General features: G+C 65.4%; 46 protein-coding genes and 1 pseudogene (2 of these 47 cut by a window edge). 19 read left to right on the forward strand and 28 right to left on the reverse strand.

The features are described from left to right. A protein-coding gene (locus tag R4P47_RS16550; RefSeq protein ID WP_317785216.1) for an NAD(P)/FAD-dependent oxidoreductase crosses the window boundary here: on the reverse strand, positions 1-846 show its 5' portion. It extends 726 nt beyond the left edge of the window; 846 of the gene's 1,572 nt are visible here — the first part of the coding sequence; its start codon is at positions 844-846; its stop codon lies beyond the left edge, outside the window. A 69-nt stretch (positions 847-915) separates the two neighbouring features. On the opposite strand from R4P47_RS16550, the gene R4P47_RS16555 reads away from it, so the two are divergent. After that, positions 916-1,569: a TetR/AcrR family transcriptional regulator gene (locus tag R4P47_RS16555; protein ID WP_149407950.1), complete on the forward strand. Its 654-nt coding sequence runs from the start codon at positions 916-918 to the stop codon at positions 1,567-1,569. A 322-nt stretch (positions 1,570-1,891) separates the two neighbouring features. Here R4P47_RS16555 and R4P47_RS16560 read toward each other — a convergent pair whose 3' ends face one another. From R4P47_RS16560 to R4P47_RS16595, 8 genes are all read right to left on the reverse strand, one after another. Beyond that, the gene (locus R4P47_RS16560; RefSeq protein ID WP_317785217.1) at positions 1,892-5,683 is read right to left on the reverse strand and encodes a multifunctional oxoglutarate decarboxylase/oxoglutarate dehydrogenase thiamine pyrophosphate-binding subunit/dihydrolipoyllysine-residue succinyltransferase subunit; all 3,792 of its coding nucleotides are present in this window, start codon (positions 5,681-5,683) and stop codon (positions 1,892-1,894) included. 110 nt (positions 5,684-5,793) lie between these two features. Continuing rightward, positions 5,794-9,654, reverse strand: coding sequence for an ABC transporter ATP-binding protein (locus tag R4P47_RS16565; RefSeq protein ID WP_411567345.1), 3,861 nt, complete (start codon positions 9,652-9,654; stop codon positions 5,794-5,796). Between the two features lie 99 nt (positions 9,655-9,753). Next, positions 9,754-10,524, reverse strand: coding sequence for an ABC transporter permease (locus tag R4P47_RS16570; protein ID WP_317785218.1), 771 nt, complete (start codon positions 10,522-10,524; stop codon positions 9,754-9,756). Next, positions 10,521-11,576, reverse strand: coding sequence for an ABC transporter ATP-binding protein (locus R4P47_RS16575; protein ID WP_317785242.1), 1,056 nt, complete (start codon positions 11,574-11,576; stop codon positions 10,521-10,523). The genes R4P47_RS16570 and R4P47_RS16575 overlap by 4 nt, the downstream gene beginning before the upstream one ends. Positions 11,577-11,688: 112 nt before the next feature. Further along, a complete protein-coding gene (locus tag R4P47_RS16580) occupies positions 11,689-12,528 on the reverse strand; it encodes an LLM class F420-dependent oxidoreductase (protein ID WP_149407952.1) in 840 nt (279 codons plus the stop codon). 51 nt (positions 12,529-12,579) lie between these two features. Next, the gene (locus R4P47_RS16585) at positions 12,580-13,299 is read right to left on the reverse strand and encodes a hypothetical protein (RefSeq protein WP_094668546.1); all 720 of its coding nucleotides are present in this window, start codon (positions 13,297-13,299) and stop codon (positions 12,580-12,582) included. 47 nt (positions 13,300-13,346) lie between these two features. Further along, positions 13,347-14,363, reverse strand: a complete 1,017-nt coding sequence (locus R4P47_RS16590) for a glutathione S-transferase family protein (protein WP_317785219.1) — start codon at positions 14,361-14,363, stop codon at positions 13,347-13,349. A 68-nt stretch (positions 14,364-14,431) separates the two neighbouring features. Then, positions 14,432-15,175 (reverse strand): GNAT family N-acetyltransferase, encoded by a 744-nt coding sequence (locus tag R4P47_RS16595; RefSeq protein WP_317548508.1) that lies wholly within the window; start codon positions 15,173-15,175, stop codon positions 14,432-14,434. A 173-nt stretch (positions 15,176-15,348) separates the two neighbouring features. Here R4P47_RS16595 and R4P47_RS16600 point away from each other — a divergent pair, with 173 nt between their 5' ends. After that, entirely contained in the window at positions 15,349-15,552 is a 204-nt protein-coding gene (locus R4P47_RS16600; protein WP_008714360.1) for a cold-shock protein, read from the forward strand. A gap of 196 nt (positions 15,553-15,748) precedes the next feature. Here the strand turns inward: R4P47_RS16600 and R4P47_RS16605 are convergent, their stop codons facing one another. Beyond that, entirely contained in the window at positions 15,749-16,894 is a 1,146-nt protein-coding gene (locus R4P47_RS16605) for an acyl-CoA dehydrogenase family protein (RefSeq protein ID WP_032396497.1), read from the reverse strand. An 89-nt stretch (positions 16,895-16,983) separates the two neighbouring features. Between R4P47_RS16605 and R4P47_RS16610 the strand changes: the two genes are divergently transcribed. Both R4P47_RS16610 and R4P47_RS16615 read left to right on the forward strand, forming a co-directional pair. Then, positions 16,984-17,775 (forward strand): enoyl-CoA hydratase/isomerase family protein, encoded by a 792-nt coding sequence (locus R4P47_RS16610; RefSeq protein WP_068053232.1) that lies wholly within the window; start codon positions 16,984-16,986, stop codon positions 17,773-17,775. Positions 17,776-17,785: 10 nt separating this feature from the next. Next, on the forward strand, positions 17,786-18,727 hold the full coding sequence (locus tag R4P47_RS16615) for an adenosine deaminase (RefSeq protein WP_149407955.1): 942 nt from the start codon (positions 17,786-17,788) through the stop codon (positions 18,725-18,727). 19 nt (positions 18,728-18,746) lie between these two features. On the opposite strand, the gene R4P47_RS16620 is transcribed toward R4P47_RS16615, so the two are convergent. Next, positions 18,747-20,234, reverse strand: a complete 1,488-nt coding sequence (locus tag R4P47_RS16620) for a molybdopterin-dependent oxidoreductase (protein WP_317785220.1) — start codon at positions 20,232-20,234, stop codon at positions 18,747-18,749. 134 nt (positions 20,235-20,368) lie between these two features. Then, the gene (locus tag R4P47_RS16625) at positions 20,369-21,682 is read right to left on the reverse strand and encodes a D-arabinono-1,4-lactone oxidase (protein WP_317785221.1); all 1,314 of its coding nucleotides are present in this window, start codon (positions 21,680-21,682) and stop codon (positions 20,369-20,371) included. 169 nt (positions 21,683-21,851) lie between these two features. On the opposite strand from R4P47_RS16625, the gene R4P47_RS16630 reads away from it, so the two are divergent. Together R4P47_RS16630 and R4P47_RS16635 are read left to right on the forward strand one after the other, a co-directional pair. Further along, positions 21,852-22,493, forward strand: a complete 642-nt coding sequence (locus R4P47_RS16630) for a TetR/AcrR family transcriptional regulator (protein ID WP_068053247.1) — start codon at positions 21,852-21,854, stop codon at positions 22,491-22,493. 72 nt (positions 22,494-22,565) lie between these two features. Next, the gene (locus R4P47_RS16635) at positions 22,566-23,780 is read left to right on the forward strand and encodes an alanine racemase (RefSeq protein ID WP_317785222.1); all 1,215 of its coding nucleotides are present in this window, start codon (positions 22,566-22,568) and stop codon (positions 23,778-23,780) included. On the opposite strand, the gene R4P47_RS16640 is transcribed toward R4P47_RS16635, so the two are convergent. Beyond that, positions 23,750-27,199, reverse strand: a complete 3,450-nt coding sequence (locus tag R4P47_RS16640; RefSeq protein WP_317785223.1) for a TM0106 family RecB-like putative nuclease — start codon at positions 27,197-27,199, stop codon at positions 23,750-23,752. The two genes, R4P47_RS16635 and R4P47_RS16640, sit on opposite strands and share 31 nt — an antisense overlap. A 79-nt stretch (positions 27,200-27,278) precedes the next feature. On the opposite strand from R4P47_RS16640, the gene R4P47_RS16645 reads away from it, so the two are divergent. Further along, complete coding sequence (locus tag R4P47_RS16645) at positions 27,279-27,896, forward strand: alpha/beta hydrolase (protein ID WP_068053245.1); 618 nt, start codon at positions 27,279-27,281, stop codon at positions 27,894-27,896. Positions 27,897-27,956: 60 nt separating this feature from the next. Here the strand turns inward: R4P47_RS16645 and R4P47_RS16650 are convergent, their stop codons facing one another. Further along, positions 27,957-29,744, reverse strand: coding sequence for an AMP-dependent synthetase/ligase (locus R4P47_RS16650; protein WP_300525300.1), 1,788 nt, complete (start codon positions 29,742-29,744; stop codon positions 27,957-27,959). A gap of 277 nt (positions 29,745-30,021) precedes the next feature. Here R4P47_RS16650 and R4P47_RS16655 point away from each other — a divergent pair, with 277 nt between their 5' ends. From R4P47_RS16655 to R4P47_RS16670, 4 genes and pseudogenes are all read left to right on the forward strand, one after another. Continuing rightward, on the forward strand, positions 30,022-31,800 hold the full coding sequence (locus R4P47_RS16655; protein ID WP_068053249.1) for a DEAD/DEAH box helicase: 1,779 nt from the start codon (positions 30,022-30,024) through the stop codon (positions 31,798-31,800). Positions 31,801-31,895: 95 nt separating this feature from the next. After that, positions 31,896-32,385: pseudogene (locus R4P47_RS16660) on the forward strand (2Fe-2S iron-sulfur cluster-binding protein). Next, complete coding sequence (locus R4P47_RS16665; RefSeq protein ID WP_094688050.1) at positions 32,382-33,377, forward strand: FAD binding domain-containing protein; 996 nt, start codon at positions 32,382-32,384, stop codon at positions 33,375-33,377. The pseudogene R4P47_RS16660 and the gene R4P47_RS16665 overlap by 4 nt, the downstream one beginning before the upstream one ends. Continuing rightward, complete coding sequence (locus R4P47_RS16670; RefSeq protein WP_317785224.1) at positions 33,374-35,437, forward strand: xanthine dehydrogenase family protein molybdopterin-binding subunit; 2,064 nt, start codon at positions 33,374-33,376, stop codon at positions 35,435-35,437. The genes R4P47_RS16665 and R4P47_RS16670 overlap by 4 nt, the downstream gene beginning before the upstream one ends. Positions 35,438-35,536: 99 nt before the next feature. Here the strand turns inward: R4P47_RS16670 and R4P47_RS16675 are convergent, their stop codons facing one another. The 5 genes from R4P47_RS16675 to R4P47_RS16695 form a co-directional block, all read right to left on the reverse strand. Continuing rightward, positions 35,537-36,736: a DDE-type integrase/transposase/recombinase gene (locus R4P47_RS16675; RefSeq protein WP_317785225.1), complete on the reverse strand. Its 1,200-nt coding sequence runs from the start codon at positions 36,734-36,736 to the stop codon at positions 35,537-35,539. A gap of 142 nt (positions 36,737-36,878) precedes the next feature. Continuing rightward, positions 36,879-37,625: an amino acid ABC transporter ATP-binding protein gene (locus R4P47_RS16680; protein ID WP_317785226.1), complete on the reverse strand. Its 747-nt coding sequence runs from the start codon at positions 37,623-37,625 to the stop codon at positions 36,879-36,881. Next, on the reverse strand, positions 37,622-39,112 hold the full coding sequence (locus tag R4P47_RS16685) for an ABC transporter permease subunit (protein WP_300523893.1): 1,491 nt from the start codon (positions 39,110-39,112) through the stop codon (positions 37,622-37,624). The genes R4P47_RS16680 and R4P47_RS16685 overlap by 4 nt, the downstream gene beginning before the upstream one ends. Positions 39,113-39,151: 39 nt before the next feature. Beyond that, a complete protein-coding gene (locus tag R4P47_RS16690) occupies positions 39,152-39,634 on the reverse strand; it encodes a RidA family protein (RefSeq protein ID WP_300523894.1) in 483 nt (160 codons plus the stop codon). Positions 39,635-39,648: 14 nt separating this feature from the next. Then, positions 39,649-40,203 (reverse strand): histidine phosphatase family protein, encoded by a 555-nt coding sequence (locus tag R4P47_RS16695; protein ID WP_300523895.1) that lies wholly within the window; start codon positions 40,201-40,203, stop codon positions 39,649-39,651. A 78-nt stretch (positions 40,204-40,281) separates the two neighbouring features. Here R4P47_RS16695 and R4P47_RS16700 point away from each other — a divergent pair, with 78 nt between their 5' ends. Beyond that, the gene (locus R4P47_RS16700) at positions 40,282-41,457 is read left to right on the forward strand and encodes an acyl-CoA dehydrogenase family protein (protein ID WP_317785227.1); all 1,176 of its coding nucleotides are present in this window, start codon (positions 40,282-40,284) and stop codon (positions 41,455-41,457) included. A 16-nt stretch (positions 41,458-41,473) separates the two neighbouring features. Next, positions 41,474-42,601 carry an acyl-CoA dehydrogenase family protein gene (locus tag R4P47_RS16705; protein WP_149407966.1) on the forward strand — a complete coding sequence of 376 codons (1,128 nt, stop codon included), beginning with the start codon at positions 41,474-41,476 and terminating at the stop codon, positions 42,599-42,601. Positions 42,602-42,673: 72 nt separating this feature from the next. Here R4P47_RS16705 and R4P47_RS16710 read toward each other — a convergent pair whose 3' ends face one another. Then, the gene (locus R4P47_RS16710) at positions 42,674-43,483 is read right to left on the reverse strand and encodes an alpha/beta fold hydrolase (protein ID WP_149407967.1); all 810 of its coding nucleotides are present in this window, start codon (positions 43,481-43,483) and stop codon (positions 42,674-42,676) included. A gap of 158 nt (positions 43,484-43,641) precedes the next feature. On the opposite strand from R4P47_RS16710, the gene R4P47_RS16715 reads away from it, so the two are divergent. Continuing rightward, the gene (locus R4P47_RS16715; RefSeq protein ID WP_317785243.1) at positions 43,642-44,553 is read left to right on the forward strand and encodes a phosphodiesterase; all 912 of its coding nucleotides are present in this window, start codon (positions 43,642-43,644) and stop codon (positions 44,551-44,553) included. Between the two features lie 3 nt (positions 44,554-44,556). Here the strand turns inward: R4P47_RS16715 and R4P47_RS16720 are convergent, their stop codons facing one another. The 3 genes from R4P47_RS16720 to R4P47_RS16730 all read right to left on the reverse strand — a co-directional run bounded on the left by R4P47_RS16720 (position 44,557) and on the right by R4P47_RS16730 (position 47,259). Next, positions 44,557-46,065, reverse strand: a complete 1,509-nt coding sequence (locus tag R4P47_RS16720) for a stealth family protein (protein ID WP_188078858.1) — start codon at positions 46,063-46,065, stop codon at positions 44,557-44,559. 153 nt (positions 46,066-46,218) lie between these two features. Further along, the gene (locus R4P47_RS16725; RefSeq protein WP_317785228.1) at positions 46,219-46,581 is read right to left on the reverse strand and encodes a VanZ family protein; all 363 of its coding nucleotides are present in this window, start codon (positions 46,579-46,581) and stop codon (positions 46,219-46,221) included. A gap of 9 nt (positions 46,582-46,590) precedes the next feature. Continuing rightward, positions 46,591-47,259 carry a class I SAM-dependent methyltransferase gene (locus R4P47_RS16730; protein ID WP_317785229.1) on the reverse strand — a complete coding sequence of 223 codons (669 nt, stop codon included), beginning with the start codon at positions 47,257-47,259 and terminating at the stop codon, positions 46,591-46,593. A gap of 84 nt (positions 47,260-47,343) precedes the next feature. Here R4P47_RS16730 and R4P47_RS16735 point away from each other — a divergent pair, with 84 nt between their 5' ends. Further along, positions 47,344-47,817: a phosphoribosyltransferase gene (locus tag R4P47_RS16735; protein WP_149407970.1), complete on the forward strand. Its 474-nt coding sequence runs from the start codon at positions 47,344-47,346 to the stop codon at positions 47,815-47,817. 1 nt (position 47,818) lies between these two features. Here R4P47_RS16735 and R4P47_RS16740 read toward each other — a convergent pair whose 3' ends face one another. Continuing rightward, positions 47,819-48,853 (reverse strand): NADPH:quinone reductase, encoded by a 1,035-nt coding sequence (locus R4P47_RS16740; protein ID WP_317785230.1) that lies wholly within the window; start codon positions 48,851-48,853, stop codon positions 47,819-47,821. Positions 48,854-48,952: 99 nt separating this feature from the next. On the opposite strand from R4P47_RS16740, the gene R4P47_RS16745 reads away from it, so the two are divergent. Beyond that, the gene (locus R4P47_RS16745) at positions 48,953-49,462 is read left to right on the forward strand and encodes a mycothiol transferase (protein ID WP_149407972.1); all 510 of its coding nucleotides are present in this window, start codon (positions 48,953-48,955) and stop codon (positions 49,460-49,462) included. 3 nt (positions 49,463-49,465) lie between these two features. Here the strand turns inward: R4P47_RS16745 and R4P47_RS16750 are convergent, their stop codons facing one another. Both R4P47_RS16750 and R4P47_RS16755 read right to left on the reverse strand, forming a co-directional pair. Continuing rightward, positions 49,466-49,960 carry an SRPBCC family protein gene (locus tag R4P47_RS16750; RefSeq protein ID WP_149407973.1) on the reverse strand — a complete coding sequence of 165 codons (495 nt, stop codon included), beginning with the start codon at positions 49,958-49,960 and terminating at the stop codon, positions 49,466-49,468. After that, the gene (locus R4P47_RS16755; RefSeq protein WP_094669573.1) at positions 49,957-50,793 is read right to left on the reverse strand and encodes an SDR family NAD(P)-dependent oxidoreductase; all 837 of its coding nucleotides are present in this window, start codon (positions 50,791-50,793) and stop codon (positions 49,957-49,959) included. The genes R4P47_RS16750 and R4P47_RS16755 overlap by 4 nt, the downstream gene beginning before the upstream one ends. Positions 50,794-50,895: 102 nt before the next feature. Here R4P47_RS16755 and R4P47_RS16760 point away from each other — a divergent pair, with 102 nt between their 5' ends. Then, positions 50,896-51,951: an iron-siderophore ABC transporter substrate-binding protein gene (locus R4P47_RS16760; protein WP_317785231.1), complete on the forward strand. Its 1,056-nt coding sequence runs from the start codon at positions 50,896-50,898 to the stop codon at positions 51,949-51,951. Between the two features lie 296 nt (positions 51,952-52,247). Here the strand turns inward: R4P47_RS16760 and R4P47_RS16765 are convergent, their stop codons facing one another. Together R4P47_RS16765 and R4P47_RS16770 are read right to left on the reverse strand one after the other, a co-directional pair. Beyond that, positions 52,248-53,684 (reverse strand): HNH endonuclease signature motif containing protein, encoded by a 1,437-nt coding sequence (locus R4P47_RS16765; protein WP_317785232.1) that lies wholly within the window; start codon positions 53,682-53,684, stop codon positions 52,248-52,250. A gap of 208 nt (positions 53,685-53,892) precedes the next feature. After that, entirely contained in the window at positions 53,893-55,365 is a 1,473-nt protein-coding gene (locus R4P47_RS16770) for a cryptochrome/photolyase family protein (protein ID WP_317785233.1), read from the reverse strand. 127 nt (positions 55,366-55,492) lie between these two features. On the opposite strand from R4P47_RS16770, the gene R4P47_RS16775 reads away from it, so the two are divergent. Further along, complete coding sequence (locus R4P47_RS16775) at positions 55,493-57,145, forward strand: alkaline phosphatase D family protein (protein ID WP_366236147.1); 1,653 nt, start codon at positions 55,493-55,495, stop codon at positions 57,143-57,145. Between the two features lie 18 nt (positions 57,146-57,163). Continuing rightward, on the forward strand, positions 57,164-57,671 hold the 5' portion of the coding sequence (locus R4P47_RS16780) for a rhodanese-related sulfurtransferase (RefSeq protein ID WP_300520889.1). Its footprint extends 335 nt past the window's final position; only the first 508 of its 843 coding nucleotides appear in the window; it begins with the start codon at positions 57,164-57,166; the stop codon falls past the right edge of the window.

The raw sequence follows: 57,671 nt of genomic DNA on the forward strand, positions 1-57,671 counted from the left end.
CTTGATCTGCGTGCGCAGGTGGTTCTCCGACGCCCACTGCAGCGGCTTCATGAAGGCCGGAGCCTTCGCAAGTCCGACGACCTGCGTCTCGCGCATCGCGTAGATGCCGGTGCGGGAGAGACGCTGGAATCCGGGAACGTGCTTGAAGGCGAAGCGCTCGAGCTTGGTGTACGGGCGGTCCGCGCGGGGAAGAATCCACGGCGCGGTGCGCTGGTACACGTCGAGGTGCTTCACCTGATCTGCGATGGCGGGCACGATCTGGATCGCCGACGCGCCGGTACCGATGACGGCGACGCGCTTGCCCGCGAGCGAGACGTCGTGATTCCACTGGGCCGAATGAAAGACGTCGCCCTTGAAGTCGTGAATTCCCTTGATGTCGGGCAGGTTCGGCTCACACAGCGCGCCGACGGCGGAGACGACGATCTTCGCGGTGTATTTGCCCGTGGTGGTCTCGACGTCCCAGCGGTTGGTCTCGGCGTTCCAGCGGGCCGAGGTCACATCCGTGCCGAACACGTGCTTGTCCATCACGCCGTACTTGCGCGCCACCCCGGCGATGTACTTCTGGATCTCGGGCTGCGTGGAGAACGAACGCGTCCAGTTCGGGTTCAACGCGAACGAGTAGGAGTACAGGTGCGACGGCACGTCGCAGGCGGCACCGGGGTAGGTGTTGTCGCGCCAGGTGCCACCCACATCGTGGCCGCGTTCGATGACGACGAAGTCCTTCTTGCCTGCCTTCGTCAGCTTGATCGCGGCACCGAGGCCGGCGAATCCGCTGCCGATGATCAGCGTATCGACGTGACGCGGCGTCGTTGCACGGTCCGAAGTATCTGTTACGGGAAGACTCATGTAGGGGAGCGTAGAAGCTTATTGAGTGTGAGTCAATAGTTATTGACTAACATTCAGTAGGGTGGTTGCATGGCGTTCGTGAACAGCCCCGGCACATCGACCACGAAGAGGACCAGGCTCAGTCCGCAGCAACGACGAGCGCAACTGATCGAGCTCGGCACCGAGATGCTCGCCGACCGCCCCCTCGAACAGATCTCCGTCGAGGACATCGCAGACCAAGCAGGCGTCTCCCGAGGTCTTCTGTTCCACTACTTCGCCTCCAAGCAGGAGTTCCACCTCGAAATCGTGCGTGAATCCTCGCGCGTCATGCTCGAGCGCACCGCACCCGATCCGTCGTTGCCACCGTACGAGATTCTGCGCGATTCCATCGCGAACTACGTCGATTACGTCACCGACAAGCGGCAGATGTACGTCTCGCTCCTGCGCGGCACTCCCAGTGGTGATCCGCAGATGCGCGCGGTTTTCGAGGACACCCGCTCCGCCATGGCCGAGCGAACCGTCGCGCAACTCGGGGGACTCGACATCGAGGTCACCCCCACCATCGTGCTGGCCGTCCGCGGCTGGATCGCCTTCGTCGAGGAAACGACGATCAACTGGCTCACCGCGCCCGAACTGAGCCGCGACGAACTGATCGACCTCAACGTCAACGCTCTGCCCGCGGTCGCACTGGCACCAGGAATGATCACCGCACTCCTGGGAACCGACGCCGACGCCTCAGCCTGACCGACGCCCGCCCGACGCCCGCCCCGGCTGGGATCAATGTCCCTTTGTTGCAGTCCGACCGACTGAATCTCGCATTGATCCAGTAGATGGCCCCCGCCCCGTCGCCCCGCCCCGCACGCGTCGCCCCGCCCGCACGCGTCAATGGACCCTTGCACTTCCCAGACGTATGCAGCGGTCCATTCACTCAGCCCCCAACGCTGCGTGGATGGACCGTTGCACTGCTCAGACGCATGTGATGGTCCATTGACGCGGAGTGGGGAGCCCCGAAACGACAACAGCGGCCCACTTCCGAGGAAGTGGGCCGCTGTTGTCGTCGAATTTTCTAGCCTTCGCCGACTGCGTTGAAGGCCTCGTCGATGATTTCGAGTTGCTCGACGGCGTGCACCTTGCTCGATCCCGACGACGGGGCGGACATTGCGCGACGCGAGATGCGCTTGATGCCGACCAACTTCTCGGGGACGAGCTCGGGCAACGCGAGACCGAAGAACGGCCAGGCACCCTGGTTCGCAGGCTCTTCCTGAACCCAACGGAATTCCGTTGCGTTCGGGTAGCTTTCGAGTGCTTCTCGGATGCGGCGGACCGGCACGGGGTAGAGCTGCTCGATGCGGACGATGGCGACGTCGTCGCGGTTGTCCTTCTGCTTGCGTGCGAGCAGCTCGTAGTAAAGCTTGCCGCTGACCATCAGCACTCGCTTGACCGCGCTGCGGTCACCGGTGCCGGTGTCGTAGGTGGGCTCGTCGAACACCGAGTGGAACTTGCCGTCGGTGAAGTCCTCGATGTTGCTCACCGCTGCCTTGTTGCGCAGCATCGACTTCGGGGTGAAGACGATCAGCGGGCGACGGATGCCGTCACGCGCGTGCCTGCGCAGCAGGTGGAAGTAGTTCGCGGGGGTCGAGGGGAGTGCGACGGTCATCGAGCCCTCGGCGCACAGCGTCAGGAAGCGTTCGATGCGTCCGGACGTGTGGTCGGGACCCTGGCCCTCGTGGCCGTGCGGCAGCAGCAGCACGACGTCGGAGAGCTGACCCCACTTGGCCTCACCGGACGAGATGAACTCGTCGATGATGGACTGCGCGCCGTTGACGAAGTCGCCGAACTGCGCTTCCCACATCACCAGCGCGTCCGGGTTGCCCACGGAGTAGCCGTACTCGAAGCCGACTGCAGCGAACTCGCTGAGGGCGGAGTCGTAGACCATGAACTTGCCGGGGTTGTCGCTGCCGATGTTCTGCAGCGGGGTGTACTCGGCACCGGTCTTGCGGTCGATGATCACCGAGTGACGCTGGGTGAACGTGCCGCGTCGGGTGTCCTGGCCGGAGAAGCGGATGTTGCGTCCCTCGTCCACCAGCGATCCGAGCGCCAGCAGCTCGCCGAAGGCCCAGTCGACCTTGCCCTCGTGCGCCATCTCGCGACGCTTCTCGAGCACCGGCTTGACGCGCGGGTGGACGTTGAATCCGTCGGGGACGTCGAGGTGCGCATCGCCGATGCGGTGCAGCACTGCCTTGTCGACGGCCGTGGTGAGCTTGGCAGGCAACTGCTGGTCGAGTTCGACCGATTCGCTGGGCTCCGGGGTGTACTTCTCGAGTTCGCGTACCTCGTTGAAGACGCGTTCGAGCTGGCCCTGGTAGTCGCGGAGTGCATCCTCGGCTTCCTTGAGCGAGATGTCTCCACGGCCGATGAGCGATTCGGTGTAGCTCTTGCGGACGCTGCGCTTGGTGTCGATCACGTCGTACATCGCCGGCTGCGTCATCGAGGGATCGTCGCCCTCGTTGTGGCCGCGACGGCGGTAGCAGATCATGTCGATGACGACGTCCTTGTGGAACTTCTGACGGAAGTCCACCGCCAGCTGAGCCACCCAGGCGCAGGCCTCGGGGTCGTCGCCGTTGACGTGGAAGATCGGCGCGGCGATCATCTTCGCCACATCGGTGCAGTACTCGGACGAACGCGAGAACTCCGGTGACGTGGTGAAGCCGACCTGGTTGTTGACGACGATGTGCACGGTGCCGCCGGTGCGGTAGCCCCGCAGATCGGACAGGTTCAGCGTCTCGGCGACGACGCCCTGGCCGGCGAATGCCGCGTCTCCGTGCAGCATCAGCGGCAGAACGGAGTAACCGCCCTGGCCGGTGCCCTTGTCCAGCAGGTCCTGCTTGGCGCGGACAAGGCCTTCGAGAACCGGGTCGACGGCTTCGAGGTGCGACGGGTTCGCGGTGAGCGAGACCTTGATGTCGTTGTCACCGAACATCTGGATGTACGTGCCCTCGGCACCGAGGTGGTACTTCACGTCGCCGGAGCCGTGTGCGGCAGCCGGGTTCATGTTGCCCTCGAACTCGGTGAAGATCTTCGAGTAGGGCTTGCCGACGATGTTGGCGAGCACGTTGAGGCGACCGCGGTGCGGCATGCCGATGACGACCTCGTCGAGGGCGTACTCGGCGCTCTGGTCGATGACGGAGTCCATCATCGGGATGACCGACTCGGCACCTTCGAGCGAGAAGCGCTTCTGCCCGACGTACTTGGTCTGCAGGAACGTCTCGAACGCCTCGGCTGCGTTGAGCTTGCTCAGGATGTACTTCTGTTGCGCCACAGTCGGTTTGACGTGCTTGGCCTCGACGCGTTCCTGCAGCCAGGTGACCTGCTCGGTCTCGAGGATGTGGGTGTACTCGACGCCCACGTGGCGGCAGTACGAGTCGCGCAGAACGCTGAGCACGTCCCGCAGCTTCATCTTGTCCTTGCCGTGGAATCCACCGACCTTGAATTCGCGGTCGAGATCCCACAGCGTGAGGTCGTGGCTGATCACGTCGAGGTCCGGATGCATCCGGAACTTGTCCTTGGTGAACTGCAACGGGTCGGTGTCGGCCATCAGGTGACCGCGGTTGCGGTACGCCGCGATGAGTTCGAGCACGCGGGTGTTCTTGTCGACCGTGCCCTCGGGCAGATCCTTGCGCCAGCGAATGGGCTCGTAGGGGATCTTCAGCGAGTGGAACAGCTCGTCGTAGAACTCGTCGCTGATCAGCAGGTTGTGGATCGTCTTGAGGAAGTCACCCGACTCCGCACCCTGAATGATGCGGTGGTCGTACGTCGAGGTCAGCGTCATGAGCTTGCCCACGCCGAACTCGGCGAGACGCTCGTCGCTGGCTCCCTGGAACTCTGCCGGGTACTCCATGGCACCGGCACCGATGATGGCTCCCTGGCCGTTCATCAGACGCGGCACCGAGTGCACGGTTCCGATTCCACCGGGGTTGGTCAGCGAGATGGTGACGCCCTGGAAGTCCTCACCGGTGAGCTTGCCGTCGCGAGCGCGACGCACGATGTCCTCGTACGCGTTGTAGAACTGCGTGAACGTGAAGTCCTGCGTGTTCTTGATGGCAGCGACGACGAGGGAACGGTTGCCGTCCTTGCCGGGCAGGTCGATGGCGAGACCGAGGTTGATCGCGGCCGGAGTGACGGCGTTCGGCTTGCCGTCGACCTCGGCGAAGTGGCGGTTCATGTTCGGGAACGCCTTGACGGCCTGCACGATGGCGTAGCCGAGCAGGTGTGTGAACGAGATCTTGCCGCCGCGGGTACGAGCGAGATGGTTGTTGATGACCAGGCGGTTGTCGACCATGAGCTTGGCCGGAATCGCACGCACGCTGGTCGCGGTGGGAATCTGCAACGAGGCGGACATGTTCTTCGCCACCGCGGCAGCAGCGCCGCGCAGAATCTTGCTCGACTCTTCACCGAACTCGGCTGCGGCGGGCTTCGCGGGAGCGGACTTGGCCGGCGCGGCCTTCTTCTCGGCCGGCTTGGCAGCAGCGGCAGGCTTCGCGGCCTCGGCCTTGGGAGCGGCGGCTTTCGCAGCGGCCTTCGGCGCGTCGGTCTTGTCGGGAGCAGAGGCGGCCGGCTTGGCTGGTGGCGCTGGTGCTGCGGGAGGCGCGGACTTGGTCGAGCTACCGTTCGAGGCTGCGCCGTTACCGGCAGCACCGTTGGATCCGGCGGTCTCGTCGGTTGCTGCCTCGGGGTCGTAACCGGTCAGAAACTCGTGCCAGCTCGCGTCGACGGATGAAGGGTCCTGCTTGAATCGCTGGTACATCTCGTCGACCAGCCATTGGTTTTGTCCGAATTGGGTAGTAGAGCTGCTGCTCACGGCAGTAGTTCGCCTCGTTTCTGTCTTCGTTCCCGTTCAGCGCGCGTACGTGTCCAGGCTAGACCGTTGGTCCAGCTCACGTGCGTCCGGGACGTAGCTGTGATATGTACTCACCGGTAACCATCGGCCTCGTTGTCGATGACACCTTCGATTATCGAATTATTCCCTCGGTTCGTTTCGGCTGCAGTCCACAGCTGCGCGTAGAAGCCGCCCTGCGTGCGGAGCTCCGAATGTCGACCTACTTCCACGATACGGCCGCCGTCGACCACCACGATCAGATCTGCCCGCGCGGCGGTGGCCAAGCGGTGCGCGACGACCACTGCGGTGCGAGTACGCGCGACGGCACTGCCGGCGGCTAGCACGGTGCGTTCGGTCGCGGGATCGAGCGTGGCGGTGGCCTCGTCGAGGAGCAGCAGGTCGGGGTCGACCAGCTCGGCCCTGGCCAGTGCGATCAGCTGTCGTTGACCTGCGGACAGTCCTTGGCCGCGCTCGCCGACGGGTTGGTGCATACCGCCGCGAAGTGCGGCGATGGTGCTCAGAGCACCCACCGAGCGTGCCGCGTTCTCGATGTCGGTGCGGCTGGCATCGGGTCTGCCGTAGGCGATGTTCGACGCCACGGTTCCGGTGAACAGGTGCGCTTCCTGCGGTACGACGCCGAGTCGGTGGCGGTAGTCCGAGAGGCGATAGTCGCGTAGATCGTGGCCGCCGACCCGCACCGATCCGGAGGTCGGATCGTAGAAGCGGGCCAGCAGTTTCACCACCGTGGACTTGCCCGCGCCGGTCCGTCCGACCAAGGCGACGGTGGTCCCGGCGGGGATGGTGAGATTTACCTCACTCAGGGCGTCGGAGTGAGCCCCGGCATACCGGAAACCGACATCGACGAGTTCTATGTCGGCGCGAAGGCGTCCGCCGGGAAGTGCGGTGGTGTTCGCGTCGGCGGAGGTTTCGATCGAACTCGTGGTGCGCAGGAGATCCCCGATGCGGCCGACACCGACACGTGCCTGCTGGTAACCGTCGAACACCTGCGAGAGCTGCTGGATGGGTCCGAAGAGCAGTCCGAGGTAGAGCACGAACGCCACGAGGGTGCCCGCTGTGGTGGTGCCGGTGGCGATCTGGTGCGCGCCGACGAACACGACGACGGCGAGGGCGATATCGGAGAGCAACGTGATGAGGGGGAAGAACACCGAGATCGCGGTCTGCGATCGCATTCGACTCGCGCGGTAGCGGTCGGAGCGTTCGGCGAATCGGGATGCGGCGTACTCCTCGCGCCGGTAGGCCTGTGCCGCGCGCAGGCCGGTGACGTTCTCCTGGAAATCGGCGTTGACGATGGAGATTCGCTCGCGGGACGTCGAGTACGCCGCCGAGGAGATGCGCCGGAAGATCACGGTGGCCACGGCAAGCGGTGGCACGACGGCCAGCGCCACCAGCCCGAGAGTGGGGTCGGTGACGAGAAGAGCGGCGGCGATACCGACGACGGTCAACACACTCACCACCGCCGTCGATGCCCCGGTCTGAATGAACGACGACAGTGCGTCGACGTCGGTGGTCATGCGGGTCATGATGCGGCCCGACAGCTCACGTTCGTAGTAGTCGAGGCCGAGCCGCTGAATGTGCGCGTAGCTGCGGACGCGGAGTCCGAAGAGCACTCGCTCACCCGCCCGCGCGGTGATCACCGTCGTCCAGCAGACGACGAACCAACTCGCCGCTGCCAACACGACGCCGATCGAGGTGGCGATCCACAGGGTGTTCGAGTCTCCACTCGCCACTCCGTTGTCCACCGCGTAGCGAACGAGCGAGGGGAAGGCGATCGAGGCCAGTGAGTCCAGCGCGAGAAGCACCACCACGACGGCGAGCAACGAGCGCACGGGGCTCAGCAGTCTCGGCAGCCGGAACTCCGGGTCGGGTCGACGCAGCTGCGATCCGGATGTGCCCGGATCCTCGGTCGCAGGCGGCAGGGCCGCGACTGCCCGGGATATGGCGGGTGTGGGTGCGAGCGATCCGAAAGCCCCGGCCATCGCAGTTCCGTGACCACCGCCGCCTCCGGGCGCGGGTGTCGAGACTGCGCCGGGCTCGACCGTCGACTCCGGATCCGTGTCCGGCCAGAGCGTGTCGGCGGAGGGGTCGACGGTCGGCTCCGCACCGGGATCGTCGTTCTCCTCGCCGTCTCCACCGGCCAGGAGGGCCCGGAACAACGGACAACGCCGATCGAGTTCGTCGACGGTTCCGGTGTCGATGATGCGGCCGTTGTCGAGCACGGCGACGCGATCGGCCAGGGTCAGGGTCGAGCGGCGATGAGCGAGAACGAGGGTCGCGCGCGTCCGGACGCCACGTAACGCGTCGAAGATGGCGGCCTCGGTCTCGGCGTCCACTGCCGAGGTGGCGTCGTCGAGAATCAGAATGCGCGGCTCGACGAGAAGAGCACGGGCCAGTGCGATGCGTTGGCGTTGGCCACCGGAGAGGGTGAGTCCGCGTTCGCCGACGAGGCTGTCGTATCCCTCGGGCAGCGCGTCGATGAAGGTCGATGCCTGTGCCAGCCGCGCCGCATGCTCGATCTCCTCCGCTGTGGCGTCGGGCCTGCCGAGGGCGATGTTGGCGGCGATGGTGTCCGAGAAGAGGAACGGCTCGTCGAACACCAGCGAGACCGCTTCGCGGAGCGACGTCGAGTCGAGGTCGTCGATATCGAACGACGTTCCGTCGGATGTCAGCGCAATCTGTCCCTCGGAGGGGCGATAGAAACGGGGGAGCAGCAGGGCGAGAGCGGTCTTTCCCGAGCCCGCGTGGCCGACGACGGCCACCGTCTCACCCGGCGAGATGGTCAGATTCAGGCCGGTCAGCACATCGCGTTCGGGCTCGAACCCGAAGGTCACCTCGGAGATGCGGACTCCGAGCGGGCCGTCGGGCAATGCGACGGGGGCGGCCGGTTCCGGGTCGGACGGCTGGGTATCGACCACCTCGTAGACGCGCTCGACGGCCGCGCGGGAGAGCTGAGCCATGATCACCACCGACGAGACGGTGCGGGTCACGGCGGACAAGGTTGCGACGTAGGTGGCGAAGGCCAGGAACGTGCCGATCGTGATGTGGCCCTGCAGGGCCAGATAGCCGCCCAGGGCGATGACTCCGACGAGTCCGAGTTGCGGAATGGTGGCCAGCGACGGTGCGAACCGCGAGTTGATCTTCGCCGATCGCATGCGCTCGGCGAAGAGCGTGCGACCGAGCGTCTCGATGCGATCCACCGCACGGGCTTCCTGGCCGAAGCCCTTGACGACTCGAACGCCGGTGACGGTTTCCTCGACGTGCTGAGCCAGATCGGCGGCGCGTTGTTGCGCCGACCAGGTGGCCGCGAAGAGAGTGGGCCGCATTCGGTAGACCACGATGCTGACCGCAGGAACGATGAGGACCGCGACAACGGTGAGCAGCGGCGACAGATACGCCATCACCGCCAGCGCCAGTACGAACTGCAGGACGGCTCCCGCGGACAGCGGCACCATGGCCAGCAGACCCTGCACGAGTTGCAGGTCGGTGATCGATCTCGACACCACCTGGCCGGTGCGGATCTCGTCCTGCTTCCGACCGTCGAGCCGCTGCAGCGACGCGAGCAGGTCCAGGCGCAGATCGTGCTGAACGTCGATCGAGAGCCGGCCGGCGAGCATGCGTCGACCGAATTGGCATGCGAACCGGACCAGACCCAACAGTGCGATGGCGGCGGCGACGGTGGCGATCTTCTCGCCGTTGCCTGCGGTCGCGTCGTCGATCGCCGCCCTGGTGAGCAGCGGAAACGAGATGTCGATGACCGCGGCGATCATCGTCACGCCCAGGGCTCCGAGTGCCGTACGTCGATGCAGCAGGCACTGCGCGATCAGACGTCTGATCCACCCACGCCGGGTAATCGGCGCGGGTTCTGCGCTGTCGAGTGTCGACGAGCCGCGTCGGGGTGCCGCTGCACGGTCTTTCACCGCATTACTGTGTGCCATCGATTCACCACGGTAGACCCGGGCACCGACAGCGTCGGCCTGCGAATGTGGGGACCGGCTGTCCGGGTCGTTCCGCAGGCTCCACTCCCGGTACCGACCTCAGTCGATGTCGCGAGTGCGGGCCAGGAACCAACCGACGCCGGTGAGAATCGCCGCCCACAGCGCGAGGCCAAGCGGTGCCCACGGCCATGACGCCAGGTCGCCCGCGTCGTCGAGTTGCGTCGCCGCCATGGTCGGCAGGGTCAGGTTCGACGGAAGCGCCACGGCGACCGATCCGAGCCCGAGTCCGAACAGGATCAGCGAGAGCAGACCCTCGCCGAACGGGAGCCAGGCGACGAGCACGACGGCGGCCCACGTCGGAGATTTGAGCAGCAGACCGAGGCCGGCACCGATGATCGACCACAGCACGACGGAGAGGAGGCACGACGCCACCACGCCGATGAACGCGCCGTCGAGCAGCACGGTCCGCTCGTTGAAGATCAGCAGGCAGATCAGGCTGGCCAGCAGCACCACCATGCCGTATCCGAGGCCGAACAACGCAGTGACGATGAGCTTGGCGGCGATCACTCCGTCTCGGCCGCGAGCGGTGAGGAAGCTGGTGGTGATGGTCTGGTGGCGGAACTCGGTTCCGGTGTTGACGGCACCGAAGATGCCGGCGAACAGAATCGCGGCACCGGCGGCGACGTAGAGACCGATGGAGGCGACCCCGCCGGAGATGTCCAGGTCCTCCTCGAACTCGCCCAGCTGGTTCGCGATCACCGACGTGATGACGGATGCGAAGACTCCGACGACAATCGGCGCGATCGCCAGTGCCCACCAGAACTTCAGTGTCGTGACCTTGCGGATCTCCGACGTCAGCAACGCGTTCATCGCTGGCCCCCGTTCCAGTTCTGCGGCGGAGCGTAACTCTGCGGCGGCGGGCCGTAATCCGGCGGCGGCGGGCCGTAACCCGGCGGCGGTGGGCCGTAACCCTGCTGCGGCCCGCCGTACGGGTTCTGTTGGACGGGTGCGGCGTTGTACTGACCCGCGGTCATGGACAGGAACACCTGCTCGAGGTCGACGTGTTCACTCGTGGTCCCGAAAATCGTCACCTGGGCGTCGGCTGCGATGCGGGCGATCGTGGCCGCGTCGGTCCCGGCAACACCGATGCGTCCGTCGGGCAGCAGTTGGGAATCGTTGAAGCCGTTCGACGCCAACGCGAGCGCCAGTTTCGCCGGATCCGAGGCGGCGACGAGCACGCGGCTGGGGCGGGTGGACCGCAGTTGTGCGATGGAACCCTGGTATTTCAGCGAGCCGGCGCTGACGATCACCAGGTTGTCGACGGTCTGCTCGACCTCGCGCAGAATGTGACTCGATATCAGGACCGTTCGCCCCGATGCGGCGTATGCCTTGAGGAAGTCCCTCAGCCAGGCGATTCCCTCGGGGTCCAGACCGTTCGCGGGTTCGTCGAGCACGAGGATTTCCGGATCCCCCAGCAGCGCTGTCGCCAAAGTGAGGCGTTGACGCATGCCGAGGGAGAAGCCGCCTGCGGCGCGGTCGGCAACGTCGCCGAGGCCGACGAGTCGCAGTACGTCGAGGGCGCGGCTGTCGGGTACGCCGATCGCGGCGGTGTAGATCTTCAGGTGATGGGCAGCGCTGCGCTTGGGGTGCACGCTCAACGAGTCGAGGACGGCCCCCACCGTGCGGGCCGGGTGTTCGGTCGTGCGGAACGGCGCGCCGTTGACGAGGCCGACGCCCGAGGTGGGTGCAACGAGCCCGAGGAGCATGCGCAGCGTCGTCGACTTACCCGAGCCGTTGGGGCCGAGGAATCCGGTGACGGTGCCGCGCGGGACGACGAAGCTCAGATCCGACACTGCGCGAACGGTGCCGAACTGCTTGGTCAGCGCCTGCGCTTCGAGCGCTGCTCCCGGATAGCTGGTCATCTGCGCGCAATCCCCCTTGCCGTTGGTCACCTCGTGTACCGGCTGCTCGCGGCAACCGGTACCCGAGGCTACGGGGTGCACCCGACATCGCCCTCGAGAGCGCCGTCTTCGGTCAGCGATGCAGCGCGGCGGCGATCTCTCGGTACGTCTCGAGCGGATCGGCCAGGTCGGGTAGCGAGTGCAGGGTCACGTGCGACGCACCCGCGTCGAGGTGCTCGTTCAACCGTGCTGCGATCGCGTCGGCGGTGCCGTGCGCCACCAACGCGTCGATCAGTCGGTCGCTGCCGCCGTCGCCGATCTCCTCGTCGGAGTAGCCGAGTCGGTTCAGATTGTTGGTGTAGTTCCGCAGGTGCAGGTACGGGTTGTTGACCGGTGGTCGGCCGATCGAGCGCGCCTTCTCCGGATCCGACTCGAGGACCACCTTGTGCTCGGGTGCCAGAATCTTGCTCGGGCCCAATGCTTCTCGCGCTTCTCGGGTGTGCTCGGGGGTCGTCAGGTACGGATGCGCACCCGCGGTGCGGTCGGCCGCCAGCGCGAGCACCCTCGGTCCGAGGGCTGCGAGGACGCGTCGTTCCACCGGAACTCCGGCCTCGTCGAGAGCGTCGAGGTAGGCCACCAAGGCGTCGTACGGCTTGGTGTATTCCTGCGTCGCCTCCGGGTGGCCGGCACCGATCCCGAGCACGAAACGGCCCGGGTGCTTGCTCTCCAACCGGTGATACGACGCGGCGACGTCGGCCGCTGCGTCCGACCAGATGTTGACGATGCCGGTGGCGACGACGACCGTCTCGGTGGCGTCGAGGATCTCCTCGGTGGTGGTCAGATCCGCAGGCGGTGAGCCGCCGAGCCAGATCGTGCCGTAGCCGAAGGATTCGATCGCGCGCGACAGTTCAGGGGTGAACGCCGAATGCAGTCGCCAGACGCCGTACTTGCCGAGTTCAGGTGTGGAAGTCATATCGGGTTCAACGCCGTCCTCGCGTGATGATTCCGCGGATGCCCCATCGATTCAGGCATCCGGCTCGATGATGCGGTTCTCCGGGAACCGGGCAGGCGGAGGACCGAACGCGTCGCGGGCGTTCTTGATGACGCCCTTGCCGACGGCGCGGTTTCCCGCCCCGCCGATCGCCGCGCCGATTCCGGCGGGAAGCAACTTGCCGACCAACAACGCGCTGCGTTTGGCGAGGTACTTGGTGATGAACTTCTTCACCAAGGACTTGTTCATGCTGGTCATCGATCCACCGGGAATTCGAGACGTGATCAGCGGTCCCCAGTTCTTGGCGGTCTTGCCGACGGTTCGCTGCACGATCTGCATGCCCGATTCTCCCAGCGCGACCGAGAGCACCAGGGCGCGTCGCTGCTGGTGATTCTCGACGGGAATGCCGTGGACGGCCGCGACCGACAGCGTCAGCAATGCGGAGGACTCGATGAAGAACGCGGTTTCGGCACCCACCGCCGCGATCGAGGCGACGGTCCCGACGCCGGGGATCGCCGCCGCCCCGCCCACCGCGGAGCCGCTGCCGGTGACGGCGAGCAGAAATCGCTTCTCCAGCCGTTCGATGATCTGCGCCGGGGTGTCGTACGGGTGTGCTCGACGCACGTGCGCGACGTATTTGTCGACGGCGGGTCCCTGGAGGCGGCTGGCGTTGTCGAGGATGTTGACGAGCGCGCGTTCGAGCTTGCCTCCGTTCGAGACCTCGACCTGTGCGTCGTCCTTCTTGCCTGCCATCGATGTCTCTTTCGGTCGCGTGTGTGGTTGCCGGTCGAACCTGGGGTTCAACGCACCCAGTGATCGGGCGGAACGAGCTCGTCGGGCTTCGGCGGCGGGGGAGCGGTGCCGTCGCCGAAGGGTGATCCTCCCAGGGCTTCGCGGCCGTGGGGTTCGAGCCACCCGGTCAGGTCCGGTCCGTTCGGCACGATGCCCGACGGATTGATGTCGGTGTGCACCTCGTAGTAGTGCCGCTTGATGTGGTCGAAGTCGACGGTGTCGCCGAATCCGGGGGTCTGGAACAGGTCGCGTGCGTAGTTCCACAGCACCGGGATCTCGCTGAGCTTGCTGCGGTTGCACTTGAAGTGGCCGTGGTAGACGGGATCGAAGCGCACCAGTGTGGTGAACAGGCGCACGTCGGCCTCGGTGATGTGGTCGCCGACCAGGTATCGCTGCGTGGAGAGGCGTTCGACGAGCCAGTCGAGGCGGGCGAACAGTCGGTCGTAGGCCTTGTCGTATGCCTCCTGCGATCCAGCGAATCCGCAGCGGTAGACGCCGTTGTTGACGTCCTCGAACACCAGCTGGGCCACTTCGTCGATCTCGGTGCGCAGGGCCTCCGGGTACAGATCGGGGGCGCCGTCGCGGTGATACTGCGTCCACTCGGTCGAGAAATCGAGGGTGATCTGCGGGTAGTCGTTGGTGACGACCTCGCCGGACGGAACGTCGACGATCGCGGGGACGGTGATGCCGCGCTCGTAATCGGGGAAGCGGGCGAAGAACGCGTCCTGAAGTCGAGGGATCTGCAGAACAGAGTCGACGCCGCCGGGCTCCTCCTGGAAGTTCCAACTCCGAGGATCATGGGTCGGACCCGGAATGCCGAGCGAGAGAACATCTTCGAGGCCGAGTAGCCGTCGGACGATGATGGATCGATGGGCCCACGGGCAGGCGCGCGCGGCGATCAGTCGGTACCGTCCCGGCTCCACCGGATACCCGTCCCGGCCGTCGGCGGTGATCCGCGTCGGGATGTAGTTGGTGTCGCGCTTGAATTCCTTGCCCGGTTCCACATATGCGGCATCGTCGGCCATGCTCTCGAACTCCTCACATCGATCGGTCTCATCTCGACGCTACCCAGTTCGTTGCCGGCTCAACCGGGTCACGGTCGGAGCACTGCGGTGTGGCACGCGCCGATTTCCACATATCCCAGCCGCGCGGCGAGGCGTCGAGCAACGGCGTTCTCGGGTCTCGATCGCCACTGCGGAATCAGGCCGTCGTCGATGGCGTCGTTGGTGGCCAGCCTGCCGACCACCTGGGCGTGGCCCCGTCGGCGATGGTTCGGGTCGGTCAGGACCCGCATGTCGGCCAGGATCAGTTGCTCCTCCGAGTAGCCGGCCGATGCGAGCGAATGGGCCGAGTCGGCAGGTCGGTCGTCGCCGAGCAGCGTGAACCAGTTTCGCGAGACCGGCTCGCCGAATGCTTCGGCGACGTCGGCGTCACTGCAGTGCGCGGCGAGGTTGCGTGCGTGCTGCGCATCGTGGGAGATCAGCGGGTCGTGTACGTCGATGGTGTGGCCGATGTCCGAGCCGTACGCCAGCGTGTGGGTGCCGATCTCGTACTGCGCCGAACGGTCGCCGAGCAGTGACGTGATCCAGGTTCGGTCCGCGCTCGCCGGGCCGCTGATCGCGCGAGAGGCATCAACGGCCCAGGACGGTCCGACGATCACGGTGGTCTCGGCCAGTCGCAGCACGGTGACGTCGTCGGTGGCACCGACATGTTCGACGCGCTCGGCGTCGGTGTCGAGGGCTCGATCGTCCATCTGCAATCGGCGGCACCAGGCCAGACGGACGATGTCGAGTCGATGGGGATCGAAAGGGCCGGCATCGAGAAGGGGGAGATCCACGTCTGAACCCTAGCCACCGAGGCGCTGAGCGACGTTCCGGTTTCACCGTCCAAAAGCAATCTTTCGAACTTTTTCGCCCCCGGTGTTTCGCTCAGCGCCGATAGATGGCAGACTCACTTTTGAGATTAGAGCTTCGACGTGAAGATCTAGCTCGCTTACAGAAGGTTTACAGAATGACGCAGGGCAGTGTGAAGTGGTTCAACGGCGAAAAGGGCTTCGGCTTCATCGAGCAGGATGGTGGCGGACCGGACGTTTTCGTTCATTACTCGGAGATTCAGGGTAGCGGCTTCAAGTCGCTCGACGAGGGCCAGCGCGTGGAGTTCGAGGTGGGCCAGGGTCAGAAGGGCCCCCAGGCTACCGGCGTCCGCGCCATCTGATTCAAGCTTCGTAACCCGACTTCTCCTGGTGGAGTGACCTTTCCGAAGTAAATTCCACCAGAAACTCGGTGACAAGGCCGGATACACGGAAGAAATTCCGAGTATCCGGTCTTCGTCTGTTTCGAAGTGCCTGCGGCAGTGGTGCGGTTGGGTGCCTTCCAGGGCACTTGTTCACACCACTGCCGCAGGCACTCACCTACAGCCCCAGATCGCGTCCGATCAGTTCCTTCATGATCTCGTTCGATCCGGCCCAGATCTTCGTCACGCGAGCGTCTTTCCACGCCCGAGCGGCGCGGTATTCGTTCATGAATCCGTAGCCGCCGTGTAGCTGGACGCAGTGGTCGAGAATTTCGTTCTGCACCTGCGAGCTCCACCACTTCGCCTTGGCGGCGTCGATGGCGGTCAGTTCACCGATCCCGTGTGCGGCGATGCAGTTGTCGATGTACGCCTGTGCCACATCGAGTTTGGTGACGAGCTCGGCGAGCAGAAACTTGTTCCATTGCAGTGAGCCGATCTGCTGGCCGAATGCCTTGCGATCCTTGGCGTACTGCAGCGTCTCCTCGAGAATGGGACGGACGTGTCCGAGGTTGGCCACCGAGCAGCTGATTCGTTCCTGGGGGAGTAGCTGCATCATGTGGATGAAGCCGCCGTCGAACTCGCCGATCATGTTCGAGCTCGGGACGCGCACGTTCTCGAAGAACAGCTCGGCCGTGTCGGATTCGGGCTGACCGACCTTGTCGAGCTTGCGGCCGCGGGAAAACCCTTCGGTGCCGTTCTCGACGGCGAACAGCGTGATGCCCTTGGCCTTCTTCTCCGGCGTGGTGCGGGTGGCGACGATGACCAGGTCTGCGGAGTTGCCGTTGGTGATGAAGGTCTTCGAACCGTTGATGATGAAGTCGTCTCCGTCCTTGACGGCAGTGGTCTTCAGCGCGGCCAGGTCGGAGCCACCGGACGGTTCGGTCATCGCGATCGCCGTGAGGATCTCGCCGCTGCAGAAGCCGGGCAGCCAGCGCTTCTTCTGCTCTTCGGTGGTGAGCTTGACCAAGTAGGGCGCGACGATGTCCACGTGGATACCGAAGCACGACGCCACCGCGGCGCTCGAGCGGGCGAGTTCCTCGGCGAGGACGGCGTTGAATCGGTAGTCCTCGGCTCCGCTACCGCCGTATTCTTCCGGTACTTCCAGTCCCAGGAAGCCGTTGCGTCCGGCTTCGAGCCAGATCTCGCGGTCGATGTATCGCTGCTCGACGAGCTTTTCCTCGACCGGTGTGATGGTCCGGGTGACGAATTCGCGTACTGACGCGCGGAAGTCCTCGTGATCGGCCTCGAACAAGCTGCGCTTCATCTATCTGTTCCTCTCGGTAACGGTGAGTTATCAGCGAACAATACTCGTTGGTAACAACCGTCCCGGACCGGTGTGGCACTATGCGAACCATGGCTGACGCACCCACTTCGCTCGTTCGATCGACCACCGCGGCAGGCGCCGAGCTCGCCGTCCTCACCTTCGACCACGGTCCGCTCAACCTCTTCGATCAGGCCATGTTCGACGCGGTTGCCGCGAACGTTGCCGATCTCGTCGCACGCCCCCCGCGGGCGGTGTTGTTGCGCGCCGAGGGCAAGGTGAACTCTGCGGGCGTCGACGTGCACGTCTTCGATGGTCTGTCCGCCGCGCAGGGTGCCGATCTGTGGCGTGGATTGTTCGCACAGATTGCCCATCCGCTCGAGGCGCTGCCCTGCCCGGTGATCTACGCCGCGCACGGTTTGACGCTCACGGCGGCGTTCGAGATCTCGCTGGCGTGCGACATCATTCTCGCCGGTCCCAAGGCCAAGTTCGGTCTGGTCGAGACCGTCGTCGGTCTGACACCGTCGATGGGTGGACCGCAGCGCCTCGCCGAGCGGGCCGGTTCGGGTCGAGCTCGCGAGCTCGTCATGACCGGTGATCTGTACGACGCGCAGACGCTGAAGGAGTGGGGCGTGGTCAATCAGATCCACGACGACGTCGATGCCGCGGCGCTCGCGCTGACGCATCGCCTGGCCGACGGCCCCACCGTCGCGCATGCGGCAACCAAACAGATTGTGGCAGCGTGGCGTTCGGGCGGCGTGGCCCACGCGGACGAGATCACCTCGGAGGTCTCCGGAGCACTGTTCGAGACCGAGGATCTGCGGGGTGCGGTGAAGAGCTTCCTCGAGGTCGGCCCGGGGAAGGCTACGTACACGGGCAAGTAGCATCGGGTGAGTGAGTACCGATCAGCTGGCCGAACTGCACCTGCACATCGAAGGGTCGCTCGAGCCTCCGCTGATATTCGATCTCGCCGAGCGCAACGGATTGTCACTGCCGTACAACGACATCGATGAATTGCGGGCGAAGTACGAGTTCAGCGACCTGCAGTCGTTCCTGGATCTGTACTACGCGAACATGGCCGTGCTGCGCACTGCCGAGGATTTCGCCGACCTCGCCCGGGCCTACTTCCGCCGCACCGCGCAGGCCGGGGTGACGCACGCGGAGATCTTCTTCGATCCGCAGGCGCACACCGAGCGTGGTGTCCCGCTCGAGGCCGTCGTCGACGGTTTGGCCGACGCCTGCGCATCCAGCGAGCGCGAATTCGGTGTCTCCAGTGGGTTGATCGCGTCGATCCTGCGGGACAAGCCCGTGCTGCATGCCAATCAGCTGTTGGACGATCTGTTGGCCATGCGGGCCCCGATCATCGGTCTCGGCCTCGATTCCGCAGAGGTGGGCTACCCGCCATCGCTGTTCGTCGACGTGTTCGCCAAGGCCCGCGCCGAGGGTCTGCACGTCGTCGCCCACGCCGGTGAGGAAGGTCCACCCGACTACATCTGGCAGGCATTGGATCTGCTGAAGGTCGAGCGCATCGACCACGGGGTGCGGTGCCTCGAAGACGAGGCTCTGGTGAATCGTCTTGTCGAGGAACAGATTCCGCTCACGGTATGCCCGCTGTCCAACGTCCGGCTCAAGGTGATCGACGATGTCGAGCAGCTGCCGCTGCGACAGATGCTCGAGCGGGGCCTGTCGGTGTCGATCAACTCCGACGATCCCGCCTACTTCGGCGGCTACGTCGACGATAATTTCTCTGCCCTCGAAGCGGGAATGGGTCTCACCACGGCCGAGCGAAAGCAGCTGGCCGAGAACTCGATTCGCGCGAGCTTCGCGACTGTCTAGATCAGCGCGACTGTCTGGATCAGGTCGCCGTCACCGAGATCTTCGGGTAGCCGGTGGCACCGTCGGGAACGGTGTCGGCGGTCATGTTGGTCTGCAGTTCTCCGGCGGAGTTGGTGGCGCGGGCGCGGATCGAATGCTGCCCCGCGGGTAGGTCGAGCTCGACCGTCCATTGCCGCCAGGTGTCCTTGGAGTACTCCTCCGACAGCGTGGCCGGCACCCAGTTGCCCTCGTCCACTTGCACTTCCACGCCGTCGATTCCGGTGTGCTGGTCCCACGCCACTCCGGCGATCACCGTCTGGCCGGCCGGCACGGAACTGCCCGATCGCGGGGTGTCGATCCGTGAGGCCGTCTTGATCGGTCCGCGTTCGCCCCAACCGCGGTCGGTCCAGTATGCCGTCGCGCGGTCGAAGCGGGTGATCTCGATGTCGGTGACCCACTTGGTCGCCGAGACGTATCCGTACAGGCCGGGGACGACGAGCCGGGCCGGGTAGCCGTGCTCGACGGGTAGCGGTGCACCGTTCATCCCGACGGCCAGCAGGGCGTCGCGACCGTCGAGCAGAACCTCGAGGGGAGTGCCCGCGGTGAAGGCATCGCTGCTCGACGACAGGGCCATGTCGGCGTCGGGGGAGATGCCTGCCTCTTCGAGAATGTCCTTGAGCGGGTAGCCGATCCACGTCGCATTGCCCACGAGGTCGCCGCCGACGATATTGGACACGCAGGTCAACGTGACCGTCTTCTCCACTGCCTGGCGCTCGGCGAGGTCGGCGAACGTCAGCTCGATCTCGCGGTCGACCATGCCGTGGATGCGCAGCGACCAGTCCTCGGACGCCACGCGCGGCACGACCAACGCGGTGTCGATGCGGTAGAAGTCGTCGTTCGGGGTGATGTACGACGCGAGGCCGTCGATCTGTAGGTCCGCCCCGGCCGGTATCGGGGGTTGCGGCGTCGGTGTGGGCAGCATGAAGCCGAGTCGATCGGCGGTGACGGCGCGGGCGGAGGTGAGCATCCGTCCGGCTGTTCCGGCGACGACGCCGAGCACCGCGGCACCGGCGGCGAGAGTGAGGAAGCTGCGTCGGTTCATTCCCTCGGTCGCAGGCGCGGCGGCACCGATGAGGGCGTGCAGCACGACGATGCCGACGATGACGCCGCCGATGGTCGGGACTGCGTAGAGAGCCGTCGCGTCGGGTCGGGTCACTGCGGCGAGTACGCCCACGACGCCCAGCGCGGCGAACACCACGGCACCGATCGGCTTGCGGGCGATGCCTGCTGCCGCGGCGATCGCTCCGATCACCACTGCCATGCCGATGAACAGGGCGAGCTTGTCGGAGGTACCGAACGTGTCGATGGCCCATTCACGGATCGGGGCCGGACTGTTGTCGACGGCCGAGGACCCGACGGCGGTCAGCGGTGACGAGTTGGGTCCGATGGGGACGGCGATCAATTCACCGACGCCGAGGACCACCCCGGCGGCGACGATGCCGGACAGCGCGCGTTTTCCTGTGCTCACTCGTTCCAATGTAAGCGTGCGGGGAGTGGCTACGTGCACAGGACACTCCACTCGACGCGTTCACCTGGGGAAACCCACTCGAACGGCGCAGGAGTGGAGCAAAAATTGCGCGCAGCGCTACACCGGTAGGCCACTCAGGACAGTAGGTATTCGAGGTATCTGCTGCCGAACAGCGTCATCGGGTCCATCGCATCCCGAACACGCAGGAAGTCGTCGAAGTGTTCGTAGGTATCGCGCAGCTCGTCGCCGCCGAGGGAGTGCAGTTTGCCCCAGTGTGGCCTGCCGCCGACGCTGCGGCAGATGGCCTCGACGGCGTCGAAGTACTCGCGGTGATCGCGTCGGTGGTACTGGTGCACGGCGATGTAGGCCGTCGGGCGTCCGTACGCGGTGGAGAGCCAGATGTCGTCGGCCGCGGCGAACCGCACTTCGACCGGGAACGCGATGGACATGGCAGACCGCTCGAGCCAGCGATCCACCTCGCGCAGCACCCGGCCGATTTCGGCTGCAGGCACGGCATATTCCATCTCGACGAACTTGACGGTCCGCGACGATGCGAACACCCGGTACGAACGATCGGTGTACTCGCGGGCTGACAGCGCTCTCGCCGAGACCGCGTTGAGGCGTGGAATCAGGGCAGGCACCCGCGTCACCACGCGGTTGAGGACCTCGAAGACCGTGTTGGACAGCAATTCGTCGTCGAGATACGACCGCACCTTTCCCAGCGGACGCAGCGCAGCGTCGCCGGGCAGTCGGGTGTTGTGTTTGGTCAGCACCCGGTCGGTGTGCGGAAACCAGTAGAACTCGAAATGGTCGACGCCTGCCACGATCGCATCGAGATCGGCGAGCGTCGCCCGGAGCGTCGACGGCTCCTCGACGGCCCGGAGGGCGAAGGCCGGAACGCATTCGAGCGTGACTCGGGTGATGACGCCGAGCGCACCGAGCCCGACGCGGGCCGCGTCGAACAGTTCCGTGTTCTCCTCGCGAGAGCACTGCACGAGCCGGCCGTCCGAGGTCATCAGTTCCAGTGCGCGCACATGGGTGGCGATGCCGCCGAAGCGGGCTCCGGTTCCGTGAGTGCCCGTGGAGATGGCTCCGGCAATCGATTGTTCGTCGATGTCGCCGAGGTTGGTCATGGCCAGGCCGAGGTCCCACAACCGCGCGGTCAGCTCGCGCAGCCGGGTGCCTGCGAGCACCGTCACCCGGGCGGAACCGTCGTCCTCGCGCACCACCGAGTCGATCCCGCGCAGCGAATCCAGTCTGATCTGAACGCCGTCGGTGACCGCGATCGGAGTGAACGAGTGGCCCGCTCCGACGCACCGCACCGTCCGAGATCGTTCGACGGCATCCCGCAGAATCGCACGCAACTCGTCCACCGATGAGGGCTCGGCTCGATGCACCGGATACGCATGCTGATTGCCCGCCCAGTTCTGCCACGACCGCTCGATCATCGAATCACTATCGCACTGCTCGAACCGCGGGTCGTTCCACAGGCTCCACTCCCGAAACCCCAGGGTCGTTCCGCAGGCTCCACTGCTGCAACCTCCAGGTCATTCCGCAGGCTCCACTCCCGTGGGTCAATCGGAGGCACAGAACTCGTCCGCGCCCTAGGATCGGGTGATGCAATCGAGGCTGCCCGCTGATGTGCGGCGCGCACAACTGGTGCAGTCTGCGATCGATGTCGCGGAGCGGGTCGGCATCGAGTCTCTGACCGTGCGCGCTCTCTCGGAGCACGCTGACGTCACCAAGGGCATCGTGCAGTACCACTTCGAGACCAAGCAGGATCTGGTGATCGCGATGGGGGAGCACCTCATCGTCGACGTCACCGAGATTCTGCATGCCGCGTTGGACAGCGCGGTGGGCACGCGCGAACTTCCGGGTGTCCGTGGTCTGCGCGAGCTGGTGCACGGCGGTCTGAGCGCGGTGTGGTTGCTGATCGAGAAGTCACCGGGTCGGCAGTTGCTCGCGTACGAGATCAAGACCTATCTGCTGCGCCATCGTGCGCTCGGGTCCGCCACGGCCGCCGAGATCGCCAGTGGGCAGTACCGAATCCGGGACTCCGAGGCCCGGTTGTTCTTCGAGAAGTGTTCCGCCCACACCGGGACGCGCTGGCTGGAGCCGGTGGCGTCGATCGCGCGTTTCGGGATGGCCACCCTCGACGGCCTGGTGCTGCGATGGTTGGTCGACGGCGACGATCTCGAGGTGCTGGCGCAGATCGACGACCTGTCGGGTCTGATAGCGGCCAAGGCTCAGGACCGCTGAATGCTCGCCGGGACTTCTCGGCTGTGGAGTGTTTGACTGTTCGGACCTGGCAACGACAAAGGAATGAGCCGCATGAGTTCGATCGCCGGTGTCGCAACCACCGACACGACACCACTGTCCCGTATCGCAGCTGCCACCGAAGGGCTCGAATCACCTTTGGCTGCAGTCGATCTGGCGGCCCTCGATGCCAATGCTGCGGCGCTGCGAGCACGGGCGGACGGAGTGCCGATCAGGATCGCGAGCAAGTCGGTTCGGTCCCGGGCGGTACTGGAGCGGGTGCTCGCGGCCGACGGCGTGAGCGGGGTCATGGCGTACTCCCTGCGTGAGGCGATCTGGTTGGCACGCCACGGCGTGGAGGACATCCTGATGGGGTACCCGACGGTCGACCGCACCGCCCTCGCCGAGGTCGTCAACGATCGTGTTCTGTCGGGGCGCATCACGCTGATGGTCGACGACGTCGCACAGCTGGACATCGTGCGCGACGCCACCGCCAGCGATCTTCTCAAGCCCCGTATCTGTCTCGACGTCGATGCCTCGCTGCGGATCGGGCCGCTGCACATCGGTGTCAGACGTTCGCCGCTGCGCGAACCCGAGCAGGTCGCCGCCTTCGCGCGGGCGGCGCAGGCGCGGGGGTTCCGGGTGGTCGGGCTGATGTTCTACGAGGCGCAGATCGCCGGTGTGCCTGACGCCAATCTCGCGGTGGAATGGATGAAGTCGCTGTCGTCTCGTGAGATCTCCACGCGCAGAACGGCGGTGGTCGAGGCAGTGACCGCGGCAGTCGGCCGGATCGAGATCGTCAACAGTGGCGGGACCGGGTCGATCGAGTTCTCGGCGACCGATCCGGTCGTCACCGAGGTGACCGCGGGATCGGGTTTGTTCGCGCCGACGCTCTTCGATCGGTATCGCGCGTTCTCGGCCGAGCCCTCGCTGTTCTTCGCGTTGCCCGCGGTGCGCAAGCCGACGCCGCAGATCGCGACGTTGTTCGGCGGCGGCTACATCGCGTCGGGTCCGGCGTCGACGTCGAGGTCCCCGCGGCCGATCGCGTGGTCGAGAAAGGCCAGGGGCGTGGTGACGTCGAGTCTGAAGTTGCTGCGCAACGAAGGTGCGGGCGAGGTCCAGACTCCGGTGAGCGGAGCGGCAGAGATCAGGATCGGTGATCGCGTCTGGTTCCGGCATGCCAAGGCCGGCGAGCTGTGCGAGCGATTCGACACCCTGCATCTGGTACACGCCGACGGGTCCGTCGAGGCGGTCCCCACCTATCGTGGTGAGGGCATGGCGTTCGGCTGAATTCCGTTCTCGCACAGGCTCATGAATGTGCCGAGGGTGACCAGTCCGGCCGGGGTCGACGGCAGGTACCGGGTCAGTGCCCGCGACCGGACCAGTATCGCGGCCCACTGGCCTCGCGAGACGGCGACGTTGAGTCTGTTGCGGGACAACAGGAATCCCATGCCTCGTGGCACGTCTTCGATTGCCGACGCGGCCATCGAGATCAACACCACCGGTGCCTGCCGTCCTTGGAACTTGTCGACGGTGCCCACCGAGACCTCGTCGAGTCCGGCGGCCGCGAGTCGCAGGGCGATGACGGCCACCTGCGCGTTGTAGGCCGCGACGACCAGGAAGTCGCCCTGGTCCATCGGCCGCGCACCCTCGAAGGATTGCGGGTCGCTCCACAGTCGGCCCAGCAACTTCTGCACGTGAGTGACGATCTCGTCGGCTTCCTCCACCGAGTCGGTGGAGTTGCCGTGGTGGTCGAGGTAGACGAGGTGCAGGCCGGGGTCGAGCGACTCCAGTGAACGTGCCTGTGTCACAGCACGGTTGGACTCGAGCTTGCCCTCGTACGACAGTGCCGAGACCGGCGCGCACAGATCGGGATGCATCCGCCACGTCGTGGCCAGGAAGTACCCGCGGTCGACGGGCAGCGTCGGGTGACCGCTGGTGATCCAACCCAGAGCCGACTCGTCGACGGGTTCTGGGTGAGTGCCCTGGCTGACCTGCGGCAACTGTGCCGGGTCGCCGAGCAGCAGCAGGTTGCGTGCGGACACCGAGACGGCGATGGTGTTGGCCAGGGAGAACTGCCCGGCCTCGTCGATGACCAGCAGATCGAGCGACTCGGGCGGAATGCGGCCGGGGTTGGAGAAGTCCCAGGCAGTACCGCCGATGACGCAGCCGTCCTCGGCGTCGGTGACGAAGCGGCAGTAGTCCGTCGGGTCCAGGACGGTGTGGGCGGTCGGTGCTTTCTTACCCACCCGACCCGGGTCGACTCCGGCCTGAACAATCGTGTCCAGCAGATTGTTCACCACGTGATGCGATTGGCCCACCACGCCGACCTTCCAGTGATGGACATCGACCAACTCGGCGATGACCCGCGCAGCGGTGTACGTCTTCCCGGTCCCGGGTGGTCCTTGTACGGCAACGTACGACCGGTCCAGAATGAGCAGTGCCGCCGTGACGGCCGCCGCGTAGTCACCGGCGCGCACCTCGGGAAGGCCGGTGCCGGAACGGGTTCGGGGCGGCGACAGCGTCAGCAGATCGGCGACGGCCGTGCGAGGAAGGTGCGGCAGGGCGGAGTGGACCTCGGCCGCGACGGCAACGATCGCCTGCTCCAGATACTTGGTGGCCGGGGGCGGCTCGGGTGCGGTGGCGACGGGGAAGTCGGAGTACTCGTCCACTCCCTTGCGCAGGTTCTCCTGCACCACCACCATGTCGAGGGTGCCCTCGTAGCCCGCCTCCACGATCTCGACCGTCGTGGTCGCGCGATGGGTCGGCTGCTGTTTCGGTAATCCCTCCGGGGCCGGGTTGTCGTAGAGCAGCTTGACCTTCGAGCTCGACAGGACGCCGCTGCTCAGGTGTCCCAACAGCTTGAGCTGTCGTCGCAGGACCCGTTGCTTCGGTGCAGTTTTCATCCAGTCGTGCACCAGCTCGGCGCGCTCGACCTTCAGCACGTCGGCCGCGTCGGCCCACTCGTCGAGCGGGTGGGTGAGGCGATCGAAGTGCGCCCACCAGAACGGCTTTCGCTCGCGGCGGTGGTAGCCGATGGAACCGGAGAACAATGCGACGGCCTGCTGCGTCGAGGTGCGCTCCCACGGCAGACCGGCGTAGTCGGCGAGTTCGAGCTCCAGCGGGCTCGCGGTGTCCGTCGCACCGTCTTCGAGTTCGAGATGCTGCCGAGCCCGCGGGTGCACACCGGCGTCCGACGCGCGCCTCAGTAACCAATCCCGCAGTTGCAGCGTCGATTCGCAGTCGGTGCGGTTGTACTCGGCGATATCGGCGAGGAGCGCAGCAGCCTCGGCGTCCTTGCCCTGGTCTCGTAGATCGCACCAGTTCGCGTATTCGACGATCGACGCGGCCGCATCGGTGACGTCCCCGTCGCGGGCCGCGGGCATGTACAGGGGTTCGAGCTTCTTGATGCTGTAGGACCTGGCTCCGATGCGCACCGCAGATCGCACGATCGGGTAGAGGTCGACCAGAACGTCGTCCCGCAGTAGGTCGTCGACTGCGTCCTCACCCACTCCGTAGCGTCCGGCGAGGCGCAGTAGCGCGGTCTTCTCGTACGGCGCGTAGTGGTAGACGTGCATGTTCGGGTAGGCGGCGCGACGGGTGGTCACGTAGTCGAGGAAGTCGATCAGGGCGCGGCGTTCCTGCGCGCGATCGTGCGCCCAGAACGGGAGGAAGTCGCCGTCGGCGGTGTAGACACCGAACAGGTACTCGAGTCCCCATTCGGCACTGCCGGCCTCGGCCCACAGTGGGTCGCCCTCGAAGTCGAAGAAGATGTCTCCCGGATCGGGCTCGGGGATCACTCCGAGGGCGTCGGCGTCGAAGATCTCGAACTCGGCGTCGCCGCTGTGTTCCTGACGAACCTGCAGCGCGGCCTGAGCTCGCAGATTCGTGACCGTGCGAGACGACATACCGTCCACGCTTCCGGTCGATGCAGCCAGTTCGTCGACCGTCGAGATGCCGGCGTCGAGCAGTCTGTCCCTGGTGCTCGCGCGCATGCCTGCGACGAGAACCAGGTCGCGGTGCTGTTCCACCTCGACCGTGCAGGCCTCGCACTGTCCGCAGCCGGAATAGCGCGAGTCGAACCAGTCGACGACGGTTCCCTCGGCGTGGTGCTCGTCGAGGATGTGTTGCAGGTGTTTCCTGGACTGTCGGTAGACCGGCAGGATCTCGGCGAGCGACTGCGCGGAGTCGCTGCCGTCCCCGAGCATCAGGTGAACCTCGTCGCTCGGGGTGATGCCGCCGGATCGCAGCGCGTCCGCGTAGGCCGCCAACTGCAGCAGTGCCGACACCTTCGCGTGCCGCGACAGTTTGGTGTCGTACACGGCGTACCGATCGCCCTCGGCCACCAGGAAGTCGCAGAAACCGAGAAATCGGCCGTCGAAGAAGGTGGCCTGATAGACCACGGGTGTGCGGGAGGTCAGGGCGGTGAACGTCGACCAGGCCGCGTCGGCCATTTCCTGCGCTGTGCGTCCCGGTCGGTCCATCGTCAGGACGCCGCCGGGAAACCGCTGCTGGAATGTCTCGAGTTGACGGCGTTCGTGCTCGAATCCGAGTGCAGAGGTGCGGTCGAGCATCGGATCCGGCTCGGCGGTGGCTCGCGGGATCAGACCGGTGAGGCCGTCGAGTCGGCGCAGCAGTCCGAATTCGCACGACGCTGCCGCGGCGAGGTCGCTGGCGCTGTAGATGACGCGATCGCCGATGAGGAACACGCGCCCACCCTAGTCACCGCCGCGAGCGGTTCCGGTCACGTTGCGCGCGGATGCCGTCGCGAGGAGGCAAAATGATCGAATGCCTTTTTTCGACGGAGCCACCGGCGCGGTCCATTACCGAAACTGGACTGTCCCCGATGCTCGTTTCGGTCTCGTTTTTCTGCACGGTCTCGGCCAGAACAGCGGCCATTATCACCGTTTCGCTCGCGTCCTCAACGGACGCGGAGTCGATGTGTGGGCGGTCGATCACGTGGGCCACGGCCTCACCGAAGGTGAGTTGACGGACGCCGCTCAGATTCCCGCACTCGCTCAGAACGCGCTGCAGTTGCTCGAGATCGCAGAGGCCGAACACCCGGAGCTGTCGTTCGCACTGATGGGGCATTCGTTGGGCGCGGCGACGGCCATCGCAGCCCTCGGTGCGCATCCGGAAGCGGTGCAGTGCGCCGTACTGTGCGGAACGCCCAAGTCGGTGACCGGCTCGGTCACCGATCTCGCCGACAACGTGATTCCGCTGCTGGCCGTGCACGGCGTGGACGATCGTCTGGCTCCGGTCGATGCGGTGCGCGAGTGGATCGGCGGCGTTCCCGACGCGTCCCTGCGCGAATTCGAGGACGGTGGCCACGACCTGCTGCACGAGAAGATCCACTTGCAGGTGACGTCGGTGGTGGCGGAGTTCCTCGACGACCACATGTCCTGACAAACAAAAAGAACGGGCCCGGCGCGAGGATCGCGCCGGGCCCGTTCTCTTGTGGTCGATCTACGAGTAGATGGCTTCGATGTCGCTGCCGCGCTCGGCATGAATGATGTTGCGCTTGAGCTTCATCGTCGGGGTGAGCTCACCGGTTTCGACGGTGAAGTCGTTCTCGAGGATCGTGTACTTCTTGATCTGCTCCGGGCTCGAGACCTTCTTGTTGGCCTCGGCGACGGCCTTGTCGATCTCGGCGACCATCTCGGGATTCTTGGACAATTCGGAGAACGGAATGTCCGCGGACAGGTTGTGCCGCTCGAGCCAGCCCGGCAGTGCTTCCGGGTCGAGGGTGATGAGCGCACCGATGAACGGCTTGGCGTCGCCCACGACGAGGCACTGGCTGATGATCGCGTTCGCGCGGAGGGCGTCCTCGAGCACTGCGGGGGCGACGTTCTTGCCACCCGCGGTCACGATGATCTCCTTCTTGCGGCCGGTGATCGAGACGTAGCCTTCCTGGTCGATGGCACCGAGGTCGCCGGTGTGGAACCAGCCGTCGACGATGGCCTCGGACGTGGCCTTCTCGTTGTGCCAGTAGCCGCTGAACACGACCGGTCCCTTGAGCAGCAGTTCGCCGTCCTCGGCGACCTTCACCGAGTGACCGTCGATGGGCTTGCCGACGGTGCCGACGCGCTGTTCCTTGGTGGTGTTGACGGTGATGGCCGCGCTGGTCTCGGTCAGGCCGTAGCCCTCGTAGACCGGGACGCCCGCACCGCGGAAGAAGTGGCCGAGGCGGGCACCGAGAGGTCCACCACCGGACACCGCGCGGGTGCAGTTGCCGCCGAGTGCGGCGCGCAGCTTGGAGTACACGAGCTTGTCGAACACCGTGTGCTTGAGGTTCAGAACCAGCCCGGCTCCGCCCTTTTCCTGGGCCTCGCTCCACTCGATGGCCGTCGCGGCGGCCTTGTCGAAGATGGAACCCTTGCCGCCGTCGTGTGCCTTCTGCTTGGCGGAGTTGTAGACCTTCTCGAACACACGCGGCACCGACAGGATGAAGTCCGGCTTGAACACGGCGAACTGATCCACCAGCGTCGTCACGTCCGAGGTGTGTCCGACGGTGACCTTGGACTCGAACGAGCCGAACGAGACGGCGCGGGCGAACACGTGCGCCATCGGGAGGAACATCAGCGTGCGGTTGCCCTCCTTCATCGAGTCGTGCAGCGCGATCTGGGTGGCCTGCACCTCGGCGTAGAAGTTGGCGTGCGTGAGCTGAACGCCCTTGGGTCGTCCGGTGGTGCCCGAGGTGTAGATCAGGGTCGCGGGCGATGCCGCGCTGACCTGATGGCGTCGTGCATGCAGTTCCTCGTCGCTGACCGAGGCTCCGCGGGTGGTCAGCTCGTCGATGGCTCCGGCGTCGATCTGCAGAACCTCACGCAGATCCTTGGCACCCTCGGTGACCTCTTTGAGGTTCGAGGCGTGCGCTGCGGTCTCGACGACGAGCAACTTGGTGGCGGAGTCCTCGAGAATCCACTGCGCCTGGTCGGCGGAGGAGGTCTCGTAGATCGCGACGGTGCAGCCACCTGCGGACCAGATGGCGTAGTCGAGGACGACCCACTCGTAGCGCGTCGCGCTGAGGATCGCGACACGGTCGCCGAGTTCGATACCGGAGGCGATCAGTCCCTTGGCTGCTGCCGCGACCTCGGTCGCGAAGCGAGCTGCGGTGACATCGGTCCAGTTGCCGTTCACCAGACGTTGGAAGGGTACGAAGTTGGGCGATTCCTTCTCGTACCTGTAGACGGTGTCGGCCATGGATGCGTCGTCAGGAATGGTGAACGACGCCGGCACAGAATATTCGCGCACTGCTGGACCCCTTACGGAAAAATAGCGTGGTAGTTGTGCATTTCATCACATTCGAGGCCGTGGCGCACCATCCGGGGTGTCCGGTTTGTCGACTTTGCCGCGAGTCCGGGGTAGTTGAGTGTGACTCGGGGTACAACTTAACGGTCCGCAGTCGCGTTCGGGTGTCGGGTCGCCGGTGTGAGGCCGCTCGCACCGTAGGCCGTCGTGACCGTTTTCGTCACCTGATCAGCGTAGAAGGGTTCGCAGGGCCCGAGCAGGTACTAAACTCGTGCGACATATGAGCACTTCAGAAACTGAACAGGATGCCGCCGTGACGTCCGACGAGACGAATTCGCCCCCGCAGGAGTCCGCCGTTCCAGCGGGCGACGACATCACCTTCGCCGACCTCGGGATCGACGAGCGGGTCCTGAAGGCCCTCCGTGATGTCGGCTACGAGAGCCCGTCGCCCATTCAGGCGGCCACCATTCCGCCGCTGATGGCAGGCAACGACGTCGTCGGACTCGCGCAGACCGGAACCGGCAAGACCGCCGCGTTCGCGGTGCCGATCCTCTCGCGTCTCGACGTCTCGCGTCGGGTGCCGCAGGCCCTGGTACTGGCCCCGACCCGTGAGCTGGCGCTCCAGGTCGCCGAGGCGTTCGGCAAGTACGCCACCCACATTCCGGGTCTGCACATCCTGCCGATCTACGGCGGTCAGGCGTACGGCATCCAGCTGTCCGGTCTGCGCAAGGGCGCGCAGATCATCGTCGGTACTCCCGGCCGCGTCATCGACCATCTCGAGAAGGGCACCCTCGACCTGTCCGGGCTCGAGTACCTGGTCCTCGACGAGGCCGACGAGATGCTCAAGATGGGCTTCCAGGAGGACGTCGAGCGCATCCTCTCCGATACCCCGGAGTACAAGCAGGTGGCGTTGTTCTCGGCCACGATGCCTGCCGCGATCCGCAAGATCTCCAAGCAGTACCTGCACGATCCGGTGGAGATCACCGTCAAGACGAAGACGTCGACGGCACCGAACATCACCCAGCGCTACGTCCAGGTGGCACATCAGCGCAAGCTGGAGGCGCTCACTCGAATCTTCGAGGTCGAAGAGTTCGAGGCGATGATCATGTTCGTCCGTACCAAGCAGGCCACCGAGGAGCTCGCCGAGAAGCTGCGCGCACGGGGCTTCTCGGCCGCGGCGATCAACGGCGACATCGTGCAGGCCCAGCGTGAGCGCACCATCGGTCAGCTCAAGAACGGTCAGATCGACATCCTGGTGGCCACCGACGTCGCGGCCCGCGGTCTCGACGTCGACCGCATCTCGCACGTCATCAACTACGACATCCCGCACGACACCGAGTCCTACGTGCACCGCATCGGTCGTACCGGCCGCGCCGGCCGCGCCGGGCAGGCCCTGCTCTTCGTCGCGCCGCGCGAGCGGCACCTGCTCAAGGCCATCGAGCGTGCGACGCGTCAGCCGATCACCGAGATGCAGCTGCCGAGCGTCGACGACGTGAACGCGCAGCGCGTGACGAAGTTCAAGGATTCCATCACCGAGAGCCTGGGCAACGAGAATCTGGCGCTGTTCCGCCGGCTCATCGAGGATTACGAGCGCGAGCACGACGTGCCGTTGGTCGACATCGCGGCGGCGCTGGCCATTCAGTCCCGCGACGGCGAGGCGTTCCTGCTCAAGCCCGAGCCGCCTGCCCCGCCGCGGGCACCGCGCGAGCCGCGTGAACCCCGGCCCCCGCGCACGTTCGACGAGGATGCGGCCAGCTCGCATCATCGCAAGACCGGCCAGGAAATGGCGACGTATCGCATCAGCGTCGGTAAGCGGCATCACGTCGCCCCGGGAGCGATCGTCGGTGCCATCGCCAACGAGGGCGGTCTACGTCGAAGCGACTTCGGGCACATCAGCATTCGTCCCGACCACTCGCTGGTGGAACTGCCGGCCGACCTCGCCGACGAGACCGTCGAGGCGTTGCGCCGCACCCGCATCAGTGGCGTGCTGATCCAGCTGCAACCCGATTCCGGTCCTCCCGGACGCAGCGGCGGCGGAAAGTACAAGGGGCGGCGCTAGCGCACGTGCACGGCACTTCGTAGCCCTTTACGAGTTTCCGCGCACGACCCAAGCGCGAGCGTTTGGTGGCCGAGGCCGCGGGTATCCGCCCGTGCATGACCAACGTCACTCTCCGTGTCAACGGGACCGACCGCGCTTTCGACTGCGATACCCGAACCACCCTGCTCGACGCTCTCCGCGAGAACCTGGACCTGATCGGTGCCAAGAAGGGGTGTGACCACGGGCAGTGCGGGGCCTGTGGACGGACGGCGGATCAACAGCTGCCTGACGTTCGCAGTGGCGCAGCAGGATCGTGAGATCACCACGGTCGAGGGGTTGGCCGATGGCGACACCCTGCACCCCGTGCAGCAGGCCTTCGTCGATCGCGACGCGTTCCAGTGCGGGTACTGCACATCCGGGCAGATCTGTTCGGCGGTCGCGGTGATCGAAGAGGCCAAGCAGGGATGGCCCAGCGCGGTCACCGAGGACATCGAGGGTGCCGACGTCGAACTCGATCCCGACGAAATACGAGAACGTATGAGCGGCAACCTCTGTCGCTGCGGTGCCTACTGCAATATCGTGGCGGCCGTACGGGACGCGTCGTGAAGACCTTCGAGTACGACGCAGCCACCGCAGTCGACGATGCCGTGGCCCGCCTCGCCGAGAACGAGAACGCGATGCTGCTCGGCGGGGGAACCAACCTCGTGGACCTGATGAAACTCGGAGTCGTGGGCCCGACGACGCTGATCGACGTGACGCGACTTCCGTTGCACGACATCGATGTATCCGACGACGGCTCGCTTCGTGTCGGTTCCGGCGTGAGCAACAGTGATCTCGCGGTGCACCCGGTGGTGCGTCAGCGTTATCCGGTGCTGTCGCGGGCGGTGCTGGCCGGTGCCTCGGGTCAATTGCGCAACATGGCCACCACCGGCGGGAACCTGTTCCAGCGCACTCGGTGCGTGTACTTCATGGATGCATCGAAGCCGTGCAACAAGCGCGAACCCGGGTCGGGCTGCCCGGCCCGGACCGGTGAGCACCGCAACCTTGCCATCCTCGGGGCCTCGGAGGCCTGCGTGGCGACGCATCCATCCGACATGGCGGTCGCGCTGTCCGCTCTCGACGCACGTGTGGTCGTGCGCGGAGTCGACGGAGAGCGCACCCTCGCGATCGATGACTTCTATCGGCTACCCGGCGACGCGCCCGAGCGCGACAACACGGTCGCGCGGGACGAACTCGTCACGGCCATCGAGATACCGGCACCGGCGGACGGCACCGTCTCCACCTACCGCAAGGTGCGAGACCGGCAGTCCTACGCCTTCGCGATCGCCTCGGTCGCCGCCACTCTCGATGTCGAGGACGGAATCGTGCGCGGGGTGTCGATCGCGCTGGGCGGTGTGGCGCACAAGCCGTGGCGGGCTCGCACGGCCGAGCACACCCTGCTCGGCGCGGCCGCCGAGGAGGCGTCGTTCCGGCGGGCCATCGCGTTGGAACTCGACGCGGCGGAACCGTTGCGCGACAACGCGTTCAAGATCCCACTGGTGACCAACCTCGTCACCCGCACCTTGGCGGAACTCACAGTGTCGGGAGACCGGTCATGACTGCATCGATCGGACAACCGATTCAGCGCACCGAATCGATCGCGAAGGTCACCGGCCGGGCTCGGTACGCCGCCGAGCAACCGCCGGCCGTCGGGCAGCTGTACGCCTGGTACGTGCCCGCGACAGTTCCTGCGGGCACGGTCGAACGAGTCGAACTGGACGACGACCCCACCGTGCATGCGGTCGTCTGGCACGGCAACGCGGAGAAGCTGGGTGAGGTCGAGGACGCCGAACTGCATGTCCTGCAGTCGAACACCGTCGCGTACCGCGGTCAGATCGTGGCCGTCGTCGTGGCAGATACTCTTCAGGACGCCCGCGCCGCCGCAGCCCGAGTGCGGGTGCAGTACACCGATGTCCGCTCACCCGACAACACTTTGACGGCCGAGCACGGCTCGCTCTACGCACCCGAGTCCGTGAACGCCGGCTTTCCCACCGACGTGACGATCGGGGATCCCGATGCAGCGCTGAAGACGGCCGAGCATGTCGTCGACAACTGGTATTCCACCGCGCCGATGCACAACAGTCCGATGGAGCCGCATGCCACCACGGCGCAGTGGGCCGACGGCGTTCTGACGCTGTGGGACTCGACGCAGGCACCGTCGGGTGTGCAGGGCGATCTCGCCACGGCGTTCGACCTCGAGCCCGAGAACGTTCGCGTCGTCGCGGAGATCGTCGGCGGCGGTTTCGGAGCCAAGGGAAGTACTCGGCCCAATGCGATCCTCGCTGCGATGGCCGCGCGAGCCACCGGCCGCACCGTGAAATTGGTGCTGCCGAGGCAGGCGTTGTTCGATGTCGTCGGGTACCGCACTCCGACGCTCAATCACGTTCGTCTGGGCGCTGATTCGACCGGTGCGATGCAGGCGATCGCGCACGATTCGTTCCAGCAGACCAGCACGATCTTCGAGTTCTGTGAGCAGACGTCGGAATCGACTCGGCACATCTATGCGGCCCCCAACCGTCGCACCACCCACCGTCTCGCGAAGCTGGACGTCGGAACGCCGCGGTGGATGCGGGCACCCGGCGAGGCACCCGGCATGTTCGCCGTCGAGACAGCCATCGACGAATTGGCCGCGGCCACCGGCGTCGATCCGATCGAACTGCGCGTTCGCAACGAGCCGGACGTCGATCCGGCCAGTGGTAACCCGTTCAGCTCACGCAGTGTGGTGCAGTGCCTTCGCGAGGGTGCGGAGAAGTTCGGCTGGGACCGCCGCGATCCCACGCCCGGACAGCGTAGAGAAGGCAACACTCTTGTCGGCATGGGAGTCGCGACGGCCAGCTACCCAGTGCTGATCTCACCGAGTACCGCGTCGGCGCGAGTGGAGTCGGACGGCACGATCACGGTGTCCGTCGCCGCGTCGGACATCGGTACCGGCGCGCGCACCGTGCTGCGACAGATTGCCGCCGATGCTCTCGAGGTCGATGCAGACAGCGTGACCGTCGAACTCGGCGACAGCGCTCTGCCGACCGCTCCGGGAGCCGGTGGGTCCTCGGGTACCTCGTCGTGGGGCTGGGCCGTCACCAAGGTCTGCCACTCGTTGAAGTCTCAGGGTTCGTACGAGCCGGGCAACTCCGCCGAGGCCGACACCACCGACGACGTCGAGGGGCAGAAGGAGCTGGCGCGCATGGCTTTCGGTGCCCAGTTCGCCGAGGTCGCGGTCGACGTCGACACCGGTGAGGTGCGGGTACGTAGGATGCTCGGCGTCTTCGGCATCGGCGCGGTGATGAACCCGCGGCTGGCGAGGTCTCAGCTCATCGGCGGCATGACGTTCGGACTCGGCATGGCGCTGATGGAGAACGGCATCACCGATCACGAGTTCGGCGGGTTCGCCAATCACGATCTCGCCGAGTACCACATCCCGGCGTGTGCGGACGTCACCGATCTCGAGGCCGTGTGGGTCGAGGAGGTCGACACCGAACTCGCGCCGATGGGCGGCAAGGGAATCGGTGAGATCGGTGCGGTCGGATCCTCGGCGGCCATCGGCAATGCCGTCTACAACGCCACCGGCGTCCGAGTCCGCGACCTGCCGATCACCCTGGACAAGGTGCTGCCGCACCTCTAGAGCGGCTTTGCCGCAGGTGAGTGGAAACTCGACCCCTGCTACGTGTGCTGTCTTGATACATGTGGGACACGGGTGTCTCGATACATGTGAGACACGATTCTAGGCTGCGGGGCGGTGGAGTTGTCCTTGGTAGCGCTTGTCGGTGTCCAGGTGCAAGTGGCCGAGGACTTCTCCGCTGGCCGTGTAGGTGGTGATGTGGTTTCCGTCGCGCAGGACGGTCACGCGAGTGTGTGCGTGGGGCCGTCCGACCGAGATCGTGTGGTCGCCGACGGAGATCACGCCGGAGCCGGAGACGGAGTGGGTACCGACTGTGGCGTCGACCTGGGCGGGTAGGTGCTCCGGGCCGCCCAGGGTTGTTGCGCGGTTCCATGCCTGCTGCGGGGGCATGTTCACGGCACTGTGGCGGCGGTCGGTGTTGTAGAACTTCTGGTACCGATTGCACGATGTCTGCAACTCGGCGGTGGTGGCGGGCCGGGTGGGTTGGTCGGTGAGCCACTGTTTGAAGGTGCGGTGGTGGCGTTCGACTTTGCCGTTGGTCTGCGGGTGGTACGGGCTCGAGTGAATGAGCCGGGCACCGGACCCGGTGACGAACGCGCCGAACTTCGAGCGGCCCTTCGACGCGGTCGCGCAGAATGCCATTCCGTTGTCGGACAACACGATTGCCGGTACTCCGTAGTCGGTGAACGCTCTGCCGATGGCGGTGATGGCTCCGGTGGTGGTCTCGGCGTGGCAGACGTACGTCGCGACGAGGGTGCGGGTGCAGTCGTCGAGAACCTCGAAGACGGTGGCTTTCCCGCCGCCGGCGAGTACGACTTCGGTGGCGTCGATCTGATAGCAGTCACGGGGTCGGGCGTATTGGAATCGGCGGTAGGACGATTTGGGTCGCTTCTTGGGCTCCGGGGTCACCAGGCCGTGGCGGGTGAGGATGTTGTTGATGGTCGATCGGGCCGGGACCTTCCAGCCTTTGCTGGCCCAATCATGTTCGGCGGCAATCTTGGTCAGCTCGTAGCGGATGTTGTCGGCACCGTTGTCGCGGCCCAATTTGCCGCGGAGCGCGATGATGCGGGCTTCGATGGTGTCGGGGGTGCGTGTCGGGCTCGAGCGGGGCCGGCGGGAGTCGAGTTCCCACCGGCCCCGTTCTCGGATCCGGGCGGCGTGACGGTTGGCGGTACTGCGGGAGAGCCCGTGGTCGGCGCAGAAGCCTGACAGGCCTCGTTCGTCGAAGACGTCCGCTCCCTCGATGATCCATGCGGTCAAGGTGGCGTCGAGCAGGTTCATCCGGGCATCCGATCTGGCCATGGATTACTCCATAGCCGGTCACAGTGCCCCGCAGCATCATCACAGCCCGTGTGTCACATGTCCGTGGACATCTCGTGTCTCATATGTCCCCGGACTGAACACGACCCCTGCTACGAAGTTCCACTCACATGCGCGCAGCGCTCTACGCAAGTATCCGCTGCAGGAACTGGCGGGTACGGGGCTCCGTCGGGTTCACCAGCACCTGTTCCGGTGTGCCGCGTTCGAGGACGACGCCGTTCTCGATGAACAGCACCTGATCGGCGACCTGCTGGGCGAAGCGGATTTCGTGGGTGACGATCACCATCGTCCACCCCTGCGCGGCAAGGCCTTTGATGACGCCGAGCACCTCGCCGACGAGTTCGGGATCGAGGGCCGAGGTGGGCTCGTCGAACAGCATCAGCTTGGGGCGCAGGGCCAGAGCTCGGGCGATTCCGACGCGTTGTTGCTGGCCTCCGGACAGTTGGAACGGGTACTGGTCGGACTTGGCGTCGAGACCGATCTGATCGAGGATCGCGTGCGCGTCACGGATGGCGTCGTCCTTGGCTCGCTTCTGCACGATCACCGGTCCCTCGATGATGTTCTGCAGCACCGTCTTGTGCGGAAACAGGTTGTGGCTCTGGAACACCATGCCGCTCTGAGCGCGGAAGTGTCGGAGCTGCGCCGTGTTTACGGATTCTGCGAAATCCACCGACACGTCCCCGATGCGGATGATGCCTGCGTCGGCCTGATCGAGTGCGTTCAGTGTGCGCAGCACCGTGGTCTTGCCGGATCCGGACGGTCCGATGATGACGGTGACGGTGCCGGACGGCACGGTGAACGAGATGTCCTTCAACACCTCGAGTGGCCCGAACGATTTCTTCAGTGCGGATACTTCCAGCAGGTCTGTCATTTGGCCACGTACCTGTCGAGTCGGACTTCGAGTTTGCCTTGGAAGAACGAGAGAACGATGCAGATCACCCAGTAGTAGAGCGCCGCAACGGTATACAGGGTGAAGAAGTCGAAGGTCGGTGCCGCTGCCAGCTGTGCGACGCGCAGCAGTTCGGTCACCAGGATGGTCGATGCCAGCGAGGTGTCCTTGACCAGCGAGATCAGCGTGTTCGACAACGGTGGTACCGCGGTGCGCAGTGCCTGCGGAAGTACGATGCGCTGCAACGTGGTTCGGTAGCCCATCCCGATGGTCTGCGCGGCCTCCCACTGCCCCTTGGGCACGCTCAGTATCGCGGCCCGGATCACCTCGGCCGCGTAGCCACCGACATTGAGCGAGAACGCGACCACCGCGGCCGGGAACGGCGAGATCACGATGCCGAACTGCGGTAGCCCGTAGAAGATGATGAACAGCTGCAGCAGCAGGGGAGTGCCGCGGATGATCGAGACGTAGAACCGGGCGACCGCGGCGAGCGGTGTGATCGACGAGATCCGGGCCAATGCCACCGCGAGGGCTATGACGAGCCCGACCACGAAGCTGATGGCGGTGAGCGGAATGGTCATTGTCACCGTTGCTTTGAGCATCGGCCACAGGTTGTCGAGAACGAGCTGCGTTTTGGACGGTGCCGTGGACGCTGCGTCGTCGCTTGTCGGAACCACGGTGTCGGCGGTCGGTGCGGCGACATCACTGCCGAAGTACTTGTTCGAGATCTCGGCGATGGTGCCGTTCTCGCGCAGCGTGTCGATGGCGGTGTCGACCTCGTCCATCAGCCCACTGTCCTTGCGGGCCACGAAGGATTGCAGCGTCGTGTCGCCGGTCTCGCCTGCGATCTTCACGCCGGTGTCGCCGGTCTGCTGCAGGTATTCGGCGATGGCGAGGGAGTCGTTGACGGTGGCGTCGACGCGGCCGTCCTTGACGAGAGTGACCGCCTGGACGAATCCCTCGACGGCTTCGACGTTCGCGCCTGCGTTCGCCGCGACCTCGGCCCAGTTGCTCGTCGAGGATTGCGCGGTGGTCTTGCCGGCCAGATCGGCGAGAGAGGTGATGGTGGAGTCGTCTGCGGCGGTGAGGATCTGGCCTTCCGACACCGTGTACGGCGTGGACAGGTCGTAGGCCGACTGGCGCGCGGGGGTGATCGAGACCTGGTTGGCGATCAGGTCGAAGCGTTGGGATTGCAGTCCGGCGAAGATCGAATCGAACGGGGTCTGCACGAAGTCGACGCGTACGCCCAGTTCGGCTCCGACGGCGTTGATGACGTCGATGTCGTATCCGGTGAGTTGTCCGTCCGCGCCCTGATAGCTGAACGGGCTGTAGGTGCCCTCGGTGCCGACGACCAGTACGCCCTCGTCCTGCACCCGGTCCAGCAGTGACTGTGAGGACGAACTACAGCCGGACAACCCGAGGATGCCGATGAGGATCGCGACCAGAGCAAGAATCGATCTGCGCACCATCTGCGCCCGCTTTCGCCGTATGTACGAGTGGAGCAAAACCTACCCGTCGATCTCCAGTTCCGCTGACACCACGACGGTGTTGTTCATCGGCAATGCCGCCACCCCGAGTGCGGTGCGGGCATGAGCACCGATCTCCGGGCCGAAGATGGCGAGCACCAGATCCGAGAAGCCGTTGACGACCGTGGTGGTCTGAGTGAAGCCGTGGTCGGCGTTGACCGACCCGGTCACGGTCAACCACGCGCTGATTCGATCGAGGTCGCCGATTGCCCTGGCGACGCTGCCGAGGAGCGCCAGCGCGGTGTCGCGTGCGGCATCGGTGGCCGAGTCGAGATCGACCTGCGACGGCACTGCACCGAACGGGCCGGCCAGGGTGCCGTCCGGGTCCAATGGGGAATGGCCCGAGGCGAAGATCCGGTTGCCGCGGACGCGCACCCATTCGAACGAGAACTCGAAACCGGGTGGGGCGGTCGGTTCGCCGGGCAACGTGAAGCCGAGTTCGGTGATGCGACGTTCGATCTCCATGAAAGAAAACTCTGTCAGACCGGGATGCCGTTGATGGTGCGAACGGTCCAGCGAGAACCGTCGTGTTCGAGGGTGGAGACGCCCGCGTTGAGGATGCGCGGGGAGTGGCGTCGCCGGATCGCGTCGAAGATCGCCCGGATGACGCCGCCGTGCGCCACGGCGATCACCGCGGAGTCCGGGAAACGCGACGCGATCTCGTCCACGCCGCGCACACCTCGCACGATCAGGTCTGAGCGTGGCTCCAAGCCCGGGTACCGGCCGTCCGGCCAGTGCGAGTACGCGTCCCAGTCGGTGAAGCCCTCGGCGTCACCGAAGTGCCGCTCGGCCAGATCGGGGAACTCGGCGGTGCGGGTCAGACCCAGGTGCGCGCCGATGATGTCTGCGGTTTCCGCCGCTCTGATCAGCGGGGAGCTGACCAGGTGGTCCCATGTCCGGTACTCGAGTTCGTAGCCGGCTTCGCGGGCCTGAGCTCGCCCGGTGTCGTTGAGAGGAATGTCCGAAGAGCCCTGCAGGCGCCCGTGCAGATTCCAGTTCGTTTCACCGTGCCGAACCAGTGCCAGAAGAGTCATAGTGAGCGGAGAATATCCCAGAGTTACCAGGGAGTACGGTCGATACGAAGATACGCGAACGAGCTTGGAGGATTGTCGATGAATCTTGCCCTGACAGAAGAAGAGGCCGCGTTCCGTGACGAGATGCGGACGTTCTTCACCACGAAGGTCCCCGCCGAGATTCGCGAGAAGAGCGCGACGGGTCAGGAGTTGAGCAAGGACGAGGTGGTTACGACCATGCGAATCCTGAACGAGAACGGCCTGGCGGTGCCGCATTGGCCCGCCGAGTTCGGTGGCCGCGACTGGACCGCTGTACAGCGTCACATCTGGCTCGACGAAATGCAGTTGGCGTCGGTGCCCGAGCCGCTGGCGTTCAACGCCTCGATGGTCGGTCCGGTCATCGCGACGTTCGGCTCGCAGGAGCTCAAGGAGAAGTTCCTGCCCAAGACGGCGAACCTCGACATCTGGTGGTGCCAGGGCTTCTCCGAGCCCGAGGCCGGATCGGACCTGGCGTCGTTGCGCACCACCGCCATCCGCGACGGTGACGACTACATCGTCAACGGACAGAAGACGTGGACCACGCTCGGCCAGTACGCCGACTGGATCTTCGCCCTCGTGCGCACCAACCCGGACGCGCCGAAGAAGCAGGCCGGAATCTCCTTCCTGCTCATCGATCTGAACACTCCCGGCATCGAGATGCGTCCCATCAAGCTGGTCGACGGCAGTGTCGAGGTCAACGAGGTCTTCTTCGACAACGTTCGCGTTCCGGCGGAGAACCTCGTCGGCGAGGAGAACCAGGGCTGGAGCTACGCCAAGTTCCTGCTCGGCAACGAGCGCACCGGCGTCGCCCGGGCCGGACACACCAAAGTCCATCTGGGACAGGCGAAGAAGCACGCGGCGCAGACCAAGGTCGGCACCGGCACGCTGCTCGAGGATCCACTGTTCGCGGCCAAGATGACCGAGGTCGAGAACGAACTGCTCGCCCTCGAGCTGACTCAGCTGCGCATGGTGTCGAGCTCGGACGACGGCAAGCCGAATCCGGCGTCGTCCATCCTCAAGCTGCGGGGATCGGAACTGCAGCAGGCCACCACCGAATTGCTGATGGACGTTGCCGGGCCGGACTCACTGCCCTACGAGGCGGGCGAGGACATCGAGAGCGAGGGCTGGGCGCAGCGCTCGGTACCGGGTTATCTCAACTACCGCAAGGTGTCGATCTACGGCGGCTCGAACGAGGTTCAGCGCACCATCATCGCCTCTGCGATTCTCGGACTGTAAGGGAGCATCTGAAGACATGGATTTCGAACTCAACGAAGAGCAGAAGCTGCTGCGCGACACCACTCGTGAGGTTCTCTCGCGGGCCTACGACACCGAGAAGCGCAACAAGATCGTTGCCGGTGAGCTGGGCTGGAGCACCGACGTCTGGAAGCAGTTGGCGGAGGTCGGCCTGCTGGGTCTGACGTTCAGCGAGGAAGACGGCGGAATGGACGCCGGTCCGGTGGAGATCATGGCGGTGATGACCGAGGTCGGACGACGGCTCGCACCGGAGCCGATCCTCGACGCCGTCCTCGTTCCCGGCGGGTTGATCTCCGAGCTCGGCAGCGCCGATCAGCGCGCGCGGCTCCTGCCGCCCGTGGCCGAGGGATCGTCGATGTTGGCGTTCGCGCACAACGAATCCGGTAGCCGCTGGCCCAACGTCGAGGTCGCCACCGCCGCCACCGAGGACGGTGGGTCGTGGTCGATCAGCGGCGTCAAGAATCCGGTTCCGCACGGTGGTAGCGCAGACGTGATCGTCGTCAGTGCGACGCTGCCCAGCGGTGGAACGGGACTGTTCGTCGTCGACGCCGATGCGACCGGTCTCACGCGCAAGTCCTACGCCACCCACGACGGTCAGCGCGCCGCGCAGATCGAATTCGTCGACGTCGCAGCCGAACCGCTCGGCACCGCCGAGAACGCGGCCGCGGCCATCACCGGTGCCGAGGTGCGAGCGCAGGCCGCGCTCTGCGCCGAGGCGATCGGTGCGATGGAAGAGGCGCTTCGGTTGACCACCGATTACCTCAAGCAGCGCAAGCAGTTCGGGGTTCCGCTGGCCAAGTTCCAGGCGCTCACCTTCCGTGCGGCGGACATGTACGTGCTGCTCGAACTCGCCCGCAGCATGAGCCTGTACGCCACGATGTCCTTGGCCGACGGCAACGTCGACCCGACAATCGCGTCGCGAGCGAAGCTGCAGATCTCGCGGTCCGGTCGCAAGATCGGCCAGGAGGCCATTCAGTTGCACGGCGGAATCGGCGTGACGGCCGAATATCCGGTGGGGCACTACACCAGTCGACTGGTGGCCATCGAGCACACGCTCGGTGGTGCCGACGAGCACCTACGCATCCTTGCCGCGAAGGTCGCCGATCACGATCTCATCGGGATCTGACGCTCGTCCGAACACTCCTCGGGCCCGGCCACCGTCGACAGGTGGCCGGGCCCGAGGTCGTTTCGTGAGGTGTCAGCTGCCCGCATCCGCCTCGGCGACGAGATCGGCCACGGCTGCGGGGTTCGAGACCAGGATCGCGTGCGAACCCGGCACCTCGGTCACCCGAGCACCCGCCCGCTGCGCCATGAACCGCTCGGCCGAGGCCGGGATGATCTGATCCTGCTGGGGAATCAGCGCCCACGACGGTGTGTCCGCCCAGGACGGCGGACCGCTCGGCTCGAGCAGCGCACCGGCAGCGATCGTCTTCTGGTGAGCGACCATGCGCGCGGCCTGCTCCTCGGTGACATCAGGGGCGAAGAACGGCCGGAACAGGGCAGGCGTGATGTACGAGTCGACGTTCTTGCCGATCAGGTTGGAGGAGTCGTCGACGATCGACAGGCCGATCACCGGCGGCACCAGCGCGGTCACCGGGAATCGGATGGGGTCGAGTTCCAGGGCGACGGGTTCGCCCTCGACGGGCATGAACGAGGCGACGTAGACCAGCGCTTCCACGTTGTCGGCGTGCACGTTGCTGATCACCGTGCCGCCGTACGAATGGCCTACCAGTACCACCGGCCCGTCGATGCTCTCGACGACATCGGTGACCGAGGCCGCGTCGAACGCCGGTCCGCGCAGCGAGTTGTCCGCCGTCACCACCGGGTAGCCGCGGCCACGGAGGTTGTCGGCTACGCCGTCCCAGCTGGTGTTGTCCGCGAAGGCTCCGTGCACCAGCACCACGGTCGGCAGCTCCTGCGCGGCAGCGGGCGCGACGCCGATGCCGACCATCGACCCCACCGTCAGTCCTGCAGTTGCGAGAAGGGTGGTCAGCTTCGGTTTCGTCATGCTCTCAACCTGTCACACGCCGGATGTTGGTGCGGTGTTCACCGCGTAGATCCGACCAGCTTTTTCTCAGTGAACGCTCGTATGCTTGGGTTGCAACAGTGGCGTTCGCCCGGCCGGGTGAACGTGAAACGGTAGGTCCGATCGTGAGCGAGAGTTCGATGAAGTCTCGGATGGCCGAGTACCCACGTCCCCATCACTGCTTGCTGCATATCAGCGACACGCATCTCGTCGACGGCGGAGGTCGGTTGTACGGGGGCGTGGACAGTCATTTGCGGCTCGAGCAGGTGATGACCGACGTACGCAACTCCGGTGTGCGGCCCGACGCATTGGTGTTCACGGGGGATCTGACGGACAAGGGTGAGCCGGGCGCGTACGAGAAATTGCGCGTGTTGGTCGAGCCGGTGGCCGAGGAACTCGGTGCGCAGATCGTCTGGGCGATGGGCAATCACGACGACCGGGCGACGTTTCGTCAGAAGCTTCTCGACGCCGAACCCACCGGGCAGTCCATCGATCGTGTCCATGACGTCGACGGTCTTCGTGTGGTGACGCTCGACACGACGGTCCCGGGCAGGCATCACGGCGAGCTCGGCGACGAGCAATTGGCTTGGTTGGCAGACACTCTCGCTACCCCCGCCGAGTTCGGCACCATTCTCGCGATGCATCATCCGCCGGTACCGACCGTGCTCGATCTCGCCGTGCTGGTCGAGCTGATCGATCAGCCTCGCCTGGCCGACGTGCTACGCGGAACCGATGTGCGATCCATTCTTGCTGGGCACCTGCACTATTCGACGACGGCCACGTTCGCGGGTATCCCGGTCTCGGTGGCGTCGGCCACCTGCTACACCCAGGATCTGAACGTGCCCGCAGGCGGATTGCGCGGACGCGACGGTGCCCAGGGCTACAACCTGGTCCATGTCTACGAGGACACCGTCGTGCATTCGGTGGTGCCCACAGGGTCGTACGACACTGTGGGAGAGCCGGTCTCGGCTCAGGAGACTGCGCGCAGGCTGAACGCAGCGGGAGTGACCATCGCAGACAGCGCGCGGCGCAAGACGTTCAGCGACGCCTGAGCGTCAGCGTTCGTCGGTCCTCGCGCGTTCCCAGGGCGCGACGATGGGGAAGTACTTGTCCAGGAACTGTGTCACCGTTCGGGTGCGCAGGTCCAGGTCGACCTCGGGGAAGCTGCCGTCGTTGAGGCAGAAGAAGTCCACCGATCGCTTGGGGAGCAGCTTCTCCATCAGGTCGAGACCGGCCACGGTGGTGGTGTCGATATACCGGACCTTGGCGTCCTTCTGGACCACGGCGCGACCGCTCATCAGCGCGTAGTAGTGGTACAGCGAGTTGGTCACCGAGATGTTGGTACTCGCCCGGAACGCGCTCGCCGCGGTGGAGGCGAACTCGTCCGGGAATTCGTTCTCCATCTCCTGCATCACGCTGCGCCGCAGCGGTGTTGCCGCGTGTTCGAGATGCCGGGTTGTGGTCATTCCGAATCGGTTCTGCAGGATTCGACGGTTCACCCGCGCCGCGTTCTCGAAACCGCTGCGGTCGGCGTCGCTGTAGCCCAACCCGATTCGGGTCGTCGCTTCGATGAACATGCTGATTCCACCGGGGGAGAAGAACATCGACGGACTGACCGGTCGACCGAAGAACATGTCGTCGTTCGAATACAGGAAGTGCTCGGACAATCCAGGAATGTGGTGCAGTTGGCTTTCGACGGCCTGCGAATTGTGGGTCGGCAGAACGGATGTGTCGACGAAGAAGGCCTCGCTCGGCACGAACGTCACCTTGGGGTGGTCGGCGAGCCATGCAGGCCTCGCCGAGTCGGTGGCCACGAAGATGCGCCTGATCCACGGTGCGTACATGTGGATCGACCGCAGCGCGTACTTCAGTTCGTCGATCTGCCGGTAGCGGGCTGCCGAGTCGTCACCCTCACCGACGACGTAGTTAGCCATCCGCCGCGCGCGCTGGGCCTGGAATTCTGCCGAGGAGCCGTCGACCCAGGAGAACACGATGTCGATGTCGAAATTGATGTCCGACGCGTGGTCGGCGAACATGTTCTCGATGGTCGGCCACGTTCTGCCGAAGCGTTCGACCGTTCCGCGGACGGCTTCGTCGGGCCGAATGTTGCGACGGGTCAGCGAATTCTCGATCGGAAGCACGATCTCGGACGGCGAGAACGACCACAGTTCGATCTGCACTGCCGTCGATGCGCCGTAGTACAACCCGCTGAACGGTTCGACTCGCGGACGGTACAGCCGCACGATCCGGGCGTTGGCCGACGGTGAGAGTGTGCCGTCGGCAACCAGCACGGCTTTCCCGCGGGCGTCGACGGTCTTGGAGTAGAACGGCTCGGCGCGGCAGGCGTGTACCAATGCGGTGGTCAGCGCGTCCCGGGCAGCCAGTTCGATGGCGATGACCGGTCGTTCGTCGTTGCCGCGGACGAGCAGGTACTTGATGCGGGCGGCGTCGAGCACGGCGCGAACGAACAGCAGGTCCTCGACCATCGCCTGGTGCGGGGTGGTGGAGGTGATCGTCAGTGCGTAGCGGCCGTCGTGGCTGACCACGTCGGATCGTTCGCTCAGGCGTGCTGCGGACGCTGCGGATTCTCGGGTGACGGCATCATTGGTCTCGTGCTCCGGTGGAACGAGGTAGATATCGTGCGGGGCAGAGGACGAGGTGATGGCGTTCCTTCCGGAGTGTGCGCGCAGGCCGGGGAAACCCGGTGCAGACACAGTCTAGTGCAGGTCCGCGGCATTTCCGACGGGCCGCGGTAGTACCCGGCTCGCCGCGACCAGGCCCACAGCAACTCCGGCGGCATCGGCGAGAGCGTCGGCGACCGATCCGGAGCGTCCCAGCGGCAGATTCGCTTGCAGGACCTCCGATATCGCCGCGAATGCCAGTACCCACGCTGCGGTGCCGGCCCAGCCGATTCCGGCCAGGCGAGAGGTGTACGCGAGTACCGCGAACAACACGAAGTGAATGATCTTGTCGCTGTGCTGAAATCCCGACGGCACCCCGGACGCGGGGGTGAACAGCACGATCAGCGCCACCACGAAGGTGACGGCCAGGGGAATTCGATACGTCGACTGCGAGAACACCGCCCGAGTTTACCGGCGCTGTAGTACCACCACCGTGTCGATGCGCTCGTCGCCGTCGGGCGTCGTACGGGTGCGGTGTTCGGCATGGATCTGCTCGAACCCGTCGCCCGCCGCGGTGACCACCGGTTCCGGAGCGAACAGCCGGTTCTTGGCCGGGTGCTGCGAGGCGTGGCTGTCGCTCGGACTGTGCCCGACGATCAGAAGACGTCCCTTCGGTGCGACAGCAGCCGCGAACCTGCGCGTGGTCAGTGCGAGCTCGTCCGGCGGCACCTGCAGGAAGTGCACCGACACCAGATCGAACGCCGCGGCCGGGGGAGTCCAGTCCAGAACGTCTTCCTGACGCCATTCCACCGCGAGTGTCTGCGGCTCCAGAGCCTGCTGCGCCGCGCGAGCCCGGCCGAGGGCGACATCGGAGATGTCGACGCCGGTCACGTTCCAGCCTTCGCCGGCCAGCCACAGGGAGTCCGCACCTTCACCGCAGCCGATGTCCAGTGCGCGACCCGGAGTCAGCTCGGACGCTTCCTGTACCAACACGGCATTGGGATTGCCGCTCCAGATGGTGGTGCGCTGGTTGTAGAGGTCGTCCCAGAATGCCTCGTCGAAGGCACCGTTCTCGAAATCCGGTTCTACGTGGGTCCCGTCGGCGGCATGAGTGTGAGTATGTGTGTGGTCGGCCATGGTTCGAGACTGCCCGCTGTCAGGCCTTCACGCAAACATCTTTGCTGGATCGGCAAAATTCGGTGCTGGGTAGAGTGATGCTCCATGACCGAACAGGAACGTGAAGTGCTGACATGGGCGACGTTCGGGGACGCCTCGCGTGACCTGACCGCGAAGATCGTCGACGACGGGTTCGTCCCGGACATCGTCATCGCAATCGCTCGCGGCGGACTCATTCCCGCGGGTGCGATCTCCTATGCGATGGGCGTCAAGGCGGCGGGCACCCTCAATGTCGAGTTCTACTCCGACATCGAAGAGACCTTGCCCGATCCTGTTGTCCTCGAACCACTTCTGGACACCGACGCAATCGTCGGCAAGAAGTTGCTCGTCGTCGACGACGTCGCCGATTCCGGTCGCACACTGGCTCTGGTCATCGACCTACTGAAGGCGCATACCGCCGACGTGCGATCGGCCGTGATCTACACCAAGCCGAGAACCATTGTGCAGCCCGACTACTCGTGGCGAGAGACCGACAAGTGGATCAATTTTCCCTGGTCCACGTTGCCGGTCATCACCTGAGTTATTCGCTGGAGACGTCGATCAGCACCTTGCCGACGGTTCCGTTCTCGACGGCGTCGTGTGCCGCTGCGGTCTCGCTCAGCGAGAAGCGGTGCAGCGGTAAACCGGTGGCCTCGCCCACCTCCAGCACACCTGCGGCTGCGGCAGCGCTGACGTCCGCCTCGGCGTTGCGAAGAGCTTCGTCGCCCACGGTGTAGAGGAGGACGAACTGGTAGCGCGTGTTGAGCACCATGTTCGGCCGAACGTCGAGGGTCACGGTGTCGCCGCCATTGTTGGCGTACACCGCGATGGAGGCGCGGTTCGCTCCTACGGCAGCGTTGAGTGCGGCGTTCTGTGCGGGAGCCACCTCGACGATGAGATCGATTCCGGCAGGAACCAATTCATGAATTTCGGCGGCGGCGTCGCCGGTCTTGTAGTTCACCACGTGGTGCGCGCCCGCCGCGATCGCCAGTGCGCCCTTCTCCGGTCCGCTGACCGTCGTCACCACGGTCGCGCCCGCCCAGCGAGCCAACTGGATCGCGGCATGGCCGACGGCACCGGCACCACCGGCGACCAGAACCGACTTGCCGTCCAGCGCACCCGGATGCAGCCGCGTAGGTCCGTCCTCGGAGACGGTCAGTGCGCGGTGCGCCGTCATCGCGGGCACTCCGAGGCTTGCGCCCACGTCGAATCCGACGCCATCGGGCAGCCGAACCACTCGGGAGGCAGGCAGGATCGAGAAAGACTGGGCGGTACCGGTCGGGCGCTGATGTTGGGCCAGGTAGACCCAGACGCGATCTCCGACGGCAAGCCCCTCGACATCGGGGCCGACAGCGTCGATCACTCCGGCACCGTCCTGGTTCGGTACCACCTCGTCGAATGCCAGCTTCTCACCCGGCCCCGAGCCGGTCCTGTTCTTCCAGTCCGTCGGATTGACGCCCGAGACCACGATGCGGACCCGAACTTCGCCTGCGGCGGGCTCGGTCACCTCGCGATCTTTCAGTTCGAGGACGGACGAATCGCCGGTGCAGGTGTACACAATCGCTGGAGCAGTCATATCCGGTCCAACGCGCTCGGACCGCCCCGATGTTCCCTGCGGCCCCATCGGGGGTATGCATGAGTGGTCATCAGTGCTGTCACAGGAGAAACGGATCGCATGAATCACAACGAACTGCTCACCGACGCGTTCGGCCGAATCAAGGAACTCGTCCACTCGGTACTGGACGACATCCCCGCCGCAGCGTTGACCTACCGGCCCGACTCCGAGGCCAACAGCATTGCGTGGCTGCTGTGGCACCTGACGCGGGTGCAGGACGACCACATCGCCGGAGTGGCAGGCAGCGAGCAGTTGTGGAACTCCGACTCGTGGTTCGAGCGCTTCGGTCTCCCGTTCGACCGGTCCGATATCGGGTACGGCCAGTCGTCAGAGGACGTCGCCGAGGTCACCTCCAGCGCCGAACTCCTGCGCGAGTACCACGATGCCGTGCACTCGAAAACGGTTGCGTACCTGAGCAGTATCTCGACGGACGATCTGGATCGAATCGTCGACGAGAACTGGGACCCGCCGGTCACGCTGGGTGCACGGCTGGTGTCGGTGGTGTCCGACGACCTTCAGCATGCCGGGCAGGCGTCGTACGTTTTAGGCCTGTACACCCGGCAGGCCTGAGAATCAGGCGTAAACCTTCTGCAGATTCTCCAGCGTCTTGCGAATGTTGCGACGCTGGAACTGCGGGAACGTCTTACCGCTGGTGACGATCTTGTCGAACACGAGAGCCAGCGCGTCGGGCCACTTCGTCCGGTCGTCGGTCCAGGTCTCGGTCACTTTCGTGCCACCTGCGACCGGCTCGAAGTCGTATCGCCAGGTTGCGTTCGCGCCCTTGATCTTCGGAGCGCTCTTGCCGATGGCATGGACGCGGAACTCGAAGGTCTTGCCAGGATCGGCCGCGGTGACGGTGCAGCGCGTGACCCACTTCGCCCGGCCGCGCTTGTTGGTTCCGTCGAACACCATTCCCACGTAGGCACTCTCGCGGGGTTCGTGGACGGTGGCACCTCTGTTCTCCGGGCTCCACTCACCCATGCGCGTGGGGTCGCTGATCGCGGCGTACAGCGTGTTCGGATCGGCAGCGACGACGATGCTGTCCGAGACGGTGAGTTCGCGACTCATGACGAGGCTCCCTTGCGGGCGTTCTTGCCCAGGCCGGGGTGAATGCGAGTGAGCATGGGCACCAACACCGTTCGCGGTGTGATCTGCGCGAAGATGGATCCGATGCGGTTTGCCGCTCCCGGAATCGACACCATGCGCCCCTTGGTCATGTCGTCGACGGCAGTCTTGGCGACTGTGTCCGCCTCGACCCACATGATGGGTGGAAGTGCCTTCTCTGCATCGTCTTTCGCGAACCCTGCGGCCTCGCCGAATCCTGTGTGTACGGGTCCGGGGCACAGTGCGGTGGCGGTGACGCCGGTTCCGCGCAGTTCACCGGTCAGCGACTGTGTGTAGGAGAGCACGAATGCCTTGCACGCGCCGTAGCCGGCCTGTCCGGGCAGAGGTTGGAACGCGGCAGTCGAGGCGACGTTGAGCAGTGCGCCGCGTCGGCGCTCGACCATGCCGGGGAGGAATCGGGTGCACAGGTCCGCAACGGCGACCACGTCGACCTCGATCATGTTCATTTCCGCCGCCGGGTCCGATTCTGCGACCGGTCCGAGGGTGGACAGTCCGGCGTTGTTGATCAGGATGTCCGGGATGAGGCCGAGTTCGGTGATGCGGCCGAGCAGTTCGGCGCGAGCGCTGCGGTCGGAGAGGTCTGCTGCGAGCACCTCGGCTCGGACTCCCCGTGCTCGGATCTCCTGTGCCAAGTCTTCGAGCTTGTCGGCTCGCCGAGCGACGAGGGTGACGCCGTAGCCCCGGGAGGCGAGTTCGCGGGCGATGGAGGCCCCGATGCCCGAGGATGCTCCGGTCACGACGGCGGTCCGGTCGGGTGCTGGACGAGGAAGGCTCATGCGACCCACCGTAGCGAATGGCCGCCGGGCAGCGCATTTGAATCGCTCTTGTAGGTTAGCCTAGTCTTACTTTGATTCCCGCTGGTTCGTCGAGAGGTAACCATGTTCTCAGTGTCACCGGCCGGTCGACGCACTGCCGGCCGTGCAACTCTGCTGTCCACGCTTGCCGTGGCGGCCCTGGTGGCGGGGGCGTGCTCCTCTGCCGATACTGCCGAGCCCGAACAGGAAGGCGGCGGTGACTTTGCCACTGTCACCATCGATTCGGCTCTGGGTCAGGCCGTCATCACCGAGAAGCCGGAGCGCATCGTGACTCTGGGGCAGGGCTCGGCCGAGACGGCGATCGCGCTGGGCACCGTGCCCGTCGGCGTCGAGGAGTACTCGTGGGGCGCCGACGACACCGGGTATCTGCCGTGGGTTCACGACGCGGTGACCGAGCTGGGTGCCGAACTTCCCCAACAGTTCACCGGTGGAACCGAATTGAACATCGAAGCCGTTGCTGCCCTCGAACCCGATTTGATTCTGGCCCCGTGGTCCGGCGTTACACAGGATCAGTTCGACAAGCTGAGTGCATTCGCACCGGTGGTCGCGTACGAGGAGCAGCCGTGGACGATCACCTGGGAAGACCAGATCACCGTCATCGGCAAGGCCATGGGGGAGGAGCAGAAGGCGGCGGACGAGATCGAGAAGATCAAGGGCCGCTTCGCCGACGCCACCAGCGAGCACCCCGAATATGCCGGGGTGAGTTTCTCGTACATCTACAACACCGGGCCCGGGACGCTGGGAGTGTTTCTTGCCGACGAACAACGCGTCGCGATGGTGCGAGCACTCGGGTTGCAGGTCGATCCGGTGGTGAACACGCTCGACGAGACCGAAGGCACCGACTCGGCGGTCATCGGGTTGGAGAACGCGAATCTGTTGAACGACTCGGACCTGATCTTCACCTTCTACTCGGATCCGCAGAACCGCACCGACACTGAGAACCAGCCTGCCTACAAGCAGATCCCGGCCGTGTCCCGCGGTTCGGTCGTGGCACCGACGGATCAGTCGTTCGTCACCGGATCGTCCATCATCAATCCGTTGACGGTGCCCTGGGCACTCGAGCGATATGTGCCGATGATCGACGAGGCTGTCGCGACACTCGACGCCCGCACGTCATAGCGTGATCGAGCGGAGCGGAGAAACCACGCGACTCGTGCACGCCACCGAAGTCCACGGTCGATCTGGCAGCCCGTGTTCGAGAGAGTGGCGGCCATAGCCGGAACATAGCGTCCGCTGGCCGCTCGCAATCGCTCTCCGTTCACTCTCGCCCTCGTTGGAGACTCGGGCCGTGCTCGAGATGGTGTCGCATCACTGCAGTGACCGATCCTTGCGTCACCCGAATGAGTCTGTCGAACAATCTCTTCCAGCCCCGCACCGTGTTCTCGGTGCGGGGCTGGAGTGGTCTTTGGGCGGGTTCAGGCGATGTGGGGGCCTGCTCTGGCGTGGGATGGTCTGGGTTGTCGGTATGGGTCGACGGTTGCCGGTGGTACGAACCAGGGGTGGTTGTCGGTGCCGATGAACACTTCCCAGTCCGAATGGTGCATGAGGCGGTGGTGGAATCCGCAGAGCAGAACCAGGTTGTTCATGTCGGTGGGTCCGCCGTCGCCCCAGTGCCAGATGTGGTGTCCTTCGGTCCAGGCGGCGGGTTTTCCGCAGCCGGGGAAGGCGCAGCCGTGATCGCGGGCGGTGAGGGCTTTTCGTTGTTTGGCGGTGACGGTGCGGGCGGTGCGGGCGAGGTTGAGTGGGTTGCCGTTCTCGTCCATCACGATCGCAGTGAGAACACAGTCGCAGGCCAGTTGGCGGGAGGTGTTGCGGGAGAGCGGTCCCATCCACGGCAGCCACCCGACCGAAGCGCCGTCGCCGAACAAGTCGCGATACGCGCCGCGATCAGCTGCGACTCCGCCTTCACCGCGACCGCCACTGCCACTGCCGTTTTCGTTGTCCGGTTCGGTTGCTGCGTCAGTGTCGATGGGGCCACCGGTGTTGATGTCGACGGGATCGACTGTGTCGGTGTCGGATTCTGTTGCTGCGCGTGAGGTTTCGTCGTCGGTGATGTCGTCGTCGCCGCCGCAGTTCTGGAGGTCGGTGAGGTCCTGCAACCGGATGTGCAGGTTCAGGTGCGGGCGTTCACCACCTTCGATGGGGCGATCGCTGGAGGCGAGGTAGTGGTCGAGGATGTGGCCGAAGGCGTCGGCTCTGCGCTTGGCGGGGCTGCGATCGTCTGCGATTTTGAGTGTCCCGGTTCCGTCGGCGGCGGGGCGGGGTTCGGTCAGCGGGGAGAGGGCAGTGAGCAGCTTTTCGCCGGTGACAGCATCGAAGTCTCCTTTGAGTACCAGCCGCCCGTTCAGGGTTGTGGAGGCGAAGAGTTCGTTGCGGTCGGTGTTCTCGGCGGGTGGTTTCTTGGTGCCGAAGCTGTCTTCGAGTCTGGTGATCGCTGCTCGGATCCGGCCGGTGCGTGCGTCGGGTCCTGTCGCAGATTTGATCAAGGCTGCGCGGGCCATGTCGCGACCCTTTTCCGGCAGGTTCTCCGGTGGGGTTTCGGCGAAGGTGAGGATCATCGCGGCGTGATCGACGGTCATCACGCCGGTGTTCACGGCGTCGGCGATGTCGGGGAACGCAGCCATGCCGCGGGCGAGGGCGACGATCTTGGTGGCTTTGGACGGTGAGAGCAGGGTGGTGGAGGTCAGCCAGCCGGCGGGTCCGGGGAAGCCGAGTTTCTCCCGTGAGACGCGGGTGTCGATCTCGGCGACGAGAGCGATCCGCCTGGCTTCCAACAACTGGATCTGATGGGAGACCGCGGTGGCGTCGGCGAGCAGTTCGCTCTCGCTCAGTTGCCAGATCTCCGTGGTCATGGAGCAAGTGTATCGAACGCGCGTTCGACTGACAACCATAGTGCAATCGAAAACTGTTGTCCTGCTTAACTATTCGTGAATCGGAACCTGTCGGTGACGTGTGATAGGAGCGCGGAGCCCCGTTTCCAGATGGTGATCGCTGCAGCGATTCGTCACAGAGCGCAACGCTCTCGAAGTTCGGAAATCCTCGGTTCAGGCATCCGGCGCGTCAGTACACCTCGCGTTGACGCTCCTGTTCGAGCACCTGCTCCAAGTCGCTCAATCGGTTCATCGACGACACCTGCCGCGCGGTGCGGTGGTTCCGCGCCAACATCTCGCGGTGCCTGTGCACAAAGGCCCAGTAACCGGCGGTGAAGGGGCAGGCGTCGTCGCCCAGTCGCTTTTTCGGGTTGAACTCGCACGGCTTGCAGTAGTCCGTCATGCGGTTCAGGTACGCCCCGCCCGACGCGTAGGGCTTGGTGGCGATCACCCCGCCGTCCGCGTGTTGACTCATGCCGATCACGTTCACCGGCATCACCCACGCGAACCCGTCGACGAAAGCCGTTGCGAACCAATCGGTCAACGCGCGTGGGTCCCACGCATGTTGCAGCGCAAAGTTTCCCAGGATCATCAGTCGGGGGATGTGGTGCACCCACCCGCGATCACGCACGCCGTCGACGGTGCTGGACAGGCATTTCGCCACCACGGCATCACCGTCCAACTCCGTCAGCCAATCCGGTAGTGGCTCATGGGCTTCGAGCTTGTTGCGTTCGAGATACTCCGGTCCCAGATGCCAGTACAGATGCCACACGTATTCGCGCCAGCCGAGGATCTGCCGCACGAACCCTTCGACGCTCGCCAAGGGGGTGCCGTCTCGGTGCGCGTCCTCGGCAGCGTGCGCCACGTCCAGCGGTTGCAGCAGACCGAGGTTCAGTGGCACCGACAGCAACGAGTGCGACATCGTCCAGTCGTCAGCCATCACGGCATCCTCGTACTTGCCGAAGTCGTCCAGGCGATAGTTCACGAAGTGCGCCAACGCATCCGACGCCTCAGCAGCAGTCACCGCGAACACTCGGGGCCCGTCGACACCGACGGTGTCGAGGTCCCACGAGTCGAGATCTGCGCGCACCTGATCGTCGATCGCATCCTCGGTCGGCCACCAGGGTTCTTCGACTCCGAGCGTCAGGCGTCCCTTCGGCGGCGGTGACTGATTCTCGGCGTCGAGGTTCCATTTTCCGGAGACCGGTTCGGAACCGTCCATCAGTACACCGAACTTCTTGCGTTGCTCGCGGTAGAACGTCTCCATCCGAAAAGTGCCACGCTCGGCGGCCCACTCCGCGAAATCGGCGCGGGGAAGCGCGAACATCGGCGTCGGCAGAATCTCCGAGACCAAGCCCTCCTCGTGCAACGAGGCGACGAACTTCTCCGCCGCGTGCGAGGTGGGCTCGAACACCACCACGGGCTTGCCGAACTCGGCCAACCCTTCGCGGTACGTCTCGGTCTGCAAGTAGGTGACGCGATCACCCAACTCGTCGGCGAGGTGCCGCATCCCCGACAACACGAGATGCAGCTTCTGTCGGTGGTATCTCCGACGCCGGAACACGCGCCGGGACTCGATCATCAGCACTTCTCGATCCGCATGCTCGTCCACGGAGTGAAAGTGCGGACCGAGCTGATCACCGAACAACCACAGAGCGTCCATTCTCGGAGTGTTCTCCCACAGCGACGAAGGCAAACCAGCGTCCGGCACATGGCCGGCCGGTGAACACTGTGGCCGACCCAGGCGCGCCTTACTTGACCGCCGACCATCCATCGCATGGACTGACCCGATGCACGCTGAGTCTGCGCTTTCCAGAAGGACGTTTCTTCGCTCGTCGTCGGTGGCCGTCGCGGTGGCCGGAGTAGCCACGACACTGCCCGCGACCGCCCACGCGCAGGGCAGCGACCTCGGCTTTCTGCACGGGGTGGCGTCGGGAGATCCCTTGCCCGACGCGATCATTCTGTGGACCCGCATCACCCCCACGCCCTACGCCACCCCGGGCTCTGGCGTCGGCCCGCAGGTATCGGTGACGTGGCGTGTTGCCCGCAGCGCGGACATGGGTGACATCGTCGCCTCCGGAACCGTCGAAACCGGCCCCGCCACCGACCACACCGTCAAGGTCGACGTCGACGGACTCAGCGCTGACACCACGTACTTCTACGACTTCCGGACGAGCGACGCGGCATCGGCCGTCGGGACGACGCACACCGCACCGGCCAACGACGCCGATATCGATGCGATGCGCTTCGGCGTCGTCTCGTGCTCCAACTGGGAGTCGGGCTACTTCGGCGCGTACCGGCACCTGGCCGCCCGAGGAGATCTCGACGCCATCGTCCATCTCGGGGACTACATCTACGAGTACGAGACCGGTGGATTTCCGGGCCGCGACGGGGTGATCCGGCAGCATTCGCCCACCCACGAGATCGTCACCCTTGCCGACTACCGTCAGCGGCACGGGCAGTACAAGTCCGATCCCGATCTGCAGGCCGCGCACGTCGGCGTGCCGTGGATCTGCACGTGGGACGACCACGAATCTGCCAACGATGCCTACGACACCGGCGCACAGAATCACACTCCGGGCACCGAGGGCGACTGGTCCACCCGCAAGGCCAATTCCGAGCAGGCGTACTACGAGTGGATGCCGGTGCGCGCCGCAGGCACCTCAACCAACCGTCACCTCTACCGTCGGCTGCGGTTCGGCAACCTGCTCGAATTGTCGATGCTGGACCTGCGCACCTACCGCTCGCAGCAGGTGTTGCCGTTCAACGGTCCCGAGGTCGATTCGCCCAACCGGACCATCACCGGCGCGGAGCAGATGCAGTGGCTCACCGACGGCATCGTCTCGTCGCCGACGCAGTGGAAGATCGTCGGGAATCCGGTGATGATCACGCCCACTCTCATCCCGCCGCTGGACCGGGACGCGGCCAGGGCGGTCACCTCGCTTCTCGGGATCCCGGAGGGCGGTCTGCCGTACAACGCCGATCCGTGGGACGGATACACCGCCGACCGCCGCAAGCTGCTCGGAGCCATCGTGGACGCGGGCGTCGACAACACCGTCTTCATTACCGGCGACATCCACTCGGCCTGGGCCTGCGAGGTACCCCTCGACGCGGCGCAGTACGCAACCACCGAGCCTGCTGCCACGGAGCTCGTCGTCACCTCGGTCAGCTCGGCCAACATCGACGACCTGACGCGTACTCCGCCCCACACGCTGGGCCGCGTCGCCGAGGAAGCATTCAAGGCACTCAACCAGCACGTGAAGTTCGTGGACCTGGACAGTCACGGGTTCGGCGTCTTCGAGGTCACCAGGACGGCGGCTCGGATGGACCACTGGTTCCTCACCGCCAAGGAGGATCCGCAGACCGGCGTCTACTGGGGAGCGGGCTTCACCGTCGACTCCGGCACCCAGCGAGTCCGGGCGGCGGCACCACCTGCCGGGTAACGCGCCATACTGGTCGGCGTGGCTGTACCGAAAATCGTCCTGTTCTACGTGTTCACTCCGCTGCCCGATCCCGAGGCGATCCGGTTGTGGCAGCAGACACTGGCCGCGTCGAACAATCTGACCGGACGCATCCTGATCTCCGAGCACGGCATCAACGCGACGGTGGGCGGTGACGTCGACGACGTCAAACGGTACGTCCGCGGCACCCGCAGCTATCCGGCGTTCAAGGCGGCCGACGTCAAGTGGTCCGAGGGGCTCGGCAACGACTTCCCGCGCCTGAGTGTGCGGGTGCGCGACGAGATCGTCACCTTCGGTGCCCCCGGCGAGTTGAAGGTCGACGCCGACGGAGTGGTCGGCGGCGGTAAACACCTGAGTCCGCAGCAGGTGCACGAGCTCGTCGATTCCCGCGGCGACGACGTCGTCTTCTTCGACGGGCGCAACGCCTTCGAGGCGCAGATCGGCAAGTTCAAGAACGCGGTGGTGCCCGACGTCGAGACGACGAGGGATTTCGTCTCCCAACTCGACT

This window comes from Rhodococcus sp. IEGM 1370 (genome assembly GCF_033142325.1).
Classification (GTDB): domain Bacteria; phylum Actinomycetota; class Actinomycetes; order Mycobacteriales; family Mycobacteriaceae; genus Rhodococcoides.

Coding starts and splice junctions, on each gene's coding strand:
- R4P47_RS16555 (WP_149407950.1), top strand. CDS start 916: ATGGCGTTCGTGAACAGCCCCGGCACATCGACCACGAAGAGGACCAGG.
- R4P47_RS16565 (WP_411567345.1), bottom strand. CDS start 9,654: ATGGCACACAGTAATGCGGTGAAAGACCGTGCAGCGGCACCCCGACGC.
- R4P47_RS16570 (WP_317785218.1), bottom strand. CDS start 10,524: ATGAACGCGTTGCTGACGTCGGAGATCCGCAAGGTCACGACACTGAAG.
- R4P47_RS16575 (WP_317785242.1), bottom strand. CDS start 11,576: ATGACCAGCTATCCGGGAGCAGCGCTCGAAGCGCAGGCGCTGACCAAG.
- R4P47_RS16580 (WP_149407952.1), bottom strand. CDS start 12,528: ATGACTTCCACACCTGAACTCGGCAAGTACGGCGTCTGGCGACTGCAT.
- R4P47_RS16585 (WP_094668546.1), bottom strand. CDS start 13,299: ATGGCAGGCAAGAAGGACGACGCACAGGTCGAGGTCTCGAACGGAGGC.
- R4P47_RS16590 (WP_317785219.1), bottom strand. CDS start 14,363: ATGGCCGACGATGCCGCATATGTGGAACCGGGCAAGGAATTCAAGCGC.
- R4P47_RS16600 (WP_008714360.1), top strand. CDS start 15,349: ATGACGCAGGGCAGTGTGAAGTGGTTCAACGGCGAAAAGGGCTTCGGC.
- R4P47_RS16605 (WP_032396497.1), bottom strand. CDS start 16,894: ATGAAGCGCAGCTTGTTCGAGGCCGATCACGAGGACTTCCGCGCGTCA.
- R4P47_RS16610 (WP_068053232.1), top strand. CDS start 16,984: ATGGCTGACGCACCCACTTCGCTCGTTCGATCGACCACCGCGGCAGGC.
- R4P47_RS16625 (WP_317785221.1), bottom strand. CDS start 21,682: ATGATCGAGCGGTCGTGGCAGAACTGGGCGGGCAATCAGCATGCGTAT.
- R4P47_RS16630 (WP_068053247.1), top strand. CDS start 21,852: ATGCAATCGAGGCTGCCCGCTGATGTGCGGCGCGCACAACTGGTGCAG.
- R4P47_RS16635 (WP_317785222.1), top strand. CDS start 22,566: ATGAGTTCGATCGCCGGTGTCGCAACCACCGACACGACACCACTGTCC.
- R4P47_RS16645 (WP_068053245.1), top strand. CDS start 27,279: ATGCCTTTTTTCGACGGAGCCACCGGCGCGGTCCATTACCGAAACTGG.
- R4P47_RS16655 (WP_068053249.1), top strand. CDS start 30,022: ATGAGCACTTCAGAAACTGAACAGGATGCCGCCGTGACGTCCGACGAG.
- R4P47_RS16670 (WP_317785224.1), top strand. CDS start 33,374: ATGACTGCATCGATCGGACAACCGATTCAGCGCACCGAATCGATCGCG.
- R4P47_RS16675 (WP_317785225.1), bottom strand. CDS start 36,736: ATGGCCAGATCGGATGCCCGGATGAACCTGCTCGACGCCACCTTGACC.
- R4P47_RS16680 (WP_317785226.1), bottom strand. CDS start 37,625: ATGACAGACCTGCTGGAAGTATCCGCACTGAAGAAATCGTTCGGGCCA.
- R4P47_RS16685 (WP_300523893.1), bottom strand. CDS start 39,112: ATGGTGCGCAGATCGATTCTTGCTCTGGTCGCGATCCTCATCGGCATC.
- R4P47_RS16690 (WP_300523894.1), bottom strand. CDS start 39,634: ATGGAGATCGAACGTCGCATCACCGAACTCGGCTTCACGTTGCCCGGC.
- R4P47_RS16695 (WP_300523895.1), bottom strand. CDS start 40,203: ATGACTCTTCTGGCACTGGTTCGGCACGGTGAAACGAACTGGAATCTG.
- R4P47_RS16700 (WP_317785227.1), top strand. CDS start 40,282: ATGAATCTTGCCCTGACAGAAGAAGAGGCCGCGTTCCGTGACGAGATG.
- R4P47_RS16705 (WP_149407966.1), top strand. CDS start 41,474: ATGGATTTCGAACTCAACGAAGAGCAGAAGCTGCTGCGCGACACCACT.
- R4P47_RS16710 (WP_149407967.1), bottom strand. CDS start 43,483: ATGACGAAACCGAAGCTGACCACCCTTCTCGCAACTGCAGGACTGACG.
- R4P47_RS16715 (WP_317785243.1), top strand. CDS start 43,642: ATGAAGTCTCGGATGGCCGAGTACCCACGTCCCCATCACTGCTTGCTG.
- R4P47_RS16730 (WP_317785229.1), bottom strand. CDS start 47,259: ATGGCCGACCACACACATACTCACACTCATGCCGCCGACGGGACCCAC.
- R4P47_RS16735 (WP_149407970.1), top strand. CDS start 47,344: ATGACCGAACAGGAACGTGAAGTGCTGACATGGGCGACGTTCGGGGAC.
- R4P47_RS16740 (WP_317785230.1), bottom strand. CDS start 48,853: ATGACTGCTCCAGCGATTGTGTACACCTGCACCGGCGATTCGTCCGTC.
- R4P47_RS16745 (WP_149407972.1), top strand. CDS start 48,953: ATGAATCACAACGAACTGCTCACCGACGCGTTCGGCCGAATCAAGGAA.
- R4P47_RS16750 (WP_149407973.1), bottom strand. CDS start 49,960: ATGAGTCGCGAACTCACCGTCTCGGACAGCATCGTCGTCGCTGCCGAT.
- R4P47_RS16755 (WP_094669573.1), bottom strand. CDS start 50,793: ATGAGCCTTCCTCGTCCAGCACCCGACCGGACCGCCGTCGTGACCGGA.
- R4P47_RS16760 (WP_317785231.1), top strand. CDS start 50,896: ATGTTCTCAGTGTCACCGGCCGGTCGACGCACTGCCGGCCGTGCAACT.
- R4P47_RS16765 (WP_317785232.1), bottom strand. CDS start 53,684: ATGACCACGGAGATCTGGCAACTGAGCGAGAGCGAACTGCTCGCCGAC.
- R4P47_RS16770 (WP_317785233.1), bottom strand. CDS start 55,365: ATGGACGCTCTGTGGTTGTTCGGTGATCAGCTCGGTCCGCACTTTCAC.
- R4P47_RS16775 (WP_366236147.1), top strand. CDS start 55,493: ATGCACGCTGAGTCTGCGCTTTCCAGAAGGACGTTTCTTCGCTCGTCG.